General features: G+C 41.8%; 48 protein-coding genes and 2 pseudogenes. 19 read left to right on the forward strand and 31 right to left on the reverse strand.

From position 1 onward, the window contains the following. Positions 1–1,002: 1,002 nt before the first annotated feature. The 4 genes from gcvP to QL984_RS12485 form a co-directional block, all read right to left on the reverse strand. Positions 1,003–3,894: an aminomethyl-transferring glycine dehydrogenase gene (gene gcvP, locus QL984_RS12470; protein WP_290172844.1), complete on the reverse strand. Its 2,892-nt coding sequence runs from the start codon at positions 3,892–3,894 to the stop codon at positions 1,003–1,005. Positions 3,895–4,045: 151 nt separating this feature from the next. Then, the gene (gene gcvH / locus QL984_RS12475; RefSeq protein WP_013464091.1) at positions 4,046–4,435 is read right to left on the reverse strand and encodes a glycine cleavage system protein GcvH; all 390 of its coding nucleotides are present in this window, start codon (positions 4,433–4,435) and stop codon (positions 4,046–4,048) included. Between the two features lie 77 nt (positions 4,436–4,512). Further along, positions 4,513–5,595, reverse strand: coding sequence for a glycine cleavage system aminomethyltransferase GcvT (gcvT, locus tag QL984_RS12480; protein ID WP_013464090.1), 1,083 nt, complete (start codon positions 5,593–5,595; stop codon positions 4,513–4,515). A 136-nt stretch (positions 5,596–5,731) separates the two neighbouring features. Continuing rightward, positions 5,732–6,322, reverse strand: coding sequence for a hypothetical protein (locus QL984_RS12485; RefSeq protein WP_290172845.1), 591 nt, complete (start codon positions 6,320–6,322; stop codon positions 5,732–5,734). Positions 6,323–6,448: 126 nt separating this feature from the next. Here QL984_RS12485 and QL984_RS12490 point away from each other — a divergent pair, with 126 nt between their 5' ends. Together QL984_RS12490 and QL984_RS12495 are read left to right on the forward strand one after the other, a co-directional pair. Beyond that, on the forward strand, positions 6,449–7,306 hold the full coding sequence (locus tag QL984_RS12490; RefSeq protein ID WP_013464088.1) for a LysR family transcriptional regulator: 858 nt from the start codon (positions 6,449–6,451) through the stop codon (positions 7,304–7,306). Between the two features lie 244 nt (positions 7,307–7,550). Next, positions 7,551–9,707 (forward strand): TonB-dependent receptor, encoded by a 2,157-nt coding sequence (locus QL984_RS12495; protein ID WP_290172846.1) that lies wholly within the window; start codon positions 7,551–7,553, stop codon positions 9,705–9,707. An 82-nt stretch (positions 9,708–9,789) separates the two neighbouring features. On the opposite strand, the gene rlmB is transcribed toward QL984_RS12495, so the two are convergent. From rlmB to QL984_RS12520, 5 genes are all read right to left on the reverse strand, one after another. After that, positions 9,790–10,533 (reverse strand): 23S rRNA (guanosine(2251)-2'-O)-methyltransferase RlmB, encoded by a 744-nt coding sequence (gene rlmB, locus QL984_RS12500; protein ID WP_008112440.1) that lies wholly within the window; start codon positions 10,531–10,533, stop codon positions 9,790–9,792. Further along, positions 10,530–12,989, reverse strand: coding sequence for a ribonuclease R (rnr, locus tag QL984_RS12505; protein ID WP_028834423.1), 2,460 nt, complete (start codon positions 12,987–12,989; stop codon positions 10,530–10,532). The genes rlmB and rnr overlap by 4 nt, the downstream gene beginning before the upstream one ends. A gap of 208 nt (positions 12,990–13,197) precedes the next feature. Then, entirely contained in the window at positions 13,198–13,932 is a 735-nt protein-coding gene (locus QL984_RS12510) for an enoyl-CoA hydratase/isomerase family protein (protein WP_024601222.1), read from the reverse strand. A 162-nt stretch (positions 13,933–14,094) separates the two neighbouring features. Then, complete coding sequence (locus QL984_RS12515) at positions 14,095–14,709, reverse strand: response regulator transcription factor (RefSeq protein WP_013464084.1); 615 nt, start codon at positions 14,707–14,709, stop codon at positions 14,095–14,097. Further along, entirely contained in the window at positions 14,706–15,809 is a 1,104-nt protein-coding gene (locus QL984_RS12520; protein WP_024601221.1) for a sensor histidine kinase, read from the reverse strand. Before QL984_RS12520 ends, QL984_RS12515 begins: the two co-directional genes overlap by 4 nt. Before the next feature lie 328 nt (positions 15,810–16,137). On the opposite strand from QL984_RS12520, the gene QL984_RS12525 reads away from it, so the two are divergent. The 4 genes from QL984_RS12525 (at position 16,138) to queG (ending at position 20,188) form a co-directional block, all read left to right on the forward strand. Continuing rightward, the gene (locus QL984_RS12525; RefSeq protein ID WP_024601220.1) at positions 16,138–17,004 is read left to right on the forward strand and encodes a DMT family transporter; all 867 of its coding nucleotides are present in this window, start codon (positions 16,138–16,140) and stop codon (positions 17,002–17,004) included. After that, a complete protein-coding gene (locus QL984_RS12530) occupies positions 17,001–17,705 on the forward strand; it encodes a glycerophosphodiester phosphodiesterase family protein (RefSeq protein ID WP_024601219.1) in 705 nt (234 codons plus the stop codon). The genes QL984_RS12525 and QL984_RS12530 overlap by 4 nt, the downstream gene beginning before the upstream one ends. Before the next feature lie 58 nt (positions 17,706–17,763). Continuing rightward, positions 17,764–18,984, forward strand: a complete 1,221-nt coding sequence (locus tag QL984_RS12535; RefSeq protein WP_024601218.1) for a methyl-accepting chemotaxis protein — start codon at positions 17,764–17,766, stop codon at positions 18,982–18,984. 70 nt (positions 18,985–19,054) lie between these two features. Continuing rightward, complete coding sequence (queG, locus tag QL984_RS12540; protein WP_024601217.1) at positions 19,055–20,188, forward strand: tRNA epoxyqueuosine(34) reductase QueG; 1,134 nt, start codon at positions 19,055–19,057, stop codon at positions 20,186–20,188. Between the two features lie 102 nt (positions 20,189–20,290). On the opposite strand, the gene QL984_RS12545 is transcribed toward queG, so the two are convergent. The 3 genes from QL984_RS12545 to QL984_RS12555 form a co-directional block, all read right to left on the reverse strand. Next, positions 20,291–21,418, reverse strand: a complete 1,128-nt coding sequence (locus QL984_RS12545; protein WP_024601216.1) for a response regulator — start codon at positions 21,416–21,418, stop codon at positions 20,291–20,293. A gap of 36 nt (positions 21,419–21,454) precedes the next feature. Continuing rightward, entirely contained in the window at positions 21,455–23,446 is a 1,992-nt protein-coding gene (locus QL984_RS12550; RefSeq protein ID WP_024601215.1) for an ATP-binding protein, read from the reverse strand. A gap of 110 nt (positions 23,447–23,556) precedes the next feature. Continuing rightward, complete coding sequence (locus QL984_RS12555) at positions 23,557–24,045, reverse strand: GNAT family N-acetyltransferase (RefSeq protein WP_013464075.1); 489 nt, start codon at positions 24,043–24,045, stop codon at positions 23,557–23,559. 88 nt (positions 24,046–24,133) lie between these two features. Between QL984_RS12555 and QL984_RS12560 the strand changes: the two genes are divergently transcribed. From QL984_RS12560 to QL984_RS12590, 7 genes and pseudogenes are all read left to right on the forward strand, one after another. Beyond that, positions 24,134–24,703 (forward strand): glutathione peroxidase, encoded by a 570-nt coding sequence (locus QL984_RS12560; RefSeq protein ID WP_024601214.1) that lies wholly within the window; start codon positions 24,134–24,136, stop codon positions 24,701–24,703. A gap of 76 nt (positions 24,704–24,779) precedes the next feature. Further along, complete coding sequence (locus QL984_RS12565) at positions 24,780–25,061, forward strand: peptidylprolyl isomerase (RefSeq protein WP_013464073.1); 282 nt, start codon at positions 24,780–24,782, stop codon at positions 25,059–25,061. A 69-nt stretch (positions 25,062–25,130) separates the two neighbouring features. Further along, positions 25,131–25,406: pseudogene (locus tag QL984_RS12570) on the forward strand (glutathione S-transferase family protein); the annotation flags it as partial. Between the two features lie 304 nt (positions 25,407–25,710). Continuing rightward, a pseudogene (locus QL984_RS12575) lies at positions 25,711–26,028 on the forward strand (glutathione S-transferase family protein); the annotation flags it as partial. A gap of 11 nt (positions 26,029–26,039) precedes the next feature. Continuing rightward, positions 26,040–26,390 carry a DUF2750 domain-containing protein gene (locus QL984_RS12580; RefSeq protein WP_013464070.1) on the forward strand — a complete coding sequence of 117 codons (351 nt, stop codon included), beginning with the start codon at positions 26,040–26,042 and terminating at the stop codon, positions 26,388–26,390. 89 nt (positions 26,391–26,479) lie between these two features. Then, positions 26,480–27,160: a hypothetical protein gene (locus QL984_RS12585; protein ID WP_013464069.1), complete on the forward strand. Its 681-nt coding sequence runs from the start codon at positions 26,480–26,482 to the stop codon at positions 27,158–27,160. Positions 27,161–27,274: 114 nt separating this feature from the next. Next, on the forward strand, positions 27,275–29,848 hold the full coding sequence (locus QL984_RS12590) for a M1 family metallopeptidase (protein ID WP_036956010.1): 2,574 nt from the start codon (positions 27,275–27,277) through the stop codon (positions 29,846–29,848). Between the two features lie 245 nt (positions 29,849–30,093). On the opposite strand, the gene QL984_RS12595 is transcribed toward QL984_RS12590, so the two are convergent. Both QL984_RS12595 and QL984_RS12600 read right to left on the reverse strand, forming a co-directional pair. Then, a complete protein-coding gene (locus QL984_RS12595) occupies positions 30,094–30,459 on the reverse strand; it encodes a hypothetical protein (protein ID WP_013464067.1) in 366 nt (121 codons plus the stop codon). A 333-nt stretch (positions 30,460–30,792) separates the two neighbouring features. Continuing rightward, positions 30,793–31,662: a hypothetical protein gene (locus tag QL984_RS12600; RefSeq protein ID WP_036956007.1), complete on the reverse strand. Its 870-nt coding sequence runs from the start codon at positions 31,660–31,662 to the stop codon at positions 30,793–30,795. A 115-nt stretch (positions 31,663–31,777) separates the two neighbouring features. Between QL984_RS12600 and QL984_RS12605 the strand changes: the two genes are divergently transcribed. Genes QL984_RS12605 through yjjG form a run of 3 tightly spaced genes read left to right on the forward strand, consistent with a single transcriptional unit; the run spans position 31,778 to position 33,963 of the window. Continuing rightward, entirely contained in the window at positions 31,778–32,677 is a 900-nt protein-coding gene (locus QL984_RS12605) for a phosphoribulokinase (protein ID WP_008114793.1), read from the forward strand. A 60-nt stretch (positions 32,678–32,737) separates the two neighbouring features. Continuing rightward, the gene (yjjX, locus tag QL984_RS12610; RefSeq protein ID WP_024601200.1) at positions 32,738–33,277 is read left to right on the forward strand and encodes an inosine/xanthosine triphosphatase; all 540 of its coding nucleotides are present in this window, start codon (positions 32,738–32,740) and stop codon (positions 33,275–33,277) included. 11 nt (positions 33,278–33,288) lie between these two features. Then, positions 33,289–33,963 (forward strand): pyrimidine 5'-nucleotidase, encoded by a 675-nt coding sequence (gene yjjG / locus QL984_RS12615; protein ID WP_138764654.1) that lies wholly within the window; start codon positions 33,289–33,291, stop codon positions 33,961–33,963. Positions 33,964–34,066: 103 nt separating this feature from the next. Here the strand turns inward: yjjG and lpxC are convergent, their stop codons facing one another. The 16 genes from lpxC to mraZ all read right to left on the reverse strand — a co-directional run bounded on the left by lpxC (position 34,067) and on the right by mraZ (position 51,812). Further along, positions 34,067–34,978, reverse strand: coding sequence for a UDP-3-O-acyl-N-acetylglucosamine deacetylase (gene lpxC, locus QL984_RS12620; RefSeq protein WP_013464062.1), 912 nt, complete (start codon positions 34,976–34,978; stop codon positions 34,067–34,069). Positions 34,979–35,084: 106 nt separating this feature from the next. Further along, entirely contained in the window at positions 35,085–36,338 is a 1,254-nt protein-coding gene (gene ftsZ, locus QL984_RS12625; protein ID WP_024601202.1) for a cell division protein FtsZ, read from the reverse strand. A gap of 21 nt (positions 36,339–36,359) precedes the next feature. Further along, positions 36,360–37,592, reverse strand: a complete 1,233-nt coding sequence (gene ftsA, locus QL984_RS12630; protein WP_013464060.1) for a cell division protein FtsA — start codon at positions 37,590–37,592, stop codon at positions 36,360–36,362. 13 nt (positions 37,593–37,605) lie between these two features. Beyond that, positions 37,606–38,367, reverse strand: coding sequence for a cell division protein FtsQ/DivIB (locus tag QL984_RS12635; protein ID WP_013464059.1), 762 nt, complete (start codon positions 38,365–38,367; stop codon positions 37,606–37,608). Position 38,368: 1 nt separating this feature from the next. After that, entirely contained in the window at positions 38,369–39,289 is a 921-nt protein-coding gene (locus tag QL984_RS12640) for a D-alanine--D-alanine ligase (RefSeq protein WP_036956003.1), read from the reverse strand. After that, on the reverse strand, positions 39,286–40,695 hold the full coding sequence (gene murC / locus QL984_RS12645; RefSeq protein ID WP_216712925.1) for a UDP-N-acetylmuramate--L-alanine ligase: 1,410 nt from the start codon (positions 40,693–40,695) through the stop codon (positions 39,286–39,288). Before murC ends, QL984_RS12640 begins: the two co-directional genes overlap by 4 nt. Before the next feature lie 42 nt (positions 40,696–40,737). Then, a complete protein-coding gene (gene murG, locus QL984_RS12650; RefSeq protein WP_128583519.1) occupies positions 40,738–41,814 on the reverse strand; it encodes an undecaprenyldiphospho-muramoylpentapeptide beta-N-acetylglucosaminyltransferase in 1,077 nt (358 codons plus the stop codon). Then, complete coding sequence (gene ftsW / locus QL984_RS12655) at positions 41,811–42,986, reverse strand: cell division protein FtsW (protein ID WP_008465286.1); 1,176 nt, start codon at positions 42,984–42,986, stop codon at positions 41,811–41,813. Before ftsW ends, murG begins: the two co-directional genes overlap by 4 nt. Then, a complete protein-coding gene (gene murD, locus QL984_RS12660) occupies positions 42,983–44,317 on the reverse strand; it encodes a UDP-N-acetylmuramoyl-L-alanine--D-glutamate ligase (RefSeq protein ID WP_128583520.1) in 1,335 nt (444 codons plus the stop codon). The genes ftsW and murD overlap by 4 nt, the downstream gene beginning before the upstream one ends. After that, complete coding sequence (mraY, locus tag QL984_RS12665; protein WP_008110692.1) at positions 44,318–45,400, reverse strand: phospho-N-acetylmuramoyl-pentapeptide-transferase; 1,083 nt, start codon at positions 45,398–45,400, stop codon at positions 44,318–44,320. Next, a complete protein-coding gene (gene murF / locus QL984_RS12670) occupies positions 45,394–46,782 on the reverse strand; it encodes a UDP-N-acetylmuramoyl-tripeptide--D-alanyl-D-alanine ligase (RefSeq protein ID WP_008110694.1) in 1,389 nt (462 codons plus the stop codon). The genes mraY and murF overlap by 7 nt, the downstream gene beginning before the upstream one ends. Beyond that, positions 46,779–48,257: a UDP-N-acetylmuramoyl-L-alanyl-D-glutamate--2,6-diaminopimelate ligase gene (murE, locus tag QL984_RS12675; RefSeq protein WP_171046553.1), complete on the reverse strand. Its 1,479-nt coding sequence runs from the start codon at positions 48,255–48,257 to the stop codon at positions 46,779–46,781. The genes murF and murE overlap by 4 nt, the downstream gene beginning before the upstream one ends. Then, on the reverse strand, positions 48,250–50,067 hold the full coding sequence (locus QL984_RS12680; RefSeq protein WP_013464053.1) for a peptidoglycan glycosyltransferase FtsI: 1,818 nt from the start codon (positions 50,065–50,067) through the stop codon (positions 48,250–48,252). The genes murE and QL984_RS12680 overlap by 8 nt, the downstream gene beginning before the upstream one ends. Continuing rightward, positions 50,064–50,390, reverse strand: a complete 327-nt coding sequence (gene ftsL, locus QL984_RS12685; protein ID WP_008110697.1) for a cell division protein FtsL — start codon at positions 50,388–50,390, stop codon at positions 50,064–50,066. Before ftsL ends, QL984_RS12680 begins: the two co-directional genes overlap by 4 nt. Further along, positions 50,387–51,325, reverse strand: a complete 939-nt coding sequence (rsmH, locus tag QL984_RS12690) for a 16S rRNA (cytosine(1402)-N(4))-methyltransferase RsmH (protein WP_138764655.1) — start codon at positions 51,323–51,325, stop codon at positions 50,387–50,389. The genes ftsL and rsmH overlap by 4 nt, the downstream gene beginning before the upstream one ends. Positions 51,326–51,353: 28 nt before the next feature. Beyond that, positions 51,354–51,812, reverse strand: a complete 459-nt coding sequence (gene mraZ, locus QL984_RS12695; RefSeq protein ID WP_008110699.1) for a division/cell wall cluster transcriptional repressor MraZ — start codon at positions 51,810–51,812, stop codon at positions 51,354–51,356. Positions 51,813–52,387: 575 nt separating this feature from the next. Here mraZ and QL984_RS12700 point away from each other — a divergent pair. Genes QL984_RS12700 through QL984_RS12710 form a run of 3 tightly spaced genes read left to right on the forward strand, consistent with a single transcriptional unit; the run spans position 52,388 to position 53,407 of the window. Next, positions 52,388–52,705 (forward strand): hypothetical protein, encoded by a 318-nt coding sequence (locus QL984_RS12700; protein WP_013464052.1) that lies wholly within the window; start codon positions 52,388–52,390, stop codon positions 52,703–52,705. A 5-nt stretch (positions 52,706–52,710) separates the two neighbouring features. After that, the gene (locus QL984_RS12705; protein WP_028834441.1) at positions 52,711–53,151 is read left to right on the forward strand and encodes a hypothetical protein; all 441 of its coding nucleotides are present in this window, start codon (positions 52,711–52,713) and stop codon (positions 53,149–53,151) included. Positions 53,152–53,164: 13 nt separating this feature from the next. Further along, positions 53,165–53,407, forward strand: coding sequence for a hypothetical protein (locus tag QL984_RS12710; RefSeq protein WP_008110702.1), 243 nt, complete (start codon positions 53,165–53,167; stop codon positions 53,405–53,407). A 22-nt stretch (positions 53,408–53,429) separates the two neighbouring features. Here the strand turns inward: QL984_RS12710 and QL984_RS12715 are convergent, their stop codons facing one another. Further along, entirely contained in the window at positions 53,430–54,275 is an 846-nt protein-coding gene (locus QL984_RS12715; RefSeq protein ID WP_090494728.1) for a pirin family protein, read from the reverse strand. Positions 54,276–54,305: the final 30 nt, after the last annotated feature.

A 54,305-nucleotide genomic window follows, 5' to 3' on the forward strand; every position in this document is an offset into this window, starting at 1 on the left:
TTTTCACCCAAATTTGTATGCTTATTAGCATAACATTTCTTTCTTAATGGGTGGCCAAAATCACTGTACCACTACAACCCTCCCCCGTCATCACGCCCTGAAAATAAGCAATTGATGAGTAATGCATTTCATGGCAGGATTTTGTTCCCGACAAATCCTAAGTACCTACATCCATGTAGGCAATGAAATGAAAGCCATGCTTGCACATGGATGTGCTTTCATGGCGTTTACGTTCACATCAATTGTGCATTGAAGGATTAAGCGTGATGCTCGGGTGCGCTGAGAGGGACCAGCGGCAGCCCCTCTTTGGCTGCCGTCGCCAGCGCGACAAAACCTTGAATAAGGTTTCTAATTTCTAGAAGTGCCAAACGTATTCGCGTTATCGGTGATGATAACCTCAAACACCTATTCAAATACTTATTCGGGCTGCCGCCCGCGTGTCAGCAAGCTAAACACCTATAACAAATAACACATACTCTTGGCTTTTGTGCTAGTAAGAGGAAATCCAGGGGTCAGGTCTTGTTTCTTGCCAAGACCAAACACCAGCCTCACGTTTAACACCCTCCCCCGTCATCACGCCCTGAAAATAAGCAATTGATGAGTAATATCGCGCATGGATGCGCGATAAGGCGAAACTAGGCCATGGATGGCCTATCTTCGCCGTTTACGTTCACATCAATTGTGGTTTGAAGGATTAAGCGTGATGCTCGGGGCGTCGTGGGGTTCCAAGGGGCGGTCGGCGTTAGCCGCCCCTTGGTTGCCGCCAGCAATCTGGCAAAAAAACATTGAATAAGGTTTCTAATCCCTCAATGAGCCAAAAGGAAACAAAGTATGCGCCTTCAACAATTAAACACCTTTTGGGCTGCGCCCAACACGCCAGCAAGCTGTGCGTCTACAATGTTTAAACACACACAAAAAAGCCGTTGCATTACTGCAACGGCTTTTATAATTTTGATAAATCCCACTCTACAGTGGAACTTACCACTCATTAAAGTTCAAAAATTAGTCGCGGTATGTCTCAATCGGAGGACATGCACATACTAAATTACGGTCGCCGTATACGTCATCGATACGTGTAACGGTTGGCCAGAACTTATCTTTAGCAACTGCTGGTACTGGGAAGGCAGCGTAAAAACGGTCATACGCGCGGTCCCATTCATTACCTAACACATCAGCTTGTGTGTGCGGTGCAAATACCAGTGGGTTGTTTTCGATAGACCATTCACCTGAAATGATTTTATCAATTTCACCTTTAATCGATACCATCGCTTCGATAAAGCGGTCAATCTCGCCCTTAGACTCAGATTCAGTTGGTTCAATCATTAATGTGCCCGCTACTGGGAACGACATTGTTGGTGAGTGGAAACCATAATCTTGTAAGCGCTTAGCAACGTCCATTTCAGTAATGCCTGAGGCTTCTTTTAATGGGCGTAGGTCAATAATACATTCGTGGGCAACGCGATTGTTACGGCCACGGTATAAAATTGGGAAGTGCTTGCTAAGCTCATTGCTTAGGTAGTTAGCATTTACAATCGCCATTTCTGTCGCTTGTTTTAAGCCCTCAGAGCCCATCATGGCAATGTAAGCCCATGAAATAGGTAAAATAGCGGCAGAGCCATAAGGCGCTGCCGATACTGCGCCGTTACCAGCATTAGTACCTGGTACGTTAATTACACTGTGGTTTGGCATAAATGGCGCAAGGTGCGATTTAACACCAATTGGGCCTACACCTGGGCCGCCGCCACCGTGTGGAATACAGAATGTTTTATGTAAGTTTAAGTGCGATACATCTGAGCCAATAAAGCCCGGGCTAGTAACACCTACTTGCGCGTTCATGTTTGCGCCATCCATGTAAACTTGGCCACCGTGCTGGTGAACAATTTCACATAGCTCACGAATCGTTTCTTCGTATACACCGTGTGTAGATGGGTACGTTACCATGGCACATGATAGGTTTTCAGACACCTCAGCAGCTTTGGTTTTTAAGTCTTCCATGTCGATGTTGCCGTGTTTATCACAGTTAACAACTACAATTTTCATGCTCGCCATTTGTGCCGACGCTGGGTTAGTACCGTGCGCAGAACTTGGAATTAAACATACATTACGGTGCGCATCCCCTCGTGACTCGTGGTATTTACGAATGGCGATTAGGCCTGCGTATTCACCTTGTGCACCTGAGTTTGGTTGCAGTGAAACCGCGTCATAACCAGTAATGTTAACTAACCAATCGTGTAGCTCGTTAATCATTATTTGGTAACCTTCTGCTTGGTCTAGCGGGCAGAATGGATGAAGGTTAGCAAATTCAGGCCAGGTAATTGGGATCATTTCAGCGGTCGCGTTGAGTTTCATGGTACATGAACCTAACGAGATCATAGAGTGATTAAGCGCTAAATCTTTGTTTTCAAGACGCTTAATATAACGAAGCATGTCTGTTTCGCTGTGGTAACTGTTAAAGTTTGGATGCGTTAGGATTTCATCATCACGCACTAGGCTTGCAGGAATAGAGTCACTGCCATTTGCTTCAACATCCGCGGCAATTGCATCTACGCTTAGGCCGTGGCCTTCGCCTAAAATAATATCAAATAACTCGGCAATGTCTGCACGTGTTGTGGTTTCTGATACTGAAATTGAGTACTCACCCGAATGGTTAGCAGCAAAGTTAACACCTTTAGCCACAGCACGGGCAATCACGTCGGCTTTGTTTTCATCAACAACAGTTAATGTATCAAACCAGGTAGTGTGCTTAAGTGCCACGCCTTTTGCTTTTAAGCCAGTTGCTAAAATATCAGCAAAACGGTGAATGCGTTGTGCAATGGTTTTTAAGCCTTGCGGGCCATGGTATACCGCGTAAAACGCAGCCATGTTCGCTAGTAATACTTGCGCCGTACAAATGTTTGAGTTGGCTTTGTCGCGACGAATGTGTTGCTCACGGGTTTGCATTGCCATACGCAGTGCATCGTTACCTAAACGGTCTTTTGATACACCAATAATACGCCCTGGTAATGAACGTTTGTAAGCATCACGTGTTGCAAAAAATGCAGCATGTGGACCACCGTAACCCATAGGCACACCAAAACGCTGAGCAGAGCCAAGTACTACGTCGGCGCCCAATTTACCTGGTGCTTTTAATAGTAATAAGCTCATGATATCGGCTGCCACACAGGCAATCGCTTTTTTGCTTTGTACGCCAGCAATTAGGTCAGTTATATCAACAATTTCGCCTGATGTTGACGGGTATTGAAATAACGCACCAAAAATGTCGTGGTTCACGGCATCAGCGGCTTTACCTACAATAATTTCAAAACCAAATTGCTCTGCACGGGTGCTCACTACGTCAATGGTTTGCGTGTGTACGTCGTCGGCAATAAAGAACGCATTGGCTTTTTTAGCTTTTGATACACGTTTTGCAAGGCCCATTGCCTCGGCTGCAGCAGTTGATTCGTCAAGCAGTGAAGCACTTGCTAAATCTAGGCCGGTAATGTCTAAGGTCATAGTCTGGAAATTTAATAGTGACTCTAAACGCCCTTGTGCAATCTCTGGCTGATACGGTGTGTACGCTGTGTACCAACCCGGGTTTTCAAGTACGTTACGTAAAATTACGTGCGGTACGTGAGTTGGGTGGTAGCCTTGGCCAATATACGATTTGAAAACTTTATTTTTGCTTGCTACTGATTTTAAATAGCTTAGTGTTTCAACTTCGGTGCGGCTTTCGCCGATATTAAGACCTTGCTCAAGACGAATACCAGCAGGTACAGTTTGACCGATCAGCTCTTCAACGCTCGATACTTCAAGAGCGCTAAGCATGTCGTTTACTTGCGCTGGGCTTGGCCCAATATGGCGGCGAATAAAATCTTGCTTTTGCTCTAATTGTTCAAGAGATTTGGCGTTTGACATGTGTCCAGATTCCTATGATCCTAAATACTAATGGGTAACTAGTATTGATTAAAATATGTGATGATTTGGCAACTTACTGAGTATGGTAATAAGCTGTAAAATCATAAAAGCCCCAATGTTTTAAATAGAGGGGCTTTTAACTAATTAACGATTACTCTTCGTCAATAGTGTGTGCGTAGCCTTCTGCGTCGAGCAAGTTATCAACTTCAGATTCGTCAGATGCTTTAATGCGGAATAACCAACCGTCGCCGTAAGCGTCGTTGTTTACTGTTTCTGGAGAATCTTCTAGCTCTTCGTTAATAGCAACAACTTCACCGCTAATTGGTGCGTAAATGTCTGACGCCGCTTTTACTGACTCTGCTACTGCACAGTCTTCGCCTGCATCGACTACGTCGCCTACTTCTGGTAATTCAACAAATACCATGTCGCCAAGCAGCTCTTGGGCGTGCTCAGAAATACCAACAGTGTAAGTGCCGTCGCCTTCATTACGAACCCACTCGTGTGAAGGTGCGTATTTTAACTCGCTAGGGATATTGCTCATTTTGTTTCATCCTTTGGTTTAGATTGGGAGAATACCAATAAATGAGGGTGACCTATTTACTGGTATAACCAAATTATTTAGATTATTGATTTACCGTTACGTACAAAGCCCGATTTAACTACTTTTACGTTAACTAATTTTTTACGCATTTCTACTTGAGCTGTGTCGCCGGTTGAACGTGGCACACGTGCTAATGCAACACTATAGCCCAATGTTGGTGAGAATGTACCAGATGTAATAACACCTTCGCCACCATCAACAATTACTTTAGAACCACTGCGTAGTACGCCTTTTTCTTCAAGAATAAGACCTACTTGCTTGTGAGTACTTTTTTCTGCACGTTGTTTTACCAAAACATCACGACCAATAAAGTCACGATCTTCTGGTTCCCATGCAATAGTCCATGCCATGTTAGCTGCCAGTGGTGATACGCTTTCGTCCATATCTAGGCCGTAAAGGTTCATACCTGCTTCTAAACGTAGTGTGTCGCGCGCGCCTAAGCCCGCAGGCGCTACACCGGCATCAAGCAGTTGCTGCCATAAATCGGCTGCTTGCTCGTTTGGTACTACAATTTCGTAACCGTCTTCGCCAGTATAACCTGTTGTAGCAATAAATAAATCACCGGCTTGAACACCAAAAAATGGCTTCATACCTTCAACTGCAGCTTGCTGGTCTGCGTTTAAAACCTGGGCAGTTTTAGCGCGTGCATTAGGGCCTTGTACTGCAATCATGGCGAATTCTGGGCGCTCAGTAACCGTTACGGCAAAATCGCTCGATACCTTAGCTAAATGTGCTAGGTCTTTTTCACGGGTCGCTGAGTTAACCACTAAGCGATAAAATGTTTCGCTAAAGTAGTAAATAATTAAGTCGTCAATTACACCACCTTGCTCGTTAAGCATGCCGGTGTAAAGCGCTTTGCCAGGTACGGTTAATTTAGCAACGTCGTTAGCCACAAGCTTGCGTAAAAATGCTTGTGCTTGCTCACCTTGTATATCAACAATGGTCATGTGCGATACGTCGAACATGCCCGCATCGTTACGTACGGCGTTGTGTTCTTCTATTTGTGAACCGTAGTTAATTGGCATTTCCCAGCCATGAAAATCAACCATTTTTGCGCCGGCTTCAAGGTGCTTTGCATGTAATACTGTTTTAGAAGTCATAATATTCCTTCACTTTTAAATTAACCCATGTGTGTGGGCGTGGCCTCAATTGAATGAGGGGGAATAACATGGTAGCCATTAATACGCCTACCAAATTGTAATCTTTAACAAAAATATGTTTAACGAATTAAACAGCTTAGGTGTTAGTAACACTAAAGCCTTGTTGCTGCATATACTGTTGCCACTTATTAAGCGTAGGCGTTTTAGCAATCACTATAAACTGCTGCTCGTTGTTTTTATCTACCGCGGTAACAAACACTTCGCCACTTTGCGCGCCATAACAAAGCTGCGCATCAGCAAGGCGTAAGCCAGGGGTTAATTTAAACGCATCAACTAAGGTATCAAAGGCGTTGCTACCGGTTAAGGTAAAGGTTGCTAAATCGGTGCGTACCACAAAGTCGATATCGTATCTAAGTTGTTGCTCGTTAATGAGAGCTTGTAATTGCAGGCTGGCATTAACAGGAAGTACAAATCTAAATGCGGTTTCGCTAAAGTAGTAAACGGCGTAGCTAAAATCAGAATTTAAATCGCCATCCAATGTGCCTTTAAAGCCAAAGCCACTGGCGGTTAGTTTGGTGAGGTCATGACCTAAAATAGCACTTAAAAATACCGATGCTTCACTGCCGCTAAAATCAATAACAACATGGCTGTTATTAGCTTGTAAGGCATTAATAACCGCGCTGTTAGCGTTGCTATGGCGGGCAAACATTATCGGGTTAAAAGTCATAACAAATACCTATCTATCTTTAATAGCAAAAGTATATTGCGCAAGGCTTACAACAACAAATTGTAATTACTTATCAATTGATAAATAATACTTATATATATAGCCATATAAATAGTAATTTTAAATATGAAAAACATTTCAACCGACAGTTTACGTACATTTGTTATGGTGGTTGAGGTAGGTGGATTTGCCAAAGCAGGCGATTTACTTGGCCTTTCGCAACCGGCGGTAAGCTTACAAGTAAAACGTTTAGAAGACTTATTAGGCTATAAATTATTTAAAAAGCAGGGGCAACGCCAAGTACTTAATCAATATGGTGAACTGTTACTGCCTATGGCAAAACAAATGGTGCAACATAACGATGCCATTTTACAGTTATTCACCTCCGAAAGTGTGACTGGTAAAGTGCGCTTAGGGATCCCAAGCGAATTTGCAGCACGTATTTTACCCTCTATTATTGGCGACTTTGTGGCGCTCTACCCTGATGTATCGTTAGAAGTGAAGTCACGTTTGAGTAAACACTTACTTTCGGATGAACGCCAAGATCAATTTGATTTAGTACTGGCGCTAAATGAGCAGCTTGATTCAGAAAAATTCCCTATTTTTATTCAAGACCAATTAGTGTGGGTTGGCGACCTCTCACTGGCGCAAAATGAAACCGTTACCTTAGTAACAGCGCCTGAGGGCTGTATTTACCGACGCAGAGCAACCCAAGCGCTTGAAAAAGCAGGTATTAAATACCGTATTGTTTACAGCAACGCCGATTTAACCGGTTTAATTGCGGCATTAAAAGAAGGTTTAGGTATAACTGTACTGGCAAGAAGTACGGTGCCGAACGATTTAACCTATCAATTACACACTAAAAATTTACCTGCGCTCGGTAGCATTGGCATTAGTTTAGTTAAAACTGCCCGCGAACCTGAAAACGCCGTGTTTAAACTCGCTGAGTTTATTAAGCTGCGCTTAGGTTACCCCACTGCTTAAATAACCTGAACTCTGAATAATAAATCTATCTCAAGCAGCGTTCAGGTTAAATTAACCGCCACCAGCCAATACATTATCCCTGTTTTTATAAAGCAAAAATAAACACCTAGTTAAAAATGTTATAAAAACAGCCTGTTTTTACGACAGATGTAAATGATAGTAAAACTTAATAATATTGATTCTCATTCGTTAACATGTTTAAATTACGCCAATTTCAGTAGTTGAACTATTTTTAGGGTAATCAATGTCACATAAATTTTTAGTTTCTTCGTTAACTGCAGCTGTTGCGCTGTCTTTGAGCACAACAGCAATGGCAAAAGATACTGACAAAGTTGAGCGTAACTTTGAACAAATTACCGTTATTGGCTCACAAGCCGCTATTAACGATATTCCAGGATCTGCTACGTTTATTTCAGATGCAGAATTGCAAAAATTCGAATTTACCGATATTTCTCGCGTGTTAGCATCTGTACCAGGTGTATACGTTCAAGAAGAAGATGGCTACGGCCTGCGCCCTAATATTGGTATGCGCGGTACAGGTACTGGCCGTAACGACAAAATTTCTGTGATGGAAGACGGCGTACTTGTTGCTCCGGCTCCTTACTCTGCGCCATCGGCTTACTACTTCCCTACTATGGGTCGTATGGAGTCAATTGAAGTGCTAAAAGGTGCTGCCTCTGTTAAATACGGCCCGCGTACAACTGGTGGTGTATTAAACTTACTTTCTCGCAGCCTGCCAACTGAGCCAAATAGCTCAACAGGCATGCTAGATGCTGCCCTTGGTAGCGATGGTTACTACAAAGGTCACGCTTACTTCGCAAAAGAAAAAAACAACACTGCAGGCTTAATTGAAGTGTTTTCTTACGGCGCTGATGGCTTTAAAGAATTGCCAGTAGGTGATGACAACACTGGTTTTGAAAAAAACGACGTATTGGTAAAGTTTGGCCATACCTTTGGTGAAAAAGATGCGCATAACATTGAGTTCAAAGTAAAGTACTCTGAAGAAACATCAGACGAAACCTACATGGGTTTAACCGATGCCGATTACCAACAAAACCCGTACCGTCGTTATGCGGCATCGCAAAATGATGAAATGAACACTCGCCACAATGCATACCAAGTAAACTATGCATACCGTTTTGGTGAAGGTTATGAAGTTTTAGCAACCGCTTATCTAAACGACTTCCACCGTAACTGGTACAAAGCAAGCAGTGTTGGTTCAAGCACACTTGAGCAATACAGCGAGTTTGAAGCAAACCCAACAGCTGCGGGTATTGAAAACATCGGTGTTAAAGCCAATAACCGTGACTACCAAGCCAAAGGTGTGCAGTCTGAATTACACATCCCAGCGGGCGCTCACTACATTACGGTTGGCGTACGTTACCACGAAGACGAAATGGATCGTTTCCAGTGGGAAGACAAATACACGCTTAATCAAGATTTAAGCATGACTCTTACCTCACAAGGCGCTCCAGGCTCTAACAGCAACCGTTTAGACAGTGCAAAAGCAAGCACGCTATTTATTCAAGACGAATGGACAATGGATGCATTAGTAGTGAGTGCTGGTCTTCGTTATGAAGACATAACTATTACCCGTGAAGAGTGGGCTAAGTCAGATCCAACCCGTAGCCTAGGCTTAACAAAAGATATCTCTAACGATACTGAAATTTTAGTACCGTCTTTAGGTGCTACTTACACACTTAACGACAATGTTACGTTACTTGCTGGTATTCAAAAAGGTTACGCCCCTGCAGCACCGGGTAATGCCGACCAAGACGAAGAAGAAAGCGTCAACATCGAGTTTGGCTCTCGTTTTAATGCGGGCGGTTTTAATGGTGAAGTAATTGCGTTTTACTCTGATTACGACAATATGCATGGTAACTGTACTGCATCAGTAGGTTGTAATGACGATAACATTGGTGACCAATACAACTACGGTGAAGTAGAAGTATCGGGCTTTGAATTTAGCGCAGGTCGTACGTTTAATACTGCATCGGTTGCGTTCCCAGTAAAATTAACTTACACCTACACAGATTCAGAATTTAAAAACACGTTTGATTCAGAAATTTGGGGCTCAGTAGAAAAAGGCGATGCAATGCCTTACGTACCTGAGAACCAGGTTGCTTTATCGTTTGGCGCAGAAGTGAATAACTTTGTGGTAAATAGCCAAATACGTTACGTATCTGATGCACATGCTGATTTAACTAACTCAGGCTTAAATGCGATTGATAGCCGTGTTGTATGGGATTTAGCTGCTAAGTACTTAATCGACGAAAACCAAAAAGTATACCTAAGCGTAGATAACTTGTTTGATAAAACCTACATTGCTAACCGTGCAAATGGCGGTATTCAACCTGGTAAGCCACGTTCAGTACAAATGGGCTACTCTTACAGTTTTTAATAAAATGCTAACTTAAAAGTACAAAAAAGCCGAGGTTGATTAAATCAATCTCGGCTTTTTAATGCCTATGTAATTAATAGGCTTAATTTGTTTCTGCGCGCTGGCGTAATACTTCAAATAAACAAATACCGGTTGCAACCGATACATTTAAACTTGAAACAGTGCCCGCCATTGGAATTTTAACGAGTACATCACAGTGCTCACGCGTTAAACGGCGCATACCCTCGCCTTCAGCTCCCATCACAATCGCCATTGGGCCTGTTAAGCTGGCATCAAATACATGTGTGTCGGTTTCACCGGCTGTGCCTACAACCCATACACCTGCGTCTTTTATTTCACGTAATGTACGTGCAAGGTTAGTAACCTGAATAAGCGGTACTGTTTCAGCTGCGCCACAGGCCACTTTACGTGCAGTGCCATTAAGCTTTGCTGACTTGTCTTTAGGAACTATCACCGCATGAACACCGGCAGCATCGGCGCTACGCAAGCAGGCACCTAAATTATGCGGATCGGTAATGCCATCAAGTACCAGTAAAAACGGGGTGTCTTCGCGTTCAATGATCTCATCAAGATCTTTCTCGTTAAACACACGTGCCGCTTTCACGTTGGCGATAATGCCTTGATGTTGTTCATCTTTCGCTTTGTTATCAAGCGCTTTTCGTTGCATAAACTGTACTGAAATACCAAACTGACGCGCTTGCTCAATCACCGGCGATAAGCGCTTATCATCACGTCCTTTAAGGGCGTATATTTCTATAAAACGCTCTGGCTCTTTTGCCAAAATTGCTTCAACAGAGTGAAAGCCAAAAATTAATTCATTACTCACGAATTGTTTGCTCCTGGGCTACTACGTTTACGGGCATTTTTACCTGGTCTTTTAGGCTTTTTGACCGCTTTCTTTTTGGTTTTTTTCTTAGCGGTGGTGTCATCCGCTTTTACTTTTGATTTGCTCGCTGATTTGCCTTTTGCGGCAGGCTTTTTACCCGCCTTTGGCTTTTTGTCATCACTTGCTGACTTTTTACCCGGGATTTTACCGGCTTTAAGTTGCGAGCGAACGCTCGCTGGAGCATTTTTTTTAGGTGCACGACGACGCGCATAACGATCTTGAGCAACATCGCCTTTAAGCGTTAAGTTTATACGACGATCATCTAAGCTTACCGAGGCAACTTGTACAGTGACTTTGTCGCCTAAACGATAAACCGTATGTGTGTGCTCACCCACCAAACAATGTTTAGCTGCATCATGCTGGAAATATTCATCACCTAAATTAGTAACATGAATTAATCCATCAATTTGTAAGTCATCTAAACGAATAAATAAACCAAAGTTAGTAACCGATGAAATAACCCCGTTAAACTCCATGCCTACATGATCTTGCATGTATTCACATTTTAACCAATCGGCTACTTCACGGGTGGCATCGTCTGCGCGGCGCTCAGTGGTAGAACATTGCTCACCAAGTTGATCGACTTCATCATCGCTATACGCGTATTCACCAGAGGTTTGCTGCCCTTGTGCTTTTAATACCGCTTTAATTGCACGATGCACCACTAAATCTGGGTAACGGCGAATTGGCGAGGTAAAGTGCGCGTAAGCCGATAATGCTAAACCAAAGTGACCTATGTTATCTGGCTGATAAACCGCTTGTTTCATTGAGCGCAGCAGCATAGTTTGAATAAGTTCAGCCTCTGGACGGTCACCTAAACGAGCCAATACATGAGTAATTTCTTTCGGGGTTGGTTCATCACTTAGCGTGCTTTCAATCCCCAGCTCAGTTAAAAACTGAGTAAAGTTACCCAGCTTTTCGCTATCGGGTTCATCGTGTACTCGATACAGTGCGCTGGCTTCGTGTTTTTCCAGTAACTTAGCCGCCGAAACATTGGCTAAAATCATACATTCTTCAATGAGCTTGTGCGCATCGTTACGAATAACCGGCACAATTGATTCTATTTTACGCTGTGCGTTAAATACAAAGCGAGTTTCGAGTGTTTCAAACTCAATGGCACCACGCTCTTGGCGCGCTGCTTTTAATGCCATGTACATTTGCTGTAAGTCAGTTAAATGTGGCACCACGGCTGCGTATTCTTTACGTAACTTTTCATCGTTTTGTAAAATGGCATTTACTTTGGTGTAAGTTAAACGTGCATGTGAGTTCATCACCGCTTCGTAAAACTTATAACCTGAGAGCTTACCCTCTTGCGATACGGTCATTTCTGCAACCATACACAAGCGATCAACCTCAGGGTTAAGCGAGCACAAACCGTTAGATAATACTTTTGGTAGCATTGGAATAACTTGCTCAGGGAAATACACTGAGTTACCGCGCTCTATCGCTTCTTTGTTAAGCGGCGTGTTCATACCTACATAATGTGATACATCGGCAATGGCTACCCATAAGCGCCAGCCACCCGACTTTTTAGGCTCACAGTATACAGCATCATCAAAATCACGAGCGTCTTCGCCATCTATGGTCACAAGCGGTAAGCCGCGTAAATCAACTCGACCTTGTTTATCGGCTTCTTCAACAAATTCACCTAAGTGGGCAACTTGTTGCTCAACCTCTTCAGGCCATACGTGTGGAATATCGTGATTACGCAGCGCAACTTCAATTTCCATACCCGGCGCTAAATGCTCGCCCAGTACGTCGATAACTTTACCTACCGCATTCATATTACGGCTTGGATTTTGGGTTATTTGCACTTGCACCATTTGGTTATGGCGCGCGCCTTTTTCGTTACCCGGTAGAATAATAATGTCTTGGGTAATGCGCGGATCTTCAGCCACAACAACGGCAATACCATGCTCAACAAAATAGCGGCCAACAATAGGCGCTCGCTCATTAGTAAGTACTTTGATGATGCGTGCGTCGCATTTTGAGCCTGAGCCGCGTTTAGTGCCTTTGGCAAGAACGATGTCACCGTGAAGCACCATATTCATTTGATGCTTGGCAATAAACCAATCTTTGCTCTCGCCTTCAACTTCTAAAAAGCCAAAACCGTCTCTGTGACCGACTACTTTGCCTTTGGTTAAACCGGCTTCGTCAATCAGGGCATAACATTTAAATTTATTAAAATACAGCTGCCCATCACGCTCCATGGCGCGAAGTCGGCGCTTAAATGCTATTTGTCGTTCTTCATCGTTGACTGCGAGTTCTTCACATAGTTGTGCGTAGTTAGCAGGTTTGGAACGCTCTTGCAGGTGAGTAAGTATAAACTCACGACTAGGGACTGGGTTTTCGTACTTTTCTTGTTCTCGACTGAGATTTGGATCTTGGTTTGACATTCACTATCTTGTTAGTTGGTTATGTAAGTATTTTAACTCATATACTCGCAATGAGACAGGTAAAAGCCATTAAACTTTTAATAAAGCGTTATTACCTTTTGCATTTTGTGAAAATATAAATAAATAACGCTTAACATGTACTTAATTTAAGAGCTTAAAAGTGAGTAAAATAGAAGTGCTGATGTTTACTCACTTTTATATAAACAGCTTACTTTTGCTGTAGTTTCTTCCACAATAGCGTGCTGATGTGTTCAATAAAAGCCGCATCTTGTGCAGCCATAACATCGAGTATTGGTTTGTTCATTTGGGTTTTGTTTTGAGAGTATATCCAGCGATTTTTATTAAAGCTTTGCGCAAACTCTAACACACCCGTTTGCAAGGCTTGCTCATCAGCAAAGGTGGCCTCTATAACGTTATGTTGTAATAATTTTTGCGCATCAACGCGCTCACCGGTCATGGCTAAGCGGTTAAAAAATTGCGGATTAATCGCTTTATTAATAATCGGAAACATAGACGGTACAAACGGCACTAATACATCGACTTCGGGGAAACAAAAGAAGCCTTTGTCTGATTTCATAAAACGAAAATCACAGGCACACGCCAGTACCGAACCATTACCATAAGTGTGGCCGTTTAGCGCGGCAATAATAGGCATAGGAAAAGTAACAATACGTTTAAACAAGGCACCTATCGAGTTCATAAAATCGGCAATTATTTGTGGTGTGTTGTCAGGGTTTGCCATCCACTGTAAATCAATGCCTAACGACCAACTTTTATCGCTGCTTGAAGTTAACACCACCGCTTTAATATGCTCGTTAGCCTCAATCGTATCTAGGTGTTGATTAAACTCGTTTATAAAGGTTGGATTATGGCGGTTTTCTGCTGTATTCATAGTAAGGATAGCCGTGCTTCCTTGCGTGGTAATTTCTATTAATGCTGTCATTAGACCCTCATTTAGTGCTTTTAGCTGCGCTTTTAGCACTTTTCATTACTTTTATAATTATAAATAGAATAGTAATACGTTGTATGAAATTTATAAAGCGTCTATTTTTGTAACCATTAAAGAAGCGAGAGCTTAAGCCATAGCGTTTAAATATTCGCGCAATTACAACCACCCTTTTTGTCGGGCTATACGTGCTGCATCAATTCGGTTTGTGGCATTGAGTTTAGCAATTGCATCGGATAAATAATTACGCGTTGTGCCTTCACTTATATAAAGCTGTTTTGCTATTTCGCTGGTTTTTAAGCCATCACTTGCAAGTTTTAACGCTTTGCGTTCTTTATCTGTGAGTGGATCGGTATCGTCTAATGCGTTAATTGCCAGCTCTGGGTCAATCACCTTTTGCCCTTGCATTACTTTTTTAAGCGCATTGATTAGCTCTTCGCTTGGCGCTTCTTTTAAAATAAAACCTTTAACACCCGCACTTAAAGAACGCCTAATATAACCGGCTCGCGAAAAGGTGGTCATAATTACCATGTTAATTGCAGGGTGCTTAGCGGCTATTTGTTCACTAAGCTCAATACCATTCATGCTTGGCATCTCTATGTCTGTTAAAACAATATCTGGGTGTAAGTCTTCACTAAGCGCGTTGATTTCATTTAACGCATCTTGGCCATTACTTGCTTGACCAATCACCTCAATATTGAAATCAAGGCTTAATAAGGCTGCAACTGCGTCGCGAACCAGCGCTTGGTCTTCAACTAAATAAACTTTGATCATTTTAAATCCTCAGCACTCAGTGGCAGCACAACAGTTAAAGTAAATGTGTCGCCACAGGTAAATGTTGCATTGCCATTTAATTGCTCAGCCCGCTCTTTAATGCCATTTAAACCATTACCTGCTTTTAATGTAGTGCATGGCGCATTATCAATAACGTTGATAACTAATTGCTGCTTTGTTTGCTCTATATTGATAGAACCGTTTTTTGTACTGCTATGGCGTAATAAATTAGTAACCGACTCTTTAATAATAAGGCTCGCAATGCCCTCTACTTTAACGGGTAAGGTCGCTAAATTAACGTTAAATTTTATGTTAAAACCTTGCGCTATAAGCGTTTGTTTTAGCTGTGCGATTTGGCTCACTAGATCGAGTTGCTTTAAATCGCTTACCGCGTTTCTTACATCGCTAAGCAATTGCCTTGCAAGGTTTGCTACTTGGGCTATTTCGTTATTGGCCTGATCGTATCGTTCACCTTGATTTAGTTTATTCGCAAGCTCAGCTTTTAAAGCTATTGATGACAGTGAGTGACCTAAAATATCGTGTAAATCTCGGGCTATGCGTTCACGCTCAGCAATGGCTGCTAGTTGCTCCAATTGCTTTGCGCTTTCTTGTTCGCGCTTTTTATGTTCGCGCTCTCTTTTTGCCGCTATACCATAGCTAAATAGGGCCGCACATAAAATTAAAGCCACCGCTAAAAAGTACTCAAGCTTGGCTATATCGCCCACATAGGAACTTAGCAAAACAGTTAAAATTATCGCTAATGCGGCATAAACTCTTTGATAATTGCTATATGTATAGCCCGCTACATAAGCTATAAAGCCAAATAAGGTTGGTGTACCAGCGCTATAAAAAGTGGCACTAAAACACACCAGTAACATAGCGATAAATAACTTAGTTACTCCCCCATTTTTGCAATTTATTGCTTTTACATATAACAATATAAACGCAATATAAAAGGCTAAAGACAGAGTGATTTGATGAGCCGTAAAGTTAGCAAAATCAATGATCATCGGGAGTAAATAAAAACCGGTAAAAACTAAATGACCATATTTCCAAAAATCTTTATCGCTTTGCTGAGAAAACCTGTTAACCGAGCTCATACCAATACCTCTGGCCTATTATTTTTATTTATAGCACTCTTTTTATTAATAAATACAAATAACATAAAAATGCATACGAACATAAAACAATCTACATAAGTGATAGTAAAACTTAGTGTTTCTAAAAAATCGCTAATGCTTAAGCTTGTTAAAATTAAAGAATTCATAACACCCTCCAATATAAGTAAGGTAACTATGCCAGTGGGTAAAATAGATAAGAGTGTGAAATGTCATTAACTTGGCTGACATTTGTCATGAAATAGAAAAATTCATCTTCTGAGTGTAAAAGCAATGCTAATATAGCCAAAAAAAGTGACCTGGAAATTTAATGCAGTCCCAACAACAAAGCTTAATTTATTTACATATTGCTGTCCTTTTATTTGGCGGTACCGCCTTATTCGCAAAGCTAATTGGTTTGAATGCATTAGATATTACCGCTTATCGCGCGGCTATCGCTGGGCTGGCAATTTGTGTGCTACTAACTTTGCAAAAAAAACCAATTAAGCTGCATCGCGCTAAAGATTATGTGATTGCCATTTTATTAGGCGTTGCCGTAGGTATTCACTGGGTAACCTATTTTGCAGGCATGCAATTGGCGGGAATTACCGTGGGCATGTTAGCCTTTTTTACCTATCCCGTGATCACGGTATTTTTAGAACCCCTATTTAATAAAAGTAAGCCCAAAACAAAAGATATAATAAGTGCTGTGGTGGTGATTTTTGGCATTTATTTATTGATCCCTAACGTTAATTTAGGCGATGACATCACTTTAGGTGTTGTGACGGGCGTGGTATCAGCATTATTTTTTGCTCTTCGTAATATTACTCATAAACGCTACTTTAGCGAGTATGGTGGACCGCAAACCATGTTTTACCAAACCTTAGTGGCAAGCCTGATGCTGTGTGCTTTTATTGAAGTGCCCATAACAGAAATTAATGATACTGATTTAATATTGCTGCTTATTGCCGGTGTGGTGTTTACTGCGATGCCGCATTCGTTATTTGCAGCGAGTTTAAAACATTTATCAGCAGCAACCGCTGGATTGATTTCTTGCTTACAGCCCCTTTATGGCACAATACTGGCTATAATTATTCTGCACGAACGCCCCTCAGTGATGACCCTGATTGGTGGCGCACTGATTGTTAGTGCTGCGTGCTTTGAAACTTGGTCAATTTCACGGAAAAAGCAGCCATGAAAATATTTGCACATAGAGGCGCAAGCACACACTTCCCCGAAAATACGCAAAGCGCCATTATAGCGGCGTTAAAAGCGAATGTAGATGGCATTGAGGTTGATGTACAAAGCGCGCTTGATGATTACGTTATTATTCACGATACCTACCTCGATAGAACCACTAATGGCAAAGGCAAAGTGTGCGACTTTAGTGCCCAGCAAATTAAACAGTTTGATGCAGGAAATGGCGAACAAGTCCCTACTTTGCAGCAATTAATAGACTGGAATAATAACCAAACCTTACTCAATTTAGAGCTAAAGCATACCTTTGAACTTGAAAAGTTTGCAACCGTGCTTGAAAGTAACATTGCGAACAAAAAAATAACCGCAGACAATATTTTAGTTTCATCATTTAATCATCATCAACTACACTGGCTAAAGAGCCGTTTACCGTGGCTTAAAATTGGCGCACTTACTGCATCAATTCCATTGCAGTATGCAAAGTTTGCACAAGACTTACAGGCCTACAGCATTCATATTGACAAAAACTTTATGAACAAACCGTTTGTAGACGATGCCAAAATGCGCGGTTTACAAGTATTTGCTTACACCGTAGATGAAGTCGAAGATATTAAACTGATGCTTGCCTGTGGTGTTGATGGTATTTTTACTAACGACCCTGAACGAACTAAGCATTATTTAGCGCAATTAAATGAACTATAACTAATTATTTAATTGCCATTTATGCTATAAAAACAATAATTTAGTAGGTCACTATTTAATGAGTAGCTACATGCGTATTTATAATTTTTTAGAACAAACACTGTTTTATACTTTAACCCGAAAAATAGTTGGGAATTTAAGTTTTGTTTTTTTATTTCAAGCCATTACTTTGTTTTGGTTGCACAGTAGCTTAACCGAAAACCAGCAAAGCACTGGCTTATTTTGGGCACTTGCGCTACTTATTATTGCAGGCTTTATTTTTACTATTTTTTATATGCGCTTTTTAATTGTGCGCCCGGTAAAAGCAATGCGCGATACGCTCATTAATATTAATCAACAAGATGCGAATTTAGCAGCCAAATTACCCCATTTCACGTTTGATGAATTTAGAGACTTAAGTGAGCAATACAATCAATTTACTACCCATTTAAATAGTTTATTAAGCACTACCTATACCAGCGCCCAAGAGAGTGTGCAGAGTAACAGCCAAGTAACGCAATCAATGCAACACACTGAACAATTGAGTGAGCAGCAAATTAATTTAAGCCACACCATTATTAATGCCAGTAATCAAATTACCCAAAGCCTGCAGGCTATAGTAAGCAACACTGATAGCGTACATCAGGTCAATAATGAACACCTTAATTTTGTAAAGCTCTCTGCTGGTGAGCTATCAAAACTAGTTGAGCAGGTAAGGCTTATTAATGAAATGCTGGGTAGTTTTTCTAAAACGATTGCGGGCTTGAAAGAGAACAGCGAAAACATTCGCAGTATTTTAAAAATGGTTGAAGAGTTTTCGGATCAAACTAACTTATTAGCACTAAATGCAGCCATAGAAGCGGCACGCGCTGGTGAAGCGGGGCGAGGTTTTGCCGTGGTTGCCGATGAAGTTCGTACCCTATCGGTAAAAGTAAGCGACGCAACACGCCAAATTAGTGATTTTATTACCCAAATGAATGAGCTCGTTAATGAAACGAATAAAGAGTCAGAGCAATTAATAAACCACTCAAATAATGCGCAAACATCAATTAACACCACCTCTGATGGGTTTGGTAAAATGCTCAATGAGTTTGAACATAATCAACAACAATTGCAGCAAATAGCCAATGCCGTACACTTGCTCGAAGATACCCAAAACCAAACGCATGAATCGGTTGAGCAAATTGTGGCGCTAGGCGAACAAGCCAAGCAACAAATAGATACAGCACTGCATGATTCTGAACAATCACAAAAGCTAAGCCAACAAACCCAACAACAGTTAAAACGCTTTGTAGATTAGGCAATAACAATTTCACCCAAGCCGCGATTATGCTAAATTAAGCGGCTTGTCATTTAACTGTGTGAAGTATGTGAGCGACGTAAAACCAAACTATGAACAGCTAGCCCAGCAAATAAAATTATGGGGCCAACAACTTGGCTTTAGTGAAGTGGGCATTACTGACATTGATTTAACTAAGCATGAAGCACAGCTTCAGCGTTGGCTTGATGCAGGGTATCATAGTTCAATGGATTACATGGCTGCACATGGAATGAAACGCGCCCGCCCTAGCGAACTAGTCCCTGGCACGCAACGAGTTATTTCAGTAAAAATGAATTACCTGCCGCCAGATTCAGGCTTTGCCAAAAACCTTAAAAATAACGAGAAAGCCTATATCAGCCGCTATGCGCTTGGCCGTGACTATCACAAATTAATGCGTAATCGGCTCAAGCAATTAGGTAAAAAAATTGAACAGCAGGTAGGTGACTATGGCTTTAGGCCTTTTGTTGATTCAGCGCCAGTGCTTGAGCGTCAATTAGCTGAAAAAGCAGGGCTTGGCTGGCGAGGTAAACATTCTTTATTAATCAATAAAGAGGCTGGTTCTTGGTTTTTTTTAGGCGAGTTATTTGTAGATTTACCACTGCCTATTGATGATGAAAACACGTTCGAAGGTTGTGGTAAATGTGTTGCCTGTATAACCCTTTGCCCTACCGGCGCTATTGTAGAACCTTATGTGGTAGATGCACGTAAATGCATATCGTATTTAACCATAGAGCATCAAGGGGCTATTCCAGAGCAATACCGAACCTTAATGGGTAACCGCATTTATGGTTGCGATGATTGCCAGTTAGTGTGCCCATGGAATCGCTATGGACAAATTACCGACGAGCAAGACTTCCACCCCCGTACACAATTAAAAAATAAAGACTTACTCGCATTATTTGCCTGGGATGAAACTACCTTTTTAACAAATACCGAGGGCAGCCCTATTCGGCGTATTGGCCATGAGCGTTGGTTACGAAATATAGCGGTTGGCTTAGGCAACGCAGATTTTAGCCCAGCGATTATTCATGCACTTGAAGATAAACGCAAAACGGTCAGTGACATGGTGAATGAGCACATAGAATGGGCACTTACCCAGCAACATGATAAACAAAGACAAAAGCTGCGCAAAACAGCACGGCTAATACGGATTGTTGAAAAAGGCCTACCCAGAGACGCATAAGCCTATTGCCTAAAAAACGCGACATAATGTCGCTGATACAAGCTATCTGCCTAATCGTAGCGACGAGTTTAGCCCGCGCCTCGCAGCCCGTAACCCGCACCTTTAACCTTTCAACAATAAAGCAAGATCTTGCTCTATTTCTGCAAAGGCTTTTTTAACTTGATCTACTGACTCCTGACGTGCAACCGAGTTTTGTATGGTTTCGTCTACTTTTTTATAAATAAAAATTTCTTGGTCTTCATCCAATCCCATAGTTGGGATCCGCTCTTCGAGTTCTTCTTGTAAATGCTTAAATACTTTTTCGTTATTAATACGACTGTCGTTCAACATCCCAATTAAACGATGAAACTTACTATGCACAGTACCAGCAACTTTATTTAACCGCTCCTGCTGCGATACCAGCATCTGCTTGGTGGTAATGGCTCGTAATTGTTGCTCGGTTACACTTACAATAAAGCAAATATGATCACGTATGCGTCCGTGCTTTTGCTCGTCATGCTCTGGCATATTTAAAATCAGTAAACTCACAAGCTCGTAGTTAACCAAAATGCGATGAGAAAACTCATGCAATCGTCCTTTGCTTTTAAGCATTTCAAATAACTCAATTACAATTGGAGAACACACCCCATTGAGCGCAAAGTGCGACTTAGTATCGTTACATCTAAATTCAATATTACTTTGTAGGCCAAATGCCTGTAAGCATTCTACTAATGCTTTGCCAAGCTCTTGTATATCGTTAATAAAACCAATATTTTCAATGTAATTTACTATCTGACCCATTTCGCTGCTATTTGCCATGGCATTAAAGGCGGTAGAGGTCGCTTCTTTTACTTGCTTTTCAAGCTGTTGTTTTTCTATTAAGACTTGATTTAGTTTATTCAGTTTTTGCTTTAATTCGTCGTGCCCAAACGGTTTTACAATATAGTCTTCCGCGCCTACTGAATAACCTTCCATGCGCTCCTCAACCGTACCTCTTGCAGATACAAACATCACGATGATGTCATGGGTAATGGGGTTAGCTTTAAGCTCTTTACATACTTCATAACCATTCATTTTTGGCATACTTACATCAAGTAATATAACTTGAGGCATATACTCTTCAACCATACTTAAGCATTCAGGGCCGCTTGAAGCTAGCTTAAGTTCAAAATCAAGATCCTCTAATATTTCTTCAATTATTTCGAGGTTAAATGGTTCATCGTCGACTGCAAGAATTTTAGTTAAAGCCATAATTTTTCATCCATATAAATTAAAACAATTCGATTGTTAGCCGCTATTTTTCACTAATTGCTCATCAGCTAGGTATTCATCTAAGTTTATTTCTAAAGGAACTTGTATCGAAATTGTTGTTCCACCAAGGCTGTTATTGCATGCTTTAATACTGCCTTGATGCAATGAAACAAACTCACGACACAAGGTAAGACCCAACCCGGTTCCACCTGCACCACTATTCGTTTTACTGCTTTGCTCAAATTTATTGAAAACCATTTCAAGTTCCTCTTCAGGTATTCCAATACCGCTATCTATCACTGCAATGTTTGCATTGTCATCGTCTCTTTGCATGACAACTTCAACAGTACTGTGCTCTTCACTAAATTTGAGTGCATTACTCAATACATTTCTCAAAACCTGATTTATTTGCTCTTCATCGCACTGTGCAACAATCGGCGCGTTATCAGAGCTAAAAACAATATTTATATCTTTTTCAATAGCAATACCGGCAACATCATCAATACTGGTTTTAACAATAGTCGCTAAATCATAAGCCCGTGGGTTGAATGGAAATTTACCAACATCTAATTTAGAAAGGTCGAGTAAATTATTAAGTAACGATAGTAGTCTTTGCCCACTTGATTCAATACGAGTTAAATACTTCAAAAGTTTATCTTTGCTAAAATCACCCTCTTGTAACTTGCTAATACCAAAACGTGAAAAGCTCAATATAGAGTGCATAGGGGTTCTTAGCTCATGCGACATATTTGCCAAAAACTCTGATTTACTTAGATTAGCCGCTTCGGCAATATTTTTCGCATGCTCAAGCTGTGAAGTACGTGCCCTTACTTGCTCTTCTAAAAGATCTTTGGCTTCCAACAGTAGATCTTCTTTTTGTTTTAAATGGCTAACATTTTTAAAAATAACCGCTAACGCTATTTCGCCATGGTGGTCTATTTCATTAAATGATCCAACTAGCGGAATTTTACTTCCGTCTTTATTTACAATGTGTAAGTCACAACTAAACTGACGATTACTGTTTAATGTAGAGATTTTATCTTTTATTGCCTGCACCGAGTCATCATCTAAAAAATGAAATAACGAGTGAGCAATGAGCTTTTTAAACTTTAAATTAAATAATTTTAAGCAGGCATCATTGGCCTCGACTATCTTGCCTTTGCGTTCAAATAATAAAATAGGATCGGGGGTATTTTTAAAAATGACCTGCAGTAGGCTGTCTTTTTCAATCAGCACATCAACTGTTTCTTGTAATCTTTCTACTAGCTCAGCATTGTGACGTTTTAGCAGCTCGGTTTGCCATAATTTATGTACAGCTTGTAGTAACACATTGTCATTTAAAGGCTTGATTAAAACATCTTCAACACCTTGGCGAATGGCTTCTAACATAGATTGTTCAGGGCGTGAGGTTACTAACAAGCAACGACTATGCGGTTGTATTTTTTTTAAACTCGAAAATATCTCTAAACCAGAACCCGGTTGTAAGCTAAAGTCACTGATTAAAATATCAATACTCCTGAGCTTGGCAATATTAATTGCTTCATCATGGTTTGTTGCGGTGTATACCTCAATATGAGCGCCATAAAGGCTACTTTTGAGTGACTCTAATCGCTCATTAACATGGTCAACGAGTAAAATTGTCGGTAGTTTAAAAATGTGATCTGGACCTATCTCTAATAAGGCCTCAATTAAAGACGTTATTTCTTTATTAGAAAAGAAGGGGTAGATAATGGTGGCATTGGGTATCAAGTCATTTAATTTGGAAAATGCGCTAAGCAACTCCCCTGATTCCGCTTTTGGCGCTAATAACAAAAATGATTGATAAGTCGCTTTTTCAACAACTATCGATACAACATCGGTTGGCACGCCTTGAGAAAATACCAGTAAGTCATAAATGTCTATGTCTGTATTTTCATCAAACATAGCAAAGTGGACTAATTCAACTTGGCAGCCAATTAGTTCTAATAACACTTTTAAGCGCATAGCAATCATGCTACTGCTATCAATAATAAGTATTTTTCTCGCCATTTAGACACACTTTAAAGAGTTAATTAAACACCTTTTCAGCATAGTCTAGAATTTTTGGTTTAGCATAATCACCTACGTAAAAGTGAATTTTGCTGCCTTTTGTTATGGTACTAGGTTAAATGCTTACCAAAAATAGTCAGGCTGTACAGCTGATTGTCCATTCTTGCTACGTTAGGCAGCTCTCCCCATACTGCAAAATCAAAATGCTTAAATAATTTAATGCTCGGTTCGTTGTGACTAAAAATAAACCCAAGTAATACTTCTATATTAAGCTGCTTGGCTTGTTGTTGTGCAAATTGCATCAGCTTTTTACCCAACCCTTTTCCTTGGGCTGCTGCCGTAATGTAAATGCTTAACTCAACGGTGCCATCGTAAGCTGGGCGACCATAAAACGATTTATAACTAAGCCACGCTAATACTTGGTTGTTCTCACAGTAAACAAAAATAGGGCGTTGAGCAGTATGGCTATCAAACCAAGGTTGTTTATCAGCGACGGTCACCTCTTCGGTATCGGCGGTGACCATTCGACTAGGGATAGTTTCATTGTAAATAGCAACAATGGCAGTTAAATCATCAGGTTTTGCTAAACGTATAGTCATAGAAAATAAAGTAAAATTGATCAATTTAGCCTATAGTAGCGTATGATAAGTTACATAAATACTCTAAAAACGCGCTTAAGGTAATAGCATGATAAAAAAAATAATACTTGGTTTAACCCTCGCGTTAAGTTGTGTTTCGCTAAATACATATGCCGCAGACTCGCCCGCCCCTTCATTAGATGCAAACACCTGCAATGATTTCACGAATGTTTCACTTAGAAAGTTGCGCTCAACTGAAACCATTAACTTATGCGATTTTAAAAACCAGCCTCTTTTAATTGTTAACACTGCGAGTAACTGCGGTTTTACGCCGCAATTTGAAGGTTTAGAAGCGCTTTATAATAAATACAAAGACGAAGGCTTGGTGGTATTAGGCTTTCCATCAGATGATTTTTTTCAAGAAGAGAACGATGAAAAAGATACCGCAAAAGTGTGTTATGTAAATTATGGTGTTACTTTCCCTATGCTGGCCACCAGCGCAGTACGTGGTAGTGACGCAAACCCTATTTTCAAGCATTTAAACGCCCAAACCAGTTCACCAAACTGGAACTTTTATAAATACGTGGTATCGGCCGATCGCAAAACGATTACGCGCTTTAACAGCCGCGTAGCACCGGATTCAGCAAAACTAGAAAGCACAATCAAAAGTGCATTTTAACTTTGTGTTTTCAGTTTAACCTTACTAAGATGTTGCTATCAAATTTAAAAAACTAAACTTACAGGTAGGAGAACTTATGGCAGTTGCAAGTGCAAGGCACATACTCGTAGACAGTGAAGCACAATGTTTAGACCTTAAAGATAAAATTGAGCAAGGTGAAGACTTTGCAGAACTCGCTAAACTGCACTCTAATTGTCCATCAGGTCAAGATGGTGGTGCATTAGGTGAGTTTGGCCCAGGTATGATGGTGCCTGAATTTGACAAGGTGGTATTTTCAGCGCCGCTAAATCAAGTACAAGGCCCTGTACAAACACAGTTTGGTTACCATTTATTAGAAATAACCAGCCGCTCAGAGTAAGTAAATCGATTTATTAATAAAGCCGCATCAGCGGCTTTTTATTTATGTGGAGTTGGCAAAAGCCCCATTATGCAACTATTTGGCTCTATTCCTTCCCCTTATGTTCGCCGTATTAGAATCTGGGCACAACAAAACAATTGTGCGCTTGAATTTATTAATCTCGATATTTTTTCTAAAGACGATCGGCCGTTGGTGGTCACAAAAAATCCAGCAGCCAAAATTCCTATATTGGTCGATGACACGCTTACCCTAAGTGATTCAAATACCATACTGCGTTATTTACTTGAAAAAACCCAGCAACCCCCACTTACATGGCCTCAAGAGCACTTTTTAATTAGGGCCTGTTGATCTTTCAAGGTTAAATTTACAGCAGTCTGTTTGGTATTTAGGCAAGGCAGAGCCTATGTGGTGTGGTTATTCCCCATAAATAGGCGATAACGTAGCATTAATGCCAAACAGGCGCTGCCCGAAGGGTTCTGCCTAGGGGCGATTAACTCTTTGTTGCCTACATGGATGTAGGTAAGGGGCGTGAGCAGGACGCGGAAGCTTTGCTCGGTTTTTACTTAGCCCACTAGGTTACAAACCTCGCGCCGCGATTAAATCGCCCCTAGTTTGAAGAAATTTTAATCCGTAAAGGTCAACAGGCCCTAGCATCAATGCCTGCAATGATTCATTCGTTGAATTACTGTTATGCCAACGTTCTGGATTTGATACGCAAGCCGATAAGCTGTTTTTTAATCTGCAAAATGAGCGAGTTGCGCAAACATTACACTATTTAAATGATCATTTATGCGATGATGAATTTAAAAGCTGTGAATGCCTCAACATCAGTTTATACTGCTTACTTGATTGGATATGCTTTCGTGAACTCACTGATTTTAGCGCGCAGCCGCAATTAGTTAAGTTTTATGAAGCGTTTAGTCAGCGTCAAGCGGCTAAAAATACCAACCCTCGACTTAAATTTTAAAAGGTGGATACATGAGCGATATCGAAATTGAATCACAACTAGTTAGCTTTGTAGAAAAAGTACGTGTTAGTGAGCAGATCTGGGCACTGGGTGCCGATGATGGTGGCTTTGTTGTATGTGAGTCAAATCAGTTTGACGACACCGATGTACTTTTACTGTGGGAATCACAAGACGCAGCACAAGCACAATGTAAAGAAGAGTGGCAAGACTACAGCCCTGTAGAAATAAACCTTGATGAGTTTTTAGATGATTGGGTTGAAGACCTAAAATCTGATGATGCATTAGTGGGTTTAAATTGGAATGACGATCAGGTGTGTGTAGAAATTGAACCAGTTGGTTTAGCTCGCGCGCTAAGCGAATAAGTTTTAGGCGTTAGTTCGCTGACATTATCCCAACTAACAGCAACGGTTAGTTGGGGTATAAAAATAATAAAAACTGTCAAGGTAATACGTTGAAAACCCATCTTGGTCGTCGTCCATTTTCAGCTATGGAGCTGCATACGCTCTATAACGGATATATTTATAGTGATACACGGCTTGCCCGCGAACAAGCTAAACACTGGCATTTTTGGCTGCCCTTAATTGCTTATTACAGTGGCGCTTACAGTGATGAAATTGGCTGCTTAACCCTTGATGACCTAATACTTAAAAATAATATTCTCTGTTTTAGTTTTCATACCCACGGTAAAATTAAGCCACGTTTAGTGCCTGTTCATCACGCCCTTATTAGCGCTGGGTTTAATGACTATTTAGCTTATGTAAAAGCACAAAATCACTCCCGTTTAATGTTCGATCTTCCTGCTAAAACAGGGCGCTATAGCGAAAAAGTGCGCATATGGTTTTCGGGAGAAGGTGAACGCGCGGGGTATTTGCAAAAATGTGCAATTCCTTCGGTGGATCAACTCGGTATGAAAACCGCCATTAGTAGCTTACGGCTTAACTTTGAACAGCAAATTCGTATTTATGCCCTGCAAGCAGGCAACAAAGACTGCTTTAATTATTTAATGGGCTTTAATGATTACCCTCATGATAACTTTAACGATATAGCCTTGTTAAATAAGGTACTACAACAGATCCGGGTTATCAATTCCCATATTCATTGGCAGCGGTTTTTAGCCCGAGATAGCCACTGACAAACTTTGTTACTCTTTTCCTTAGCTATCTGCGCTTACTCTAGTAAAAAAAGCTGTTAGGATGAAGTGCCGTCTATATGACTGTTTCTAACAACAAAAAATCTAGGGATAACTATGTTTTTAAAAAGCCTCTTAACCGTGAGCGTTGCGCTTGCGATGAATGCTGCTCACGCTAACGAATTCGTCATTGAAAAACTCGCAAAGCCAAGTTCACAAAAAGTCGCTTTAACGCTCGACCCAAGTCAGGATACCTTTACAGGAATGACCGAGATCAGCTTAGAAGTGCTCAAACCAACACACTACATTGAGCTCAATGGTGTTGATTATGCAACTAAAATGGTGCAACTCCTAGGTGAGCAAAACTGTGATTTAAACAGCGAAATGCTTAAAACAGGTAAAGTTAAATTTAGCTGTGAAGAGCAAATTCAGCCAGGTAAATACACCTTAAAAATAGATTTTTCAGCGCCTTATAACCGCCAGAGTGTGGGGTTATATAAAACCCTAGATCAAGGCGTTCCGTACTTGTTCACGCAATTTGAAATGAGTGATGCGCGCCGTGCATTTCCGGTGTTTGACGAACCAAGCTATAAAATTCCGTTTCAGTTAACCATTACCGCCCCCACCTCACAAAAAGTGTATTCAAATACACCTGAGCTAAAAACGACGGTGAATGGCGATATGACCACCCATTACTTTGATAAAACGCCACCAATTCCATCTTACTTAGTGGCTATGGCTGTAGGTCCATTTGAAGAGCTAGAAATTAAAGGCATGCCTATTCCTGGGCGTGTGATCACCCCACAAGGTAAAATTCATTTAGCGCAATATGCAAAAGAGAACATGCCTAAAGTACTGGGCGCACTTGAAGAGTACTTTGGTATTCCTTATGTATATAAAAAGCTAGATTCAGTGGCTGTTCCAGAGTTTCCGTTTGGCGCTATGGAAAACTCAGGCTTAGTGACTTACCGCGAAGATATTCTTCTGGTTGATTTAGAAGCTGCAACGCGTAGTAAAAAACAACGTAATGTCTCTATTATTGCCCATGAATTAGCTCACCAATGGTACGGTAACTTAGTGACTATGAAGTGGTGGAACGACTTATGGTTAAACGAGGCGTTTGCAAGCTGGATGGCGGCAAAAATTACTAAGCAGCTTAATCCTGAGTTTGAATCACACCTAGATTTACCACAAAACAACGTAATGGCGTTAGATGCACGTTTAAGCACTAAGCCAATTCGTAAACCAATTAAAACCGAAGCCGATATTATGGACGGTTTAGGCCTTGCCTACAGCAAAGGCAGCTCAGTACTGGCGATGGTTGAAAACTGGATTGGCGAAGAGGCATTTCAAGCTGGTATTCAGAACTACTTAAAAGAATTCTCCTATAAAAATGCAGAAGCTGCCGATTTATGGGAAGCACTTGGTAAGGCTTCAAATAAAGATGTAGCGAGCGTTTTAAAATCGTTTATTGAACAGTCGTCATTCCCGCTAATTAACGTTAAGCAGCAAGGTAAAAGCATTACGATTTCGCAAAGTCGTTTTGCCAATGCCGGTGTTGAAGCCCCTGCTCAACTGTGGAATGTACCGGTTGCGATTAAATATGGTGCTGGCGATAAAGTACAAACAGCCAATGTATTATTAAATAAACAAAGCCAAACGCTAGCATTAGACTTTGAACCAGAGTGGATTTATCCAGATCAAGGCGCGCTAGGTTATTACCGTTGGGTAATGGATGATGCGCAATTTAATGCGTTAATAGATAATGCAGCTAGGGTATTAAACGACCGTGAACGCTTAGCCCTATTATCGGCAACAGATGCCCTACTTGATGCCGGTGTCATTTCAGCGGCTAAATTAATGCAAACGCTTGAAGTATTTGCCAGCGATAGTCATCCGCGTGTTGCTAATACTGCTTTAGGTTATTTAGCGTCACAGCAGCGTACTTTTAAAGACGATAGCAATAAAGATTTATGGCCTACGTTTATTCAAAATGCGGTGATGCCTGCCGCTAAAAAATATGGCCTAGAAGCAAAAATGGGCGAAGATGGCGCAGTAGCTCAACTTCGTGCCGCGGTGGTATCACGCTTAGGGTTTGATGGTGAAGATAAAAATGTGATCAATAAAGCCAAACAGCAAACACAAGCTTACTTAAACGATCCACAAAAGGTAGACCCTTATTTAGCAGGTACTTATTTACGTCTTGCGGCTTTTCATGGGGATAAGGCGTTGCTAGATCAGTTTATGACAACCTTTAAAACCACCAAAGATCCACAAGTGCGTACCAATATGCTGGCAGCAATGGGTTACTTTGGTAAACCTGAACTACAAAAAGCGGTACTGGCGTATAGCTTAACAGACGAAGTAACGGCTTCTGATATGCGTACTATTTTATCGGGTCAAAGTTACACCGATGAACGCCAAGCACTGTTTATTGATTGGATTTATAACAACTACGATAAAGTAACAGCAAGCTTGCCACCATTTTTTGTGCCAAACTTACCTTACTTTACTACCGCCAGCTGTGACGCTGACAGTTTAGCTACGACGCAAAGTTTCTTTGACGCTAAACTGGAAGCTGTACCCGGTTATGCGCGTACGTTAAGTAAACTTGCAGAGAGCACCAATGACTGTATTGCACTTAAAAACCGTGAACTGAAATCAGTCAATAGCTTTTTAAATAGTAAATAAGTTAAAGTTTAAAGGATGGCGGGCTGCGGGCGACGAGTAACGGGCCGAAAACCTCAAACTCGGGCTAATGGCTGATGTTTTCTCATTTACTTCTCATTGTCTTCTCTTTGTGTAATAAGATCTTAAAAAATTTATTCACAAAGAGGTTAAGAGGCGCTGCGCTTTTAGAGGTAGTAATTAAAGACAAAGGTTAAAGGTTAAAGATTTTATCTTGCACCTTTTGCCTTTAGCCCTGCACCACTCTATTAACCGCCAATAATCATCGTTAGCTTTGCTATAAACTCTTTTGCCGCTTGTTCAGAGTTAATTTTAAAAGCGACACCATAATGAATAGGCTGCGTACTTTTATAAATACGGGTAGGAAAACGGGTCATTTCACTGCTATGAAAATAGCCTTGAGTACGCACAACCCCATCAATATCAGTAAAGTCATCGCTAAACACTTCAAATGCAGGTCGGATCACAATTTTACCTTTACCTGCTTCCGCATGGGTATAAAACGCTTCTTTAGAGTTTACTAGCATATACTCAGCTATGTTTTTTATTTTAAAGTTACTTCTACACTCTAGTTTGATCAGCTGCTCGGTTAACTCGTCTGCACTAAATGCCACGTGACTTTCCTTTTTATTTAATAGGGGGTTAGGGTCTGTTGACCTTTCAAAGTTAAATTTGCAGCAGTCTGTTTGGTATTTAGGCAAGGTAAAGCATATGTAATGTGGTTATTCCCCATAAATAGGCGATAACGCAGCATCAATGCCAAACAGGCACTGCCCTTCGGGTTCTGCCTAGGGGCGATTTACTCTTTGTTGCTCAGTTTTGACTTAGCCCACTAGGTTACAAACCTCGCGCCGCGATTAAACCGCCCCTAGTTTGAACAAATTATAATCCGCAAAGGTCAACAGACCCTAGACTAACTCATGCATGAGTGAAAGTCCGAAATTTATTTATTCACTACACACAAACGCTAATTGCTGATTTTTATAACTCAACCGGCTTATTTCAGTATCGCAATATTGGCTTAAATCAAGCCACTGCGATATAGCAGAGCCGCGTGTTAATTTACGCTGGTAAACACGGTTTTTAATTGCGTAAGCAATGGTATTTTCATCTTTTAAGATGAAGTCTTGTACTTGGTTTGGCAGTCTAAGTATATCGGTAACTTGCTTAGTTTGTGGATCAAAACGCGCTAAGTGATGCTGCCCGTGTTTACTATGGCTAAATAAAAACTCAGCCTGCACTTTATTATAAATAAGCGTGCGACCAATATCGCTTGCTACCACCTCACCTTTTGCCGCAGCAACCGAGGTATATTGCAAAGTGTGTGGTTCGCCTAAAATAAACATCACTAAATCGTTGTTACTTCCCCAAGCGTGATAGCCTACAGGTTCAATCCAATCAAAAATACGACTTGCAGCCAACTCGGGTGCCAACGGATATTGCCATAGCTTTTGTTTACCATCATCTTCAACGACAATCGCCGATAAGTGCTGCCCATCCGGTGTTAAAGTGGGCGAGTATTCACTTTGTGGCGTATTAGTGACCATAGACGTTTGTTTTGATGATAAGCTGTAAAGCGCAATATCTGTTTGACTCTGGTCATTACTGATTATTTCTCGGGTATAGTATAGGCCGGTGTCGGTTAAATGGGGTTGATTGTTATAGCTCGTTTTATCACTAACAATGCTTACACGTATACCATGTGGAGTATTTAAATCGGCGAGCAAAATTTGGCTTTTAGGCATACTTGCCTGAGCAATATCTAGCGTTAAAGCATTTATAGCTATAAGCCCTAACAACGGTTTAATCAGTTTCATGCTTTCTCTCGTTTTAATTTTAAGCACCTCATGATAACGTTATTTACTGATGACGTCACTTGACCTAAGTCAGTCAACTCTTTATAACTAACGGGTCATAAAAAAGAGAACAAACATGTCAGCTAAACACCCTATTATTGCAATCACCGGTTCATCTGGAGCGGGCACAACAACCACCACTAACGCCGTGAAGCATATTTTCCGTAGCCTTGATATCAATGCGGCATTTATCGAAGGTGATAGCTTTCATCGTTATACACGTCCTGAAATGGACAAAAAAATTCGTGAAGCACAGCAAGAAAGTAAACACATTAGCTATTTTGGCCGAGAAGCTAACGACTTTGGCGCCTTAGAAGACTTATTTACTAAATACGGTGAAACCGGCGAAGGAAAACTTCGTCGTTATTTACACACCTTTGATGAAGCCGTGCCTTACAACCAGTTACCTGGGACATTTACCCCATGGCAAGAACTTGAGCAAAATACAGATCTGATGTTTTACGAGGGTCTACATGGCGGTGTAGTTGATGAAGATCATGATGTTGCTAAACATGTTGATTTACTCATTGGCATGGTGCCTATTATTAACCTTGAATGGATCCAAAAGCTCATTCGCGACACCTCAGAACGCGGCCACTCTCGTGAAAAAGTCATGGACTCTATTGTGCGCAGTATGGATGACTACATTAATCATATAACGCCGCAATTTTCTCGTACCCATATTAACTTTCAGCGAGTCCCCACCGTTGATACTTCCAACCCATTTAGCGCTAAAGATATCCCCTCCCTTGATGAAAGCTTTGTTGTGATTCGCTTTAGGGGGATTGATGATGTTGATTTTCCGTATTATTTGCGGATGATTGAAGGCAGTTTTATGTCGCGTATAAACACCTTAGTGGTGCCTGGTGGTAAAATGGGTCTCGCGATGGAACTGGTGCTCACGCCTCTAATAAAAGATATTATTTTGAAAAAACGCGCCTTAGCAAAGTTAGCCCCGCCTGAAATTCCTATTTAGACTCTTTTTTGTGAACCCTAACTCACGTACACTGCTGATTTTAAGTATGACGAGTTTAATATGTCGCAATCAATTAAAATTATTGTTGGGTCTAAAAACCCAGTAAAAATCAATGCCGCTAAACATATTTTTGCGATGTATTTTCCTGAGCGTGTAATCGAATGTAGTGGTGTTCACGCGCCCTCAGAGGTACCCGATCAACCCTTAGGTGAAGAGCAAACCTGCTTAGGGGCACAAAATCGCGTTAATTACTGTAAAAACCACTATCAGGCAGACTACTATGTGGCGATGGAAGGTGGTGCAGCGCAATTTAGTTATGGTGCGGCAACCTTTGCCTATGTAGTTATTGATAATGGCGCACAGCAAGTTACAGGCCGAAGCAGTAACTTACCCCTGCCCACTGTGTTTTATAAAGCATTGCTTCAAGGTGAAGAGCTTGGTGACGTGATGGATAAAGCCTTTAATACCACCAATATTAAACAGCAAGGGGGTGCTATTGGCTTGTTAACTGATCATCATGCAACACGAGAAAGTACCTATACTCAAGCGCTGACACTCGCCATGGCGCCTTTTCTTAATCCCACTCTATATAATCAATAACGGATGTTTTAATGAAGTATAACTACGTATTATTTGATGCCGACGAAACCTTATTTAGCTTTAATGCCTTTGCTGGCCTTAAAAACATGCTAGCAACCTATGACATGGATTTTACCGGGGCAGATTATGCCCATTATCAAAACACCAATAAGTCATTATGGATTGCTTATCAAAACAACGAGATCACCTCAAGTCACTTACAAGTAACTCGTTTTAGCGAACTGGCAAATAAACTAGATGTGCCAGCTCAACAGCTCAATGATGATTTTTTATCAGCAATGGCCGAAATTTGTATGCCTTTACCCGGCGCCGTTGAATTATTAAATGCCCTTAAACCCCATGCCAAGCTGGGCATTATTACCAATGGTTTTTCTCAGTTACAAGCACGTCGCCTAGCGCATACAGGGCTGCAAGATATGTTTGACTGGTTGGTTATTTCTGAGCAAGTCGGCATTGCTAAACCTGCAAAAGAGATATTTGAGCACACCTTTAACTTAATGGGTAATCCACCGAAAGAGCAAATTTTAATGGTCGGTGATACCGCCAGCAGTGATATTCTTGGCGGTCAAAATGTGGGAATTGACACTTGTTGGCTGCAACATCCTGGCGTGAACTTGCCAGAGGGAATTAAACCAACATATCAGGTAACCCAGCTTAAACAGTTGCAAACTATATTAGGACTTTGATAATAAAAGCCTGAGTGTAATTTAGCTGTTTAGCTAATTAACAAACAAAAAAATGACGCTAATAAGCGTCATTTTTTATAACTGTATATAAGTGATTAACTAATTAGGCGTTAGCTAGCTCAAGGCCGGGTGCAGGCATCGTCACAGGCGTTTCAAAGGTTGCCCACTCCCATGCTGACTCTGTTGCCATAATTTTGCGTAGTAACTTATTATTTAAATCATGGCCTGATTTAAATGCGGTTACTTTGCCTAAAAGGTTGTGACCTGTCATAAACATGTCACCTACACAGTCTAGTATCTTATGCTTGACGAACTCGTCTGCGTAACGCAAACCATTCGGATTTAAAACTTTAAATTCATCAAGTACCACTGCGCTATCCATGCTGCCACCTAGTGCTAGGTTGTTCGCATGCATGTATTCAATGTCTTTCATAAAGCCAAAAGTACGCGCACGGCTTATCTCTTCAGTAAAGCTTTGTGCCGTAATATCTAAACCAACACGTTGGCGGCTTTCATTGATTGCAGGGTGATCAAAAGCAATTTCGAAATCGATGTGGAATCCGTCGTAAGGTTCTACTTCGGCCCATTTATCACCTTCTTCAATACGTACTTTTTCTTTAATACGAATAAAGCGTTTTGCAACATTTTGCTCTTCAATGCCGCCTTTTTGTAATAAATAAATGAATGGCAATGCACTACCATCCATTATTGGTACTTCTGAGCTATCAAGTTCAACAATTAGATTGTCGATACCCATTGCCGCAACCGCCGCAATTAAGTGCTCAGTAGTCGATAAGCGAACGCCATCTTTGTTAATTAAACAGGTACACAATTGCGTATCGCCAACGGCTTCAGGTGTTGTTTCAAAATCAACAACCGGATCAAGGTCGACACGACGAAATACAATCCCAGTATTTGCGCTCGCTGGTCGGAGAGTTATTGTGACCTTCTCACCTTTATGAAGTCCAATTCCTATGGCTTTGACTACTTGTGCAATCGTACGCTGTTTAATCATAGGTTCGCTCACTTTAGTATATATTACAGTTAGACGGCGGAGTGTAGCATAAATACGGTATAACTACAATATTCGTTCACATTTCGCACAAAAGTACTGTTTTTTATTAATCTGCTTGTTTACGTAAAAAAGCAGGGATGTCGAAATAATCGCCACCTTCAGATTTATCTGTTTTCTTAGCACTGCTTGACGACGTATTCGCTGAAGAACTTGAAGAGCTCGTCGATGTGCTTTGCTCTTTTGATTCTGTTTGCGTAGTCGTTGCAGGCTCTTCTGTACTTGCGCCTTGGCTTGCAAAGCTAGGAACATACATGCTGCTGCTTGTTTGCGTGCTTGAACTGGCTACATCAGAACCTGATGCTTTTTTAAAGCCATTATCTACAATACCAAACTGTGGACGACGATCGCCGCCTAAGCCAGTTGCAACAACCGTTACACGTAGCTCGTCTGTCATTTCAGGGTCGATTACCGCACCCACAACCACCGTTGCGTTTTCAGACGCTAGCGCCTTAACGTGATTACCTACGATTTCAAATTCTTCAATCGCGATATCCATGCCGGCAGTAATATTAACCAAGATACCTTTAGCACCGGTTAAATCAACGTCTTCTAGTAATGGGCTTGAAATAGCCGCTTCTGCTGCTTCTTGTGCACGATCAGGACCCGAGGCAGATGCAGTCCCCATCATGGCTGTACCCATTGCAGACATAACAGTACGTACGTCGGCGAAATCCACGTTAATTAGACCCGAGCGTGTGATTAGCTCAGCAATACCCTGTACCGCACCAAATAATACGTCATTTGCTTTAGCAAACGCATCCAGTAAAGTTGTCCCTTTACCTAATACTTTTAGTAATTTGTTATTTGGAATAGTAATTAACGAGTCCACGATTTCAGACAATTCGCTAATCCCCTGCTCTGCAGCAGCAGCACGTTTTTTACCTTCAAAATCAAATGGACGCGTTACAACTGCCACGGTTAGAATGCCCAGCTCTTTAGCAATTTTAGCCACGACTGGCGCTGCTCCGGTCCCTGTACCGCCGCCCATACCTGCCGCTATAAATACCATATCGGCGCCTTCAAGGCTGGCACGAATCGTTTCTGCGTCTTCTTCAGCCGACTGACGGCCTACTTCAGGGTTTGCACCCGCACCTAACCCAGAGGTTATTTGCGTACCTAATTGTACCGTTACATCAGCGGCTGAATTACGTAATGCTTGTGCATCCGTATTCGCTGCAATAAAACGAACACCTTCTATTTGTTGTTTTACCATGTGCTCAACTGCGTTACCGCCGCCGCCACCAACACCGATTACTTTTATTACAGCTTCTTCGCTGTGTTGTTCCATTATATCAAACATATTTACTCTCCGACTTGAGTACTAAAACTCGCCTTGAAACCATTTTGTGATGCGGTTCCACCAATTATTATTATCATCCGCTTTCGACTTTTGTGCATTCATCGACTGCATAGTACGCCCGTATTGTAACAAACCTACAGCGGTTGCGTACGATGGATCATCAACATAATCAGTTAAACCTACTACACCAATTGGTTTACCTATTCTTACTGGCATCTGAAAAATATCTTCAGCCACTTCCATTGCGCCAGTCATTTTAGCAGTTCCGCCAGTAATGACGAGACCTGCTGCAATTTGGTCTTCTAATCCTGAACGACGAATTTCTTCCATCGCCAGTTCAAATAATTCTCTAAAACGTGGCTCAACCACTTCTGATAACGTGTGCCTAGACATCAGTCTTGCTGGTCGCCCACCTACGCTTGGCACTTCAATCGTGTCTTCGCTGCTCGCCATTTGGCTACTTGCACAGGCATATTGTACTTTGAGTGACTCAGCATGTGATATAGGTGTACGAAATATTTTTGCAATATCACCGGTTACTTGGTTACCTGCCACCGGAATAACCGCCGAATGACGCAGCGCACCATTAATATAAATAGTGATATCCATAGTACCACCACCAATATCAAGCACCGCAACACCTAACTCTTTTTCGTCATCCGTCAGTACGGAATAACACGAAGCAAGCGCTGTGAATATAAGTTGGTCAACTTCAAGCCCGCAACGTTCAACACATTTTTCTATATTTTTAGCCATGTCGTTGGAGCAGGTAATAATGTGCGCGCGTGCTTCCATGCGCACACCGCTCATGCCGAGTGGGTTTTTAATCCCCTCTTGCATGTCAATGCTGTACTCTTGCGGCAAAGCATGCAACATTTTGCGTTCAGCTGAAATTGGCACTGAACGAGCAATGTGTATTACATTTTCAATGTCTTCATCGGTTACTTCGGTGTTATTAATAGCCACAACACCGCTTTCGTTCTGACACTGAATATGCTTGCCAGAAATACCCAAATAAACCGAGCTAATACGACAATCAGCCATCAATTCGGCTTCATCTATAGCGCGGCGAATAGACTCAGACACTAAATTTAAATCGTTAACACCGCCTTTATCCATTCCATGAGATACTTGGCTCCCCACGCCAACAATGCTGAGCTTGTTATCTGTGGTGATTTCACCTACCGTGGCCACTACTTTAGAAGTGCCAACGTCTAATCCAATCACTAGGTTTCTTTCTGCTGACTTAGTCATGCCTTACTCTTTATTATAATTGCTGTTCTTGCAGTGGCTTATAGCTCACTGCAAGGCCGGTATCGTAGCGTAAATCAATTGCATCTATCTGTGCATCAGCACGTTTTTCTATACGTGAATAAACGTCTATAAAACGTTGTACACGTTTGGCTTTATCTTTGCGTCCTAAATTTAAACGCACACCGTTATCTAACCAAAGTTGCCACGAAAACCGCTCAGATAGCGCAAGGCTAGTGAGCGTTAATGCATTGACTTTGAGCATTTCATCAAACTGTTTAAACGCTACCCATGCTTCTTTTTCACTGCCCTCTGGCCCATATAGTTGGGGTAAAGTGGCACTTAATTTATCACTTTTTGCTTCAAACGCGTCACCGCTTTGATTAATCAGCAAGTCACTATTCCAGTGAGCAACCGCTTGATGTTCTACCACGTAAACTTGAATGGTATCAGGCCATTGCTTTCTTACCGATACCGTTGCAACCCAAGGCAGCTCTTGTACTAAATGCTGAACTTGCTTTACGTTTAGCTCAAAAAAACTGCTTAAATCTGCTTTTTTTATTGCCGCTGTTATTGCTTTTTCATCGGTGTACTTAGGGTTCCCCAGCACCGTTAAATGCTTAATTTGTGCATCTTTATTTTCAACTAACCAGTGCGAAACCCCACTGGTTATTTCAATTAACCCTATCACCACGGCTAGAAAAAAACTCACTCCAAAAATCAGCGACCAGTTAAGTTGCTGTTTTAGTTGCTGCGCTTTCTCTAAAAAGGGATGCATATTAAAGGGTTTGCTCCAAAATGCGAACAACTAATTGCTCAAAACTTGCCCCGTTGGCTTTTGCTGCCATTGGCACCAATGATTTTTCTGTCATGCCTGGTACGGTATTCACTTCTAGTAAGTAAAAATGTCCTTGTTCATCTTGCATCGCATCGACTCGTCCCCAGCCACTTGCACCTACTAAATCAAACGCATCAAGCGCCATCGCTTGTAATTTTTGAGTATCCGATGGTGATAAATCAGCAGGGCAATGATATTGCGTACTACTTGACTGATATTTAGCTTGGTAGTCATAAAATCCGTTTGGGGTGCTCATTTCAATCACAGGTTGTACTTCATCACCCAAGACCGTAATGGTAAATTCACGACCCGTGATCCACTGCTCTACCAATACTTGGCTGTCGAACTTAAATGCATTAGTGAGCGCATCTTCAAGTTCTTCTGCAGAGCTTGCTTGCGCCATACCGATACTGGAGCCCTCGTGCGATGGCTTAACCATTACCTTTTTAAATTGCGCCATAATGGCATTGGCATCAAAGCCTTTTTTAGCATCAACCACGGCATAAGGTGCGGTGCTTAAGCCTGCCGATTTAAACAAATGCTTACAACGAATTTTATCCATTGCCAGTGCCGAACCCAGAACATTACTGCCGGTATACGGCAGGTTCATAAATTCTAGAGCACCTTGTACCGTGCCGTCTTCACCACCACGCCCATGTAAAGCAATAAAAACGCGATCAACGTTTAACGACTTTAATTCCCATAACGAACGATTTTGTGGATCAAACGCTATCGCATCAATGCCAACGTCTAAGAGCGCATTTAATACCGCTTGACCAGATTTTAATGACACGTCGCGCTCTGCTGAGTTTCCACCTAGCAGCACCGCTACTTTACCAAACTGGGAATTTACCTGCGTCATACTTCACCTTGCTTTAATTTTTCTATCGACATATTCGTGGCTGCTAAATTTTTAACTAGCTGACCTATGTTACCCGCACCTTGTGTGAGCACTAGGTCGTTATTTTGTAGGCAGTTGGCAAGTACACCCGCAAGCTCTGAGCTTGAGGCTACATGTAATGGCTCTTTGCCACGCTGGCGCAAACTACGGCATAAACTCTTACTATCAGCGCCAACAATCGGCTCTTCGCCAGCACTGTAAACATCGAGTAATAAAAGCTGATCAACCTCAGCCAATACCTTAACAAAATCTTCGTATAAATCGCGAGTACGCGTATAACGGTGCGGCTGATACACCATCACTAAACGCTTATCAGGCCAGCCTTCCCGTGCTGCGGTGATGGTAGCAGCCACTTCTGACGGGTGATGACCATAGTCATCAACAAGCATCACGCTGCCGCGTTCATTTTCAAATTCACCGTAGTGCTGAAAACGACGGCCAATACCTTCAAAAGTATCTAAAGCCGCTAAAATTGCATGATTCGCAATATTTTGATCTTTAGCCACGGCAATCGCTGCGGTTGCATTAAGGGCATTATGTTTACCCGGCATATTCAGCTTGGCGGTTAAACTCTCACCTTGTTTATTAGTCACCGTAAATTGGCATGTGTTCGCTGTTTGGCTAAAGTCACTCATTCGATAATCAGCCTCGTGTGACTCACCATAAGTGATCACCGGACGACCAAAACGGGGGATCAATTCAGCAGCAACGTCTGAATCAATACACACCACCGCTAACCCGTAAAACGGCAGGTTATGAATGAATTCAACATAAGTATCTTTCATTTTTTCTAAACTACCGCCGTAGGTTTCCATGTGATCTTCTTCAATATTAGTGATCACCGACACCATAGGCTGTAAGTGCAAAAATGAGGCATCGCTTTCATCTGCTTCGGCGATTAAAAAGTCACTTTTACCTACCTTAGCATTGCTGCCAGCACTGTTAAGCAAACCACCAATAATAAAGGTTGGATCGAGCCCGGCTTGTGCATAAATGCTCGCAATTAAGCTGGTTGTGGTCGTTTTACCATGGGTGCCCGCAATGGCAATACCGTGGCGAAAGCGCATCAGTTCAGCTAACATTTCTGCACGACGAACCACCGGAATACGCGCAGCTTGCGCGGCTTGAATTTCAGGATTTGTTTTATCTATTGCACTTGAAACCACCACCACATTGGCGTCTTTTACGTTATTTTCATGATGGCCAATAAATACTTCAGCACCGGCTTTAATTAAACGCTCAGTCATTGCGCTGTGAGCTATATCTGAACCGGTAATACGGTAACCTTCAAAAGCAAGTACTTCTGCAATGCCGCCCATGCCTGCACCGCCTATTCCTACAAAGTGAATAGTTTCAATGCGGCGCATCGCTGGGCGTGTATATTTTTCTTTTGCTAATGTCTGTTTCACTTATGTTCTCTTATTTGTTACTTGCTCACAGTGCATCGCTACGCTTGCTGTGGCATCTAAAATAGCCTGCTGTTTTGCTTTGCCAGCCATTTTAGTTATTAATAAAGGTTCGGCTAAATAGGGGCTTAAAAGTTCAACAATACTGCGCTTATTAAATTGCCCCTGTGGCATTAATAACGCCCCCTCTGCCATTACTAAATACTGTGCATTGGCTGTTTGATGATCATCAACCGCGTGTGGAAACGGCACAAATACCGCCATTTTACCCGCTGCGGCAATTTCACTTACCGTAAGCGCACCCGCACGACAAATCACAATATCTGCCCAGCTATAAGCGGTATCCATATCATCAATAAATTCAGCAACGGTCACTTGCTCATTGCCCATTTGTTGCTGCTGGTAACTTTCACTTACACTAGCAAGGTGCCCTTTACCGGTTTGATGCCAAATATTAATGGCACAAGTATCATTCAAGCGCTTAAATGCTTCTGGCAGTGTTTGGTTGAGTACTTGCGCACCTAACGAGCCACCCACAACAAGCATATTGATTGGGCTTGATACTTCCCGCTTAGGTATATCAACCACACTCTGACGCACAGGGTTACCCACCAGCTCAGCCTTTCCACTGGCAAAAGCACTAGGGAAAGCCGCTAACACGCGATTCGCAAATTTCGCTAGCCATTTATTGCTCATGCCTGCTACGGCATTTTGTTCGTGAATCACCAAAGGAATACCTAGGCTTTTTGCCGCAATACCTGTTGGGCCAGTTACATACCCCCCCATTGCTAAAACGACGTCAGGGCGTTGTTGTTTTAATACCTTACGCGCTTGCAATATTGCATTAATAACCATGAATGGCGCTTTAATAAGGCGTTTTAAACCATTCCCTCGCACGCCTTTTACATCAATAAAATCAATTTCTATGTTGTGCTTGGGCACGACACTGGCTTCCATTCTATCTGGGGTGCCTATCCAGCTAACTTGCCAACCTTGCTGTTTGAGATAATCAGCAACGGCAATCCCTGGAAAAATATGTCCACCTGTGCCCCCTGCTACAACGACTATTTTTTTACTCATCGCTTAGCTCCACCTGACGTGGCTTGTTTCGTTGCCATCTTGGTCTCAAAATCTACACGTAATAAAATACCGGTTGCTATGGTCATCATTAATAAACTTGAGCCACCATAAGAAATAAACGGCAAGGTTAATCCTTTGGTTGGCAAAATACCGGCACTGGCGCCCACATTAACCATGGTTTGAAACGCAAACCAAATACCAATTGCTAAGGCTAAGTAGCCTTCATATTCTTTGCCGTTTTTAAGCGCGTTTTGGCCAATGAGTAAAGCTCTAAATACTAAAGTACCGAGTACCATTAAAATGCTCAGCACCCCCATAAAACCTAACTCTTCAGCAATAACAGCAAAAATAAAGTCGGTGTGCGCTTCTGGTAAATATTGTAATTTTTGTACGCTGTTTCCTAGGCCTTGGCCAAACCAATCGCCTTGACTATAAGCCATTAGTGATTGCACTAATTGGTAGCCTTTGCCAAAAGGGTCATCCCAAGGTTCTAAAAAGCCAACCACACGCGCCATACGATATGGCTCTAACACAATAAGCCCAACCACTAGCGCAATACCGGTTAAAATAAGTGCAAAAAACTGCCAAAGCTTGGCACCGGCTAAAAACAACAAACCAACCGTAGTAACAAACATCACCACCACAGTCCCTAAATCGGGCTGCATTAAAATAAGTGCTGCATAAACTGCAAATACCGCTATGGGTTTAGCAAAGCCTTTTATGTTTTCTTGAACTTCATTGCGCTTACGTACTAAGTAGCCTGCGATATAACTAAAGAAGAACAACTTAGCGAGCTCCGAGGCTTGAATATTAAACGGTCCTACGGGTATCCAGCGGGTCGAACCATTGACTTCACGTCCTACAATAAGTACCACTAATAACAGTACTAAACCGATTAGTAATAAATAGGGGTTAGCTTTTTTCCACCACGACATAGGTACTTGAGTACTAATGCAAAATAAACAAAACGATAGCCCTAAAAAAATGCCATGGCGGATAGTAAAATGATAAATATTACCAAACAGTCTATCGGCTGTCGGCATTGAGGCACTGGTTACCATCACAAAGCCCACACCAATCAGCATTAGCATGCAATAAAGCAGTGGCACATCATAAAGCTGCGCTGAAGGTTTAGGGGTGAGAGCCTCTTTAATATCCGCAAAAGCAATCATGACTGCCCCTGCAATACACATTGCACAAAATCATCGCCGCGTTGCATATAATTGTTATACATATCAATGCTGGCACAGGCAGGTGCGAGTAAAACGGTATCGCCCGATTTACTTAATTGCTTTGCAAGCGTCACAGCCTCAGACATATTATTGGTTAAATGACCTTTAGCACTGAGTGCCACTAAATCTTTGGCATCTTTACCAAAACAAATCAGCGCTTTTACATGCTTTTCAATATAAGGCTTTAACACCTCTAAATCCGCACCTTTAGCATCACCACCAGCAATCACGACTAGGTTTTTGTGCTTACCCGCTAAACTATCTATTGCCGCCACTGTTGCGCCTACATTAGTGGCTTTAGAGTCGTTAAAGTATTTAACGCCATTAAACTCACCCACAAACTGACAACGGTGCGCTAAGCCATTAAATTGAGATAATGCGGTTTTGTAATGCGCCTTAGTAATTGTAAATGGGCTGAGTAACGCCATCACTGCCAAGGTATTTAAATAGTTATGCTTACCCACAACGGCTAAAGTATTTACTGGTAAATAAGCTTCGTCCTTTACCATAAAGTACGCTTCGTTATTGTGCTGTGCTAAGTGGTAATTGCCTTGTGTTTCACCAAAGCTCAGTTGTGGTGCTAACGTGCGACTCACAGGGTGTGTTTGCTTATCGTCAGCATTAATCACTATGTGTTCAGCACCATTATAAATACTTAGTTTTGAATCTATATAGGATTGGTAACTATCATAACGATCGAGATGATCTTCTGAAATATTAAGCACGGTTGCACTGGTGGTTTTTAGGCTGCGTGTGGTATCAAGCTGAAAACTCGATAGCTCTAATACAAATACATCAAAGTCACCGTCAAGCAAATCCAGTACCGCTGTGCCAATGTTGCCACCGAGTGCCACCTTATAACCTGCGGTTTTTAATACTTCGTAGGCAAGTGTTACTACGGTTGATTTACCATTAGAGCCGGTTACAGCAACGACTGGTTTGCTATTAATGCGCGCAAATAACTCAACATCACCAATCACTTCAACGCCTGCGTTAATTGCCTTAACAATTGCTGGTGTTTTTAAGCTCAGCCCAGGACTAATAATAATCATATCGCAAGCACTGAGCGCCGCATTTTCTAGGTCACCAAAGTGAGTTTTTAATTGAGGTGCGTGCTGATTGAGCCAATCAACACCTGGCGGATTCTCTCTGCTATCGACCACATAAGGCTGTATTGATTGAGATAATAAAAAACGCACAATGCCCAGACCGGTTACACCGAGTCCGAGCACTGTTATGTGTTTATTTTTTATCTCGTTTAAATACTGCATTTATCGGATCTTTAATGTCGCAAGGCCAGCGAGTACCAGCACAATAGAAATTATCCAAAAGCGCACAATAACGCGTGGCTCCGGCCAACCTTTAAGTTCGTAATGGTGATGAATAGGCGCCATTCTAAAAATGCGTTGCCCACGTAATTTGTAAGAGCCAACTTGTAAAATTACCGATAGCGCTTCCATTACAAACACGCCCCCCATAATAATCAGTAACAGCTCTTGGCGAACAAGTACGGCAATAATCCCCAATGCACCACCCAGTGCTAATGAGCCTACATCGCCCATAAATACTTGCGCCGGATACGTGTTAAACCATAAAAAACCTAACCCAGCCCCTACAATAGCGGTACATACCACAACCAACTCACTCGCCAGTGGTAAATGCGGAATATGCAAATAAGCCGAAAAATTAATATTACCCGTTAAGTAAGCAATAATGGCCAGTGCTGCAGCCACTAAAATAGTAGGTACAATGGCTAAACCGTCTAGACCGTCGGTTAAATTAACCGCGTTGGACGTGCCCACCAACGCAAAGTAGGTGATCACGATATAAAACAGCCCCAGCTGTGGCAGTACATCTTTAAAAAATGGCACAACAAGAGATGTTTCTGTCGCTTGTGTGCTGCTCATGTAAAGCGCAGTGGCTACAACCAGTGCAATTACCGATTGCCAAAAGTATTTCCACTTTGCAATAAGTCCTTTTGGATCTTTGCGGATCACCTTACGGTAATCATCAATAAAGCCCACAATACCTAATGAGCCAATTACAAATAAAGTGGCCCATACGTATTTATTAGACAAGTCTGCCCATAATAATGTGCTGGTAAAAATAGCTCCTAAAATAAGTAAGCCACCCATGGTCGGTGTACCCGATTTAGATAGGTGCGATTGCGGACCATCATCACGTACTGTTTGCCCTATTTGCATGCGTTGCAACGCACGAATTAACTTAGGACCAAAATACAACGACATCATCAATGCGGTTAAAATACCTAAAATGGCACGCAGGGTTAAATACGAAAAAACATTAAAGCCACTATAATATTGAGTTAAATACTCAGCCAGCCAAACTAACATGATGATACTCCATTGATGGCTTGTTGCTGGCCATTAACTAAATCGGTTACTAAAAGCTCCATGCGAGAACTGCGTGATCCTTTCACGACAAGGGTAATTTTTTTATCTACTTTGCTAATGCTGTTTTGAATTTGCTGCAGCATTTGCTCACGATTAGAGAAATGGCGATTTGGCAGCCCAAATACATCACTGGCACATTTACTTAATACTCCGAGTGTAAATAACTCATCAATGCCTTGCGCTAATGCGTATTCACCGACTTCTTGATGATATTTACGGGCATCTTCGCCAAGTTCACCCATATCACCGAGTGCCAAAATACGATGACCTTGAATATCACTAAGTAAATCAATCGCAGCTTTCACCGACTTTACGTTGGCATTGTATGTATCATCGATAATGGTGAGTGAATCACTGGCTTCAATTAGGTTAACCCGTCCTTTAACTTCACCCATTGTCGCTAACGCGCTGGCAATGTCCTCAAGTGACACGTCAAACTCACTTGTTAACGCCGCAGCAATAAGCGCGTTACTAATATTGTGTTTACCTGGCAGTGCTAACTTAACCGGCACACTGTGTTGCTTGGTGCACAAAGTAAAGCTTGCGCGAGCTTGTGCATCTAGGCTGATGTCTTCAGCCCAAATATCGAGCTTTTCACTACTCGAAAAACATTTAATATTGCGCGTTGCTAACTTATCAAGCCAATATTGACTAAAGTCACTATCACAATTGACGATGGCGATGCCATCCTCTTTTAATCCGTCGTAAATTTCACCTTTTGCTTGTGCCACACCTTGCAGGCTACCAAAGCCTTCCAAGTGGGCAGCAGCAACATTACATACCACAGCTACATCCGGTTTGGTCATCGCGGTGGTGTACGCAATTTCACCTATGTGGTTAGCGCCTAATTCAATAACCGCAAAGCGATGTTGTGGCTCTAATCTGAGTAAAGTTAACGGTACGCCAATGTCGTTGTTAAAATTACCTTTAGTGGCTAATACATCCCCTTTACTTGATAAAATAGCGGCACACATTTCTTTAACTGTTGTTTTACCTACACTGCCAGTAATAGCGATAGTTTTAGGTGCAACTTGCGCCATCACTGCTGTACCAATTGTGCCTAATGCAATACGGGTATCGGCAACTACAAATTGAGCAATATCGGTATCAACAGCGTGATCGACAATCACGCCTATAGCGCCTTTTTGTTTTGCTTGTTCAATAAATTTATGGCCATCAAAATTTGGGCCCTTAAGCGCCAAAAACACTTCACCATCACACAAAGTACGGGTATCGGTGTTTATATTTATCACCTTGCGATTATCACCTTGATAATCGGTTGCTAGCACATTAGCTAGCCAATCAAAATCCATTGGGATCATGCTTGAGACCCTCTTACTGCTTTTTTTAATTGTTGTTGTACAAATTGGCGGTCGCAAAAATCGATGCGTTTATCGCCTATAATTTGATAGTCTTCATGCCCTTTACCGGCAATTAAAATAACCTCACCGGCTTTTGCGTTATCTATAGCAAATTGTATCGCGGCACCGCGATCGGCCTCTAAATGAGCGTTTTCTGGATGCTCTAATCCCGCAGCTACATCATTAATAATGTCATTAGGGTCTTCAGAGCGTGGGTTATCACTGGTAATGATCACTTTGTCTGCAAACTGCTCTGCAGCTTGTGCCATTAGTACACGCTTTCCTTTATCTCTGTCGCCGCCACAACCAAACACACAACTCACGCCACCTGGTACATGTTGCTGCAGCGCTTGTAACGCTAAAGCCAACGCATCTGGCGTATGCGCATAATCAACAACGCAAGTAGGCATACTTGGCGCTGTAAATGCTTGCATCCTGCCGGCTACCGGCTGTAAATACTCACATCCTGCTACTAACTGTGTTAATGGATAGCCTAGCGCTAATAGCGTTGCTAACGCAGCCGTTAAATTATAAAGATTAAATTCACCAAACAGCGGTGATTTTATGGCAACATCACCCCAGCTAGTAGTTAATTGCGCCGAAATACCGGTTGCTGAATACTGAACATCTGAAAAATACACAAACTGTGCATTTTTAGGGGCTAAGTTTTTACGGCCATAACAAATAAGACTATTAAAGCTGTATTTTTCAATCCATTGCTCTGCTTGTCCGTCATCCTGATTAAGAATGACATGGTCAGCATCAAAATCACGAAACAGCATTAATTTAGCATCACCATAGCTTTGCATATCGCCATGGTAATCTAAGTGATCGCGCGACAAGTTAGTAAACACTGCAGCTTTAAAATAGCATTGATCAACACGGTGCTGTACCAAACCATGCGATGACACTTCCATAGCAACCAATTGGTGTTGCTCATTTTTTAAGTCGCTTAAAATACGCTGTAAATCGACTGCTGAAGGCGTAGTATTTTGCAGTGGTGTTAAGTTATCTGGATGGCCGTAACCTAAGGTGCCAATAATAGCGGCTTGGGTATGACAAAATTGCGCTAAATGAGCAATCATTGCTGTGGTAGTCGATTTACCATTGGTGCCCGTTACGCCAACTAAATCTAAGTGCTTGCTCGGTTGTTGGTAAAATTGACTCGCCAATACAGGCAGTTTCTTATTCAACTCTGAGACTAAATAAAGCGGCTCAAAATCACTTTCAAATTCACACAGTCTGTCGGCAATAATTGCACTGGCACCATTTTCAATTGCTTTACTAATAAAGTGCCCACCATCTAACTGGTGCCCTTTTATCGCCACAAACACATCACCTGGTTTTACATCGCGGCTATCTAAACGCAGCTCGTTTACCATTAAACGTGCTGCATCTATTTCTAAATGTTTTAAAATTGAGTGTAAATCACGCACCATCATCTTTGCCCTTCACGTATGCCACCGAGTCTTTGTCTGGGGCAACGTTTAAAATTCTTAATGAATTAGAGATTATTTCTGCAAACGCTGGACCTGCTGTTGCGCCGCCATAATAAACATCTCCACCGGGCTCGTTGATTAATACCACAACGGCTAATCGCGGGTTACTCGCAGGGGCAATGCCCGCAAAATAACCTACATATTCGTCACCATAGCCCCCTGCGGCGGCTTTTTTAGAGGTGCCTGTTTTACCAGCAGCGCGGTAACCATCCACTTTAACGCGGCGTGCGGTACCGCCTTCTTCAAATACGCTTTCCATCATATGGACAACGGCTTCAACATCTTCTTGTTGAAAGACACGCTCACCTTCAGGTATAGAATCTTGCTTTAGTACAGTAAGCGGACGATTAACCCCGCCTGCCCCTAACATGGCGTAAAAACGTGCCATTTGCGCGGTACTCACGGCAATATTGTAACCAAACGAGAGCGCTGCAATTTCGTGATCTGACCAACGGCGATTAGGGTAAAATAAGCCACTACTTTCGCCTACCATGCCAGTACCACTATCACTGCCAAACCCCACTTTTTGATACAGGCCCACAAAGTACTCTTTGGGTACTGTTTGGCTTATTTTGGTTACTCCCATATTACTGGAGTATTTTAAAATTTCGCGCAGCGTCATTTCGCCATGATTACGGGTATCTTGTACTAAGCTGCCCCCTAAGCGCATCCAGCCTGGGTAGGTATCAACTTTGTCATCCGGTTGGATTGTGCCGTAGTCTAATCCAGCTAAAATGGCTAGAGGCTTAACAGTTGAGCCGGGTTCAAACAAATCGGTAATAGCGCGGTTACGACGTTTATGAGGAGCCGCCCCGCTTAAGTTGTTAGGATTAAATGATGGGCTATTGACCATGGCCAAGACTTCACCGGTTTTAACATCTACTACCATGGCAGAACCTGAAGTCGCTTTATAAGTTAATACCGCTGATTTAACTGCTTTATAGGCAATGGCTTGAATTCGCTGATCAATACTTAGCTGAATGCTTTCAGGCTCTACTCGCTCGCGTTCATCAAGTACTTCAACTTCACGCCCTTGCGCATCTTTTCGAATGGTACGGCGACCTTCTTCACCGGTTAACGCATTTTCATAAAGCTTTTCTATGCCCTCAATGCCTTTACCATCAATATTGGTAAACCCAATAACATGTGCGCTTACTTCACCAGCAGGGTAATAACGTTTTGATTCATCCAATAAATGAATACCAGGTAGGCGTAAATCACCGATGTAATTAGCCACAGCGGGAGTCACTTGGCGTTTTAAATACACAAAGCGACGAGTAGGATCATCAAGTAATCGCGTGTTAATTTTACTAGGCTCAATGCGCAACACATCAGCCAATTCACGCCAGCGTAAATCATTTTTATAATACAGGGCGGTACGCTTATTTAACTCAGCAACATTTTCACGAAGCGTTTGCTGATCTTCACCGTTTTTGCGTGCTTGCCTAAGTACTTTACTAACCAGTGATTTATGCAGGGCTTTAGGATCCGCATACACGCTTACCACAGGCACACTAACGGCAAGCTCTTTACCGTTACGATCGAAAATCATCCCGCGTTGCACATGCAGTTTTTCAATCCGTACCGTACGTTTATCGCTTTCAGAGCGCGCTTTATCAGGTTCAATTACTTGCAAGTACGCAGCACGCGATACCAAGGTCACAAACACTAAAAAAATCACCGCGCACACTAAAATAAAGCGCCATGCTATTAGGTTATTGACTGGTTTTTTGCCTCGCATTCTCATTGTAATATAATTACCTGCTCATCTTGGCTGGTTGGCCGCTTCATTTCGAGTTGTGACGTTGCCACTTCTTCAATGCGCGCATGTTGTGAATAAAACTCTTCTTCCACTAAAAAATAACGCCATTCTAAATCCAATTCGTCACGCTCTTGGAGCAACGAATCTTGCTCAATTAATTGCGCTCGAGAGAGATGAGTTACTTGCACCACACTCAAGCTTGATGCGAATATCACAACCAACAAGGCCAAGGTGATCTTGTTCGCACCTAGGCCTTTAATTATTTCAAGAAATAAATTGGGTTGGCGATAGCTCGCTTTTTTACTCATCCCAACCTCTGTGCGATCCTTAGCACTGAGCTGCGAGAGCGTGGATTACGCGCCACTTCATCAGCACTTGGTTTAATAGCTTTACCCACTGCTTTTAACGTCAGATTTTTATTTATTTGTGCGTCGGTTAAAGGCAGACCTCTGGGTATCGCTTCTCCCTTACTCTGTTTTTTAATAAATTGTTTAACAATGCGATCTTCTAAAGAATGAAACGAAATAACCACTAAGCGACCACCCGGCTTAAGAACTTTAATCGCCGCTTGTAATGCCGTTTGAATTTCCTCTAATTCGCTATTGATATAAATACGAATAGCCTGAAAAGTCCGCGTTGCAGGGTGTTTAAACTTATCTTTCACCGGTACGGCTTCATCGACTAAATCAGCGAGCTGCTTAGTGGTAGTGATTGGCGTGTGTTCACGCACTTCTAAAATTTTGTGCGCAATGCGCTTACCAAATTTTTCTTCACCTAGCTTTTTGATCACATGAGTAATGTCATCTAATTCAGCCTCAGCTAACCACTGCGCTGCGCTGCGACCTGTACTTGGATCCATTCTCATATCGAGCGGACCATCTTTCATAAAGCTAAAGCCACGCGCTGCGTCATCTAGCTGCGGCGACGACACACCAATATCAAGTAAAATGCCATCAACCTGACCAATAAGATCGTTTTGCTCAGCTACCTCGTATAACTTTGAAAAACGAGAATGAGCAATTGAAAAACGTGGATCATCAGCAAATTTTTCAGCAGACTTTATCGCTTGTGGATCTTGGTCAATGGCCTGCAAACGACCGCTTCCACCTAAGCGCGCTAATATTTGCCCTGAATGCCCGCCACGTCCAAAGGTACCATCCATGTATATGCCGTCTGGCTTAATTGCAAGTGCATCTATGGTTTCGTCCATTAATACGGATACGTGTTCAAATTGCGCTGTCATTAGCTGTTATTTGCCTTTTATTTTGCTGCTAGAGGGTGAAGTTATCTAAATCGTCATTCGGTTCAAAATCACCGAGCCTTTCAAGCTCAGTGTCTTGGCGCATTTGCTCGTGCCAACGTGCTTCATCCCAAATTTCAAATTTATTCATTAAACCCACCAGCATAATTTTTTTGCCAAGTTCTGCATGTGAGCGCAATGAAGGCGCCAACAAAATTCGACCGTTTTTATCAAGCTGATATTCTGTCGCATTACCTAACAACATACGTTGCATCCGTCGTGCTCTAGGATTCATATTAGATATTTTTGCTAAACGGCTTTCTATTTCTAGCCATTCAGCAAGAGGGTATAACCAAAGGCAAGGCTCATTGAGTGCAACTGTGCAAATTACCGTTCCCTGATCTTCAGACAATAGCGTATCTCGGTACTTAGTCGGTACCGCAAAACGTCCTTTATCATCCAAACTCAGTGAACTTGCGCCACGAAACATAAAAAGCCTATTGTAAAATTATTTTAATCAACTTTTTGATTAACCCGATCCAGTTTGATCCACTAAACACCACTTTTTACCACAGTGCTCCAGTTTAGGGCTTGACAAGCCTTTTTGTCAAGTAAGTCACCCAGCTTTAGCACCCCGTGAAGCCTGAAAAAATAAGGCTTCGATTAAAGCGATTGAATTGTTTAATAAAAAATCTGATCAGCCAGTAAAAAATTTTTTATCGTGCTTTTTATTAGCTCGTTGGCATTATTTGCTTAATGAATAAACAGTGAATAATTACAATTTATTTGAGCCCTGCTGACCTTTGTGAATTAGAGTTTGGTCAAACTAGATGCAGTTTAATCGCGTCGCGAGGTTTGTAACTGAGTGGACAAAGAAAAAAATCAATCTCGAATGATCAACACGTCCTAGTTTGTAAAAATTACAAACTGTTGTCGCAATAGTTACAGCTATAAACCCACTCAAAATTCGTAAATAAAATACAATTCATATAAAACAACAGGTTAAAGACTGGTTTAATCATTGCATCTAAATAATTACTTTTAAAAAACTATTAAGGATTGATTATGGCTACGGCAACAAAGAGCAAAACTCCTATTGATGCAAAACAAGAGATTGAAGCACCGCTAACAGATAAAGCGACATCAGCAGCGCATGACGCAGTTGATGCATTATCAAGTAAAGCGGCGGTAGCTGAAAATGGTGTTCGTAAAGGCGCAAGCAGCTCAGCTGAAACGCTTAATGAAAAGCAGTTAGCCGCTCGTGAGAAACTAGCAGAGTGTTCGTCTAAAACGCGTCAACTCGCATCAGAAAACCCATTAGCAACGGCGGGTCTGGCGTTTGCTGCTGGTATGTTAGTTACAGCACTGTTTCGTCGTAAGTAATACTAATGCAAAACCAACACTCAACACCAAGTGAATCACAAGGGACAGATTCGCCGTCATCGGCAAAACACGCCGATGACTGGCAAGATCATGTTGCTAAGCTTGCTGATTATGCAGCGCAGCTCAAGGATGATTATCACCAACAAGGAAAGTTAACGCATCAGCTGGCTACAGCTGAGTGGAAGCTGTCGCTAAGATCCTTAGCACTGATCACCATTCTACTAGGATGTTTTGCCAGTGGCTTGGTGTTACTGTGGGTGGGGTTTTTAGGTATTGTAGGCTTTGCCACCTTTGATCTATTTAGCTCTATCTGGCTGAGCATTGCAGTGGTGATCAGCCTACAAATTTTATGCTTAGTTTGGCTGTGGCGAAACGCCGTTTATCTAAGCAAAAAAATTGGCTTTACTAAAACGCTAAATAGCCTAAGGCAGCTGCTTAAATTATAAGGCACACACTATTATGTTAATCAATTATTTGATCAACTCACCGAACGCTCGCGTGCAACAGCTAGATAAAGAAGTTGTTATGCGATCAGAGCTAAAACGTCAGCATCTTGCAGCTATAAAATACAGAGCCAAACGCTTTGCAGCAACAAAAGTGGGGCTCGCCAGTGCGTTTGCAGCTGGCGCTGTAGTTGAGTCTGCTAAAGGTGATGCTAACACGATAAAAAAATACACTTGGTTATTAAAGCTACTTGCTTAAAAGTCATTCGCGCATCGATTCATCACGACAATGAGCCAAAAAAACCATTTTGATAATCGCTAACAGCCTGGCGAATTTCAGCCTCGGTGGTCATTACAAAAGGTCCCATGTGCGCAATTGGCTGGTTAAGTGGATCGCCTGCGAAAATAAGAACCCCCGCCGCTTTCTTTGCCTGTAATGCAATGTCACTCAATGGTTCTAATATAAGTAACTTACCCGCATTAAACACGTCACCGGTCTGAGATATTAATGAGCCTGTATGAATATAAATCATCACTTTTTGCTGTTTTAAAGCCGGTAAATTAAGCCCTTCACCCGCAGGCAAAGCTACATCGGCTATAGCGCCATTAGCAGCTAAATTTTGTAAGCTTGCAGCCAATTGGTGTGATTCAAATTGCCATGTCCCTGCTAAGGCTTTAAGTGAAACACCTTGTTGATTAGTAAAACTCGGTGCTGGATGCTCTGTGGTATCTTGGTATTGAGGCTCACGCATTTTTTGAGCACTTGGCATATTGAGCCAAATTTGAAAACCATGTAAGCCTTGTTCAGCATCGGCAAGAGGCATTTCACTGTGCATAACACCGCTACCGGTACTCATCCATTGTACGTCACCCGCACGAATCGCCTTTTTGTTACCCATTTGGTCTTGATGTTCAAACCCGCCTTTTAAAATATAGGTAAAGGTTTCGATCCCCCTATGAGGATGAGGAGGAAAGCCACCAATATAATCACTTTCATCGTCAGATTTAAGCTCATCTATCATTAAAAATGGATCTAAATATTTACCATCAAATCCTGGAATACGACGAATATTAACACCATCCCCATCTTGGGTAGCATAAGCAGTTAGTACTTTGGTTATTTTCATTTTTTTTGCCTAAAATAGGTTAAGTAAAAG

The sequence above is a fragment of the Pseudoalteromonas sp. APC 3495 genome (assembly GCF_030407645.1).
Lineage (GTDB): Bacteria > Pseudomonadota > Gammaproteobacteria > Enterobacterales > Alteromonadaceae > Pseudoalteromonas > Pseudoalteromonas tetraodonis.

What these genes read in the sequence shown, in the direction of transcription:
- gcvP (WP_290172844.1), bottom strand. Translation starts at nt 3,894, where the DNA reads ATGTCAAACGCCAAATCTCTTGAACAATTAGAGCAAAAGCAAGATTTT.
- gcvH (WP_013464091.1), bottom strand. Translation starts at nt 4,435, where the DNA reads ATGAGCAATATCCCTAGCGAGTTAAAATACGCACCTTCACACGAGTGG.
- gcvT (WP_013464090.1), bottom strand. Translation starts at nt 5,595, where the DNA reads ATGACTTCTAAAACAGTATTACATGCAAAGCACCTTGAAGCCGGCGCA.
- QL984_RS12485 (WP_290172845.1), bottom strand. Translation starts at nt 6,322, where the DNA reads ATGACTTTTAACCCGATAATGTTTGCCCGCCATAGCAACGCTAACAGC.
- QL984_RS12490 (WP_013464088.1), top strand. Translation starts at nt 6,449, where the DNA reads ATGAAAAACATTTCAACCGACAGTTTACGTACATTTGTTATGGTGGTT.
- QL984_RS12495 (WP_290172846.1), top strand. Translation starts at nt 7,551, where the DNA reads ATGTCACATAAATTTTTAGTTTCTTCGTTAACTGCAGCTGTTGCGCTG.
- rnr (WP_028834423.1), bottom strand. Translation starts at nt 12,989, where the DNA reads ATGTCAAACCAAGATCCAAATCTCAGTCGAGAACAAGAAAAGTACGAA.
- QL984_RS12510 (WP_024601222.1), bottom strand. Translation starts at nt 13,932, where the DNA reads ATGACAGCATTAATAGAAATTACCACGCAAGGAAGCACGGCTATCCTT.
- QL984_RS12515 (WP_013464084.1), bottom strand. Translation starts at nt 14,709, where the DNA reads ATGATCAAAGTTTATTTAGTTGAAGACCAAGCGCTGGTTCGCGACGCA.
- QL984_RS12520 (WP_024601221.1), bottom strand. Translation starts at nt 15,809, where the DNA reads ATGAGCTCGGTTAACAGGTTTTCTCAGCAAAGCGATAAAGATTTTTGG.
- QL984_RS12525 (WP_024601220.1), top strand. Translation starts at nt 16,138, where the DNA reads ATGCAGTCCCAACAACAAAGCTTAATTTATTTACATATTGCTGTCCTT.
- QL984_RS12530 (WP_024601219.1), top strand. Translation starts at nt 17,001, where the DNA reads ATGAAAATATTTGCACATAGAGGCGCAAGCACACACTTCCCCGAAAAT.
- QL984_RS12535 (WP_024601218.1), top strand. Translation starts at nt 17,764, where the DNA reads ATGAGTAGCTACATGCGTATTTATAATTTTTTAGAACAAACACTGTTT.
- QL984_RS12545 (WP_024601216.1), bottom strand. Translation starts at nt 21,418, where the DNA reads ATGGCTTTAACTAAAATTCTTGCAGTCGACGATGAACCATTTAACCTC.
- QL984_RS12550 (WP_024601215.1), bottom strand. Translation starts at nt 23,446, where the DNA reads ATGGCGAGAAAAATACTTATTATTGATAGCAGTAGCATGATTGCTATG.
- QL984_RS12555 (WP_013464075.1), bottom strand. Translation starts at nt 24,045, where the DNA reads ATGACTATACGTTTAGCAAAACCTGATGATTTAACTGCCATTGTTGCT.
- QL984_RS12560 (WP_024601214.1), top strand. Translation starts at nt 24,134, where the DNA reads ATGATAAAAAAAATAATACTTGGTTTAACCCTCGCGTTAAGTTGTGTT.
- QL984_RS12565 (WP_013464073.1), top strand. Translation starts at nt 24,780, where the DNA reads ATGGCAGTTGCAAGTGCAAGGCACATACTCGTAGACAGTGAAGCACAA.
- QL984_RS12580 (WP_013464070.1), top strand. Translation starts at nt 26,040, where the DNA reads ATGAGCGATATCGAAATTGAATCACAACTAGTTAGCTTTGTAGAAAAA.
- QL984_RS12590 (WP_036956010.1), top strand. Translation starts at nt 27,275, where the DNA reads ATGTTTTTAAAAAGCCTCTTAACCGTGAGCGTTGCGCTTGCGATGAAT.
- QL984_RS12600 (WP_036956007.1), bottom strand. Translation starts at nt 31,662, where the DNA reads ATGAAACTGATTAAACCGTTGTTAGGGCTTATAGCTATAAATGCTTTA.
- QL984_RS12605 (WP_008114793.1), top strand. Translation starts at nt 31,778, where the DNA reads ATGTCAGCTAAACACCCTATTATTGCAATCACCGGTTCATCTGGAGCG.
- yjjX (WP_024601200.1), top strand. Translation starts at nt 32,738, where the DNA reads ATGTCGCAATCAATTAAAATTATTGTTGGGTCTAAAAACCCAGTAAAA.
- yjjG (WP_138764654.1), top strand. Translation starts at nt 33,289, where the DNA reads ATGAAGTATAACTACGTATTATTTGATGCCGACGAAACCTTATTTAGC.
- lpxC (WP_013464062.1), bottom strand. Translation starts at nt 34,978, where the DNA reads ATGATTAAACAGCGTACGATTGCACAAGTAGTCAAAGCCATAGGAATT.
- ftsZ (WP_024601202.1), bottom strand. Translation starts at nt 36,338, where the DNA reads ATGTTTGATATAATGGAACAACACAGCGAAGAAGCTGTAATAAAAGTA.
- ftsA (WP_013464060.1), bottom strand. Translation starts at nt 37,592, where the DNA reads ATGACTAAGTCAGCAGAAAGAAACCTAGTGATTGGATTAGACGTTGGC.
- QL984_RS12635 (WP_013464059.1), bottom strand. Translation starts at nt 38,367, where the DNA reads ATGCATCCCTTTTTAGAGAAAGCGCAGCAACTAAAACAGCAACTTAAC.
- QL984_RS12640 (WP_036956003.1), bottom strand. Translation starts at nt 39,289, where the DNA reads ATGACGCAGGTAAATTCCCAGTTTGGTAAAGTAGCGGTGCTGCTAGGT.
- murC (WP_216712925.1), bottom strand. Translation starts at nt 40,695, where the DNA reads ATGCGCCGCATTGAAACTATTCACTTTGTAGGAATAGGCGGTGCAGGC.
- murG (WP_128583519.1), bottom strand. Translation starts at nt 41,814, where the DNA reads ATGAGTAAAAAAATAGTCGTTGTAGCAGGGGGCACAGGTGGACATATT.
- ftsW (WP_008465286.1), bottom strand. Translation starts at nt 42,986, where the DNA reads ATGATTGCTTTTGCGGATATTAAAGAGGCTCTCACCCCTAAACCTTCA.
- murD (WP_128583520.1), bottom strand. Translation starts at nt 44,317, where the DNA reads ATGCAGTATTTAAACGAGATAAAAAATAAACACATAACAGTGCTCGGA.
- mraY (WP_008110692.1), bottom strand. Translation starts at nt 45,400, where the DNA reads ATGTTAGTTTGGCTGGCTGAGTATTTAACTCAATATTATAGTGGCTTT.
- murF (WP_008110694.1), bottom strand. Translation starts at nt 46,782, where the DNA reads ATGATCCCAATGGATTTTGATTGGCTAGCTAATGTGCTAGCAACCGAT.
- QL984_RS12680 (WP_013464053.1), bottom strand. Translation starts at nt 50,067, where the DNA reads ATGAGAATGCGAGGCAAAAAACCAGTCAATAACCTAATAGCATGGCGC.
- ftsL (WP_008110697.1), bottom strand. Translation starts at nt 50,390, where the DNA reads ATGAGTAAAAAAGCGAGCTATCGCCAACCCAATTTATTTCTTGAAATA.
- rsmH (WP_138764655.1), bottom strand. Translation starts at nt 51,325, where the DNA reads ATGACAGCGCAATTTGAACACGTATCCGTATTAATGGACGAAACCATA.
- mraZ (WP_008110699.1), bottom strand. Translation starts at nt 51,812, where the DNA reads ATGTTTCGTGGCGCAAGTTCACTGAGTTTGGATGATAAAGGACGTTTT.
- QL984_RS12700 (WP_013464052.1), top strand. Translation starts at nt 52,388, where the DNA reads ATGGCTACGGCAACAAAGAGCAAAACTCCTATTGATGCAAAACAAGAG.
- QL984_RS12705 (WP_028834441.1), top strand. Translation starts at nt 52,711, where the DNA reads ATGCAAAACCAACACTCAACACCAAGTGAATCACAAGGGACAGATTCG.
- QL984_RS12710 (WP_008110702.1), top strand. Translation starts at nt 53,165, where the DNA reads ATGTTAATCAATTATTTGATCAACTCACCGAACGCTCGCGTGCAACAG.
- QL984_RS12715 (WP_090494728.1), bottom strand. Translation starts at nt 54,275, where the DNA reads ATGAAAATAACCAAAGTACTAACTGCTTATGCTACCCAAGATGGGGAT.